We start from the raw sequence: 56,859 nt of genomic DNA on the forward strand, positions 1-56,859 counted from the left end.
AGCGACAACTCAGCGACAATCGCCACAGCGGCAACCTTAACCTCATCAGACACATTGTCGCTCTTCGGATTCGCCACTCGTACACCTGTGATCTCACGCGCCTCATCCGTCCAGTGTCCGCATACGAGCGACTCTGTCGCTGATGACTGGGCAAGCGAAAATGCGTGACACATGGGGCATTTCGCGACTCAAGTGACGCGAGTATTGAACGACGGTGTGACAACTGGTTCCCATGAGTACCTTTGGGGCGATTGTCGCTGAGTTGTCGCTATTAGGCGGGCACATCGGACACCCGGCCGAAATCTGTGACTCACGCGGACAGAGCGCCCTCTACGCGAAAGCACGCCCGACCTAGAGCCCCGCAGGCAGGATGTTGGTATTCGCCGACGCCGGCGGCTCCAGGGGCGGCAGCACCGTCGCACCATCGAGGGAATGCACCGGCAGCTGCTGTGACCACGGGTAGTGCAGGCTGAACGCCACCAAGCCGGTCCGCTCCGCGGCGGGCAGGTGGCACATCGCCAGCACCGTCTCAGCAAGATACTCGACAGGTTCGGTCGGAAACGTATCCGGGATCAACGATGCCGCGCCCGGCGTGCGGACCGCGGTGGAGGGGCCGACGCAGTTGACCGCGATGTTCGCGTCGAGCAGCTCGGCGGCCACGCCCTGGGTGAACCGATGCAGCGCAGCCTTGCACGATGCATAGATCACGTCACCGGCGGTCTTGTTGTAGTCGCGGTAGGGCCGCACCGGCGCCACCCCGGTAACTGATCCGATGTTGACGATCCAGCCCCCACCCTGCGACCGCATGTGCGGCACAGCGGCTTTCGTCAACGCAAACGGCGTCTTCAGATAGTGCTCCACCGTGCGGTCGAAGGTCTCCACTGGCATGTCTTCGACGACGGAGTAGTCGGCATATCCGGCGTTGTTGACCAGGATGTCGAGCCGCCCGGTGCGGCCGACCACGGCGTCGATCAGCCCGTCGCGGGCGGCGCTGTCTTCCAGATCGGCAGCCAACCCGAAAGCGGACCCGCCGGCCTGTTCGATGAGCGCGATGGTCTCCTCGATCGTGCCGGGGATCGCCTCGGTGACCCCGGCCCGGGTGGACGGGGTCGGGGAGAACGCGCGGGCAGTCACTGCCACGGTTGCGCCTTCGGCCGCCAGCCGCTGCGCGATCGCCCGGCCGATTCCGCGACTGCTGCCGGTCACCAAGGCCGTTCTACCGGCGAGAATCTGGCTCATCGGAGGTCGAAGTCCGCTTCGATCGGAGCTCGGTGCTGCTGCCACAGATCCACCAACCGGTACGGTGTGGCCACCACGACGCGGCCGGACCCCGACCGGTAGTAGGTGTGGGCATTGGGGGTATGGCACCAGACCGTGCCCTGCATCGCGTCGTCTATCCCCGCAACGTAGTCGTCGTAGGCACGTTGCGTGACCTCCATCGTCGACGCCCCACGCAGGGCCATCAACTGCAGACACTCGAAGATGTAGTGCGCCAGCACTTCCATCGAGAAGTTCGCGCCGGCACCGTGTCCGGGGCTGTAGTTCGGGGCCGAGGTGATGAACAGGTTCGGGAAACCGGGCACGGTGCCACCCCGGTAGGCGCGCGGGCTGTCGCCCCACTCCTCGACGAGGGTCTTGCCGTCACGGCCCCGGATGTCCACCGTGGACAGGAAGTCCAGGTGGTAGCCGGTGGCGTAGATGATCACGTCGAGATCGATCTGACGACCGTCGGCAGTGACGATGCCGCGCTCGTTGATCTCCGCGGGTTCACTGGCTTCCACGTCGACGTGGTCGCGGGTCAGCGCGGCGTAGTAACCGCCGGGATCGCGAATGATCCGCTTGCCGTATGGGGCGAAGTCCGGGGTCACCTTCTTCGCCAATTCAGTTCCGGCGCCGAACATCCGATCGATGTACTCGAGGCACATCTGCAGCAGCACATCGTTGGTGGGCGAGATCGACAGGTGCGTCTCGGACCACTCGGGGTCGCGCAGGATGATCGGGTAGTTGTTGTCCGCCGTGCCCCAGTACGACTTGAGCCGGTGCCACATCGCGTAGAACGGCAGCACCCGTCCCAGGTAGCGACGATGCTCGGGCACCTCGTCGGAGAGCCGTTTGCGCGGCGCCACCCAGTGCGGTTGACGCTGGAACACCGTGAGGTGCTCAACCTCGTCGACGCACGCATCGACGATCTGCACCGCCGTGCAGCCGGCGCCAATGATCGCCACCTTCTTGCCCGACAGGTCCAACGACGAGTCCCACTGCGCCGAATGAATGCTGGTGCCGGCGAACGTGTCCCGGCCCGTGATCTTCGGAAAACGCGGACGGTTCAAGTAGCCCGCGGCCGTCACGACGACAGTGGCATGGTCGATGCTCTGGGTGCCGTCGGCGGAGCGGGAGTGGATCTCCCATTGTCCCCGCTCCTCATCCCACCACAACGCCTCGACTTCGGTGTTGAAGCGGATGTGACGACGCAGATCGTGTTTGTCGGCCAACGAGACCAGATAGGCCTGGTACTCCGCGCCCTGCGGGTAGTAGTTCGACCAGTCCGGGTTCACCTCACGCGACAGCGAGTAGTACGCCGACGGGGTGTCCACCCCGATGCCGGGATAGGTGGTGGTCAGCCAGGTACCGCCCACCTCGTCGTTGCGATCGAAGATCTCGAACTGCACTCCCTCCTCGGCCGCCGCCAGCGCCACCGCGATACCGGCGATGCCCGCGCCGATGATCGTCACCGTGGTGGAAGAGGGAATCGGCGTGGTGCGCGGCAGCGTGGGCTGAGACGGCCGGAAACCGCCTTGCTCGAGCAGCAGATCCACGTGTTCGTCGTCGACGGCACTGCCCAGGGCGACCGGCAGCAGCCTGGTGAAGAAGTCGCGGTCGTCGACCCGCGCTGCGTCGGCCGGCCGTGGACGACCGAGCGCGGCGATGATCTCCTCGGCCAGCGCCTCCGCGGTGGCCGCGTCCGTGGTTCCGGCCCGCTCCGGTGGGTCCGGAACATACTCGATCTTGACGGCGTACCGATCGATGATCGACGCATCGCCGGTCATCTGCGCCAACACTGCAACCAGCACACCGGGATCGGCCTGCAGCAGATGACCGCGCAGAACGTCGGGGTCTGGATCGCGATCCGCACGCGACGAAGATTCAGTGGTTGCCGTCATGGGATCGAGTATCGAAGGATTTCGGGCGGGACTCCCCCACCCTGTCTACTGAGCGGGAGACGAACCGCGCTGCGGGCACTCGCCTGCCTACCCTGCGGCACATGCACTCGGACGACCTCGCCGCCGTCATCGCCCAGGCGCGCAGCCACAACCTCGCCGACATCCCCCGCCGCTCGGCCCGCAGGCAGCCCGACAAGACCGCCATCATCGACGGCGACGTCGTCCTCAGTTTCGCCGAGTTCGATCACCTGGTGGACCAGGCGGCAGCCGCCCTGCACGACAACGGTTTGTCACCCGGCGACCGGGTGGCATTGTTGGCACGCAATTGCTGGCAGTACGCCGTGTTGGCGTTCGCCACGGCACGCGCCGGCGTGGTGCTGGTCCCGATCAACTTCATGCTCACCGCAGAAGAGATTTCGTACATCCTCGGCCACAGCCAGGCCGCCGGTTTCATCGTCGAGAGTTGTCTGGTCGAGGTCGCCGAGCAAGCGATGACGCATGGCTCGGCAGTGCGCCAGAAAATCGCGCTGACATTCCCGGGGCAGTCGAGCCCCAGCGGCTGGCTCGATTTCGCCGACCTGCTGACCACCACGGCCGCGGTGCCCGACGTCCATCTCGACGACGATCAACTGTTGCGGGTGATGTACACCAGCGGAACCGAATCACGACCCAAAGGCGTGATGCACAGCAGCCGCAGTTTGATGTGGCAGTACATCAGCACGATCGTGGCAGGTTCCATGTCCGGCGACGACGTCGAAATCCACTCACTGCCGCTGTATCACTGTGCACAGCTGGACAACTTCCTGGCCACTGACATCTACCTGGGAGCCACCAGCATCATCGTGCCCCGGCCGGATCCGGAGCTGGTACTGCGAACGATCGAACGATACGGTGTCACGAATTACTTTGCACCGCCGACAGTGTGGATCAGCCTGCTGCGCAGCCCGGTCTTCGACGAGGTCGATCTGTCCAGCCTGCGCAAGGGTTACTACGGCGCCTCGGCGATGCCCACCGAGATCCTGCACGAGATGCGCCGACGGCTGCCCAATCTGCGGCTATGGAATTTCTACGGCCAGACGGAGATGGCGCCGCTCGCGTCGGCCCTCGGACCGGATGAGCAGGACGCCCACGCCGGGTCGGCAGGCCGGCCCGTGGTCAACGTCGAAACCGTGATCCTCGATGAGCACGACGTACCGGTCGAGTCCGGAGCGGTCGGCGAAATCGCGCATCGCAGCCCGCATTTGATGCTGGGTTACCTCGACGACGAGGACAAGACCGCCCAGGCCTTCACCGGCGGCTGGTTTCACTCCGGCGATCTCGGGTTCTACGACGAGCACGGCCTACTCCACGTGGTCGACCGTAAGAAGGACATGATCAAGACCGGCGGAGAGAACGTCGCCAGTCGCGAGGTCGAAGAAGTTCTCTACCGGCACAGCGGGATCGAGGAAGCCGCGGTGTTCGGGGTGACGCACCCGGTGTGGGTGGAGGCGGTCGTTGCCGCGGTGGTGGCTCGAGCCGGCGCCGGTTTGACCGAAGACGACGTGCTGCGGCACTGCCGCGAACATCTCGCCGGGTTCAAAACGCCCAAACAGATCTTCTTCGTCGACTCCCTGCCCAAGAACCCCAGCGGCAAACTGCTCAAACGCGATCTGCGACAGCGGTTCCGCCTCGAATCCACCAGCAACTGAAGGGATTTTCGTGCATACAGGACGCATCGCGCGTTTCGACGAGCCCGGCAAGCCGTTCCAGATCGAAACCGTCACCCTGCCCGAGGTCGGTCCCGGAGAAATTCTGATCCGGGTGCTACGGGCGAACATCTGCGGCTCGGATATCCACGCCTGGCACGGCACTTTCGCCACGCGGGGACTGGGTGGGCAGCTCCCCACCGTGTTGGGTCATGAGATGGTCGGAGCCATCGAGGTCCTGGGTGACGGGGTGAGCACCGACTCCAACGGCAAACCGTTGACCGCAGGCACCCGCGTGGTATTCCCGTACTTCTACTGCTGTCACCGCTGCCGCAACTGCCTGGCCGGGCGGCGCAACGCCTGCCTGAACCTGAAGATGGCGATGTTGGGCCGGGCCGACGAGCCGCCCTATTTCGTCGGCGGCTATGCCGACTACTACCTACTGCCGGCCGGTGCCGTCGTCTACACCGTTCCCGACACGCTGAGCGACGATATCGCCGCTGGCGCGAATTGTGCGCTATCGCAGGTCATGTACGGGCTGGAGCGGGTCGACCTGCAACTCGGTGAACACGTGGTGGTCCAGGGGGCCGGGGCGTTGGGTCTGTATGCCGTGGCGGTCGCCAAGGCGCGCGGTGCGGCCAACGTCATCGCGATCGACGGGGTACCCGAACGACTCGAGCTGGCCACCGCATTCGGCGCCGACGCCGTGATAGATCTGAACGAGGTTGCCACGCCCAAGGATCGGGCCAAGGCGGTGCGCGCGTTGACCGATGGCCAGGGCGCCGACGTGGTGGTCGAAGTGGTCGGGCACCCGTCGGCCATCGACGAGGGCCTGCAGATGCTCGCCCAGTTCGGCCGCTACGTCGAGATCGGCAACATCAACATCGGCAAGACGTTCGAGTTCGACCCGTCCCGGTTCGTCTTCACCAACAAGACCATGGTCGGGGTCTCGCTCTATGACCCGGCAGTGCTGTCCCGGGCGTTGACCTTCCTCGACCGTCATCAGCACCATCTGCCGTTCGAGCGCCTCGCCGTGGCGTCATACCCACTCGACGACATCAACGAGGCATTCGCCGCAGCCGACGGCAAGCGCGACATCCGCGCCAGCCTGATTCCCTGAGCTCTGTAAAGGATTAACCGTGCCCACCTACGAACACAGTTCACTGTTCATCGACGGCCACTGGACCGCCCCCGCCGGGGATGGCGTGATCGACGTGATCGATCCGGCGACCGAAGCCGTGATCGGCCATGTGCCCAGCGGCGACTCGGCCGACGTCGACGCCGCGGTCTCCGCGGCTCGGCGGGCATTCGATCCGCTCGTCACCGTCGCCGAGCGACGGGACCGGGTGCAGCGGGTCATCGCAGCGATGGAGAAGCGCCTACCCGACATCGCCGATCTGATCACCGCCGAGATGGGTGCCCCGGTGCGCATCGCGCAGACAGTGCAGACCCAGGTGCCACTGGCGGTGGCCAAGGGTTTCGCCGATGTCCTGGAGACCTTCGAATTCGAAGAGCGCATTGGTAATTCGCTGGTGCTGAGGGAGCCTTACGGTGTCGTCGGCGCCATCACGCCGTGGAACTACCCGCTCTACCAGGTGGTGGCCAAGGTGCTGCCGGCCATCGCCGCGGGGTGTCCCGTCGTGCTCAAACCCAGTAACGACGCTCCTCTTTCGGTGTTCGCCTTCGTCGAAGCCTGCGCGGACGCCGGCCTGCCCCCCGGCGTGATCAACCTGGTGTCGGGCCCCGGTCGGGTGATCGGTGAGCGCTTGGCGTCCCACCCGGACGTGGACTTCGTCTCGTTCACCGGATCCACCGGTGTAGGTGCCCGGGTGGGAGAGTTGGCCGGCCAGTCGATCAAGAAGGTGGCCCTCGAACTCGGCGGCAAGTCGGCCAACGTGATCCTCGACGGCGCCGATCTGGCTACCGCCGTCAAGGTCGGTGTGGGCAACGCCTTCCTCAACGGTGGTCAGACCTGCATGGCCTGGACCCGGATGCTGGTGCCGCAGAACCGGTACGGCGAAGCGCTGGAACTTATCGAATCCGCTGTGTCCCGTTACACCGTCGGCGATCCGCGCGACCCGGCCACCCGCATCGGCCCGTCGGCGTCACGGTCGCAGTTCGACACCGTGCGTGGCTTCATCGAGCGGGCCCAGCGCGACGGCGCCCGCCTGCTGACCGGTGGCGCCGAGCCGATCCGCGACGTCGGTTATTTCGTGGCGCCGACGGTTTTCGCCGACGTCGATCCCGACTCCGAGCTCGGCCAGGAAGAGGTGTTCGGGCCGGTGCTCGCTGTGATCCCCTACGCCGATTCCGATGATGCCCTGCGCATCGCCAACGGCACCCCGTATGGACTGTCCGGCGCGGTGTGGGCCGCCACCGACGACGAGGCCATCGCCTTCGCGCGGCAGGTCCAGACCGGCCAACTCGACATCAACGGCGGCGCGTACAACCCGGCCGCGCCGTTCGGCGGGTACAAGAAGTCCGGGATCGGCCGCGAACTCGGCCGGTTCGGCTTCGAGGAGTACCTACAGACGAAATCCCTTCAGCTCAAGGAGCAGGCGTGACCTCACCGCTGGACGTCCACACCGAAGGGCCGGTGCAAGTCTGGACGATCAACCGGCCCGAGGTCGGCAACGCCATCACGGGTAAAGACGTCATCACCGCCTTCGAGGCCAATGTGGACGCGGTCAACGCGGACAACACCGTGGGCGCGGTGATCCTCACCGGTACCGGCAAGATCTTCTCGGCCGGCGGCAACGTCAAGGAGATGGCCGACCGTCAGGGCATGTTCGGCCTGGACGCCATCGACCAGCGCCGCGCCTATATCGATGGCATCCAACGGATCCCCCGGGCGCTGGGCCGGCTCGAGGTGCCGCTCATCGCCGCGGTCAACGGTGCCGCGATCGGCGCCGGATGCGATCTCGCGATGATGTGCGACATCAGGATCGCCTCCGAGCGGGCGTCCTTCGCCGAGAGCTTCGTCCAACTCGGGCTCATCCCCGGCGATGGTGGCACGTGGTTCCTGCCTCGGGCCATCGGCTACGCCCGCGCCGCCGAGCTGACGTTCACCGGCGAACGCATCGATGCGGCAACCGCATTGGAATGGGGACTGGTCAGCCGAGTGGTCCCCCACGACGACCTGCTGACTGAAGCCCGCGTACTGGCAGACCGGATCGCGGTCAACCCTCCGCACGCGCTACGAATGGCCAAGCGCCTGTTGCAGGAATCGACGACCGGCTCCCTGGAATCCACTCTGTCCATGGCGGCGGCCATGCAACCGCTGGCCCACCACGACGCCGAGCACGAGCGGCGCATCGCGAAGTGGCGGACGTCGTGACCGCATACTTGGACCAGTTGCGCGCCGAGGTCCGCGACTTTGTGGCCGATCAGTTGGCCGCCGGAGCCTTCACCCCGTCGGTCGATGCCTGGCTGTGCGGATGGGACGAGAATTTCACTGCGGCCCTGGCGCACCAAGGCTGGCTGGGGATGACAGTCCCGGTGCAATACGGCGGCCATGGCCGCTCGTTTCAGGAGCGGTTCGTCGTCACCGAGGAACTGCTGGCCGCGGGTGCCCCCGTGGCGGCGCATTGGATCGCCGACCGCCAGATCGTGCCCTCGCTCCTGAAATATGGGACAGAAGAACAGAAGTCAGAGTTTCTACCCCGGATCGTGCGGGGTGAGTGTTTCTTCGGCATCGGGATGAGCGAACCGGATTCCGGATCGGACCTGGCCAGTGTCCGCACCCGTGCGGTACCTGTCGAGGGCGGCTGGTTGATCACCGGCACCAAGGTATGGACGTCCGGAGCACATCGCGCACACGCGTTCATCGTGCTGGCCCGTACCGAGCCGGTCGATCCGGCACACCGGCACGCCGGGTTGAGCCAGTTCATCGTCGACCTACGCGCACCCGGTGTCGATGTCCGGCCCATCATCTCGATGAACGGCGGGCACCATTTCAACGAGGTCGTGCTCGACGAGGTGTTCATCCCCGACGCCATGGTCTTCGGCGAGATCGGCCGGGGTTGGACGCAGGTGACCTCCGAGTTGAGCTTCGAACGCAGCGGCCCGGAGCGGTTCCTGTCAACCTTCCCGCTCCTGGCCCACGTCGCCGGTCAAGACAGCGCGCCCGATGCCGAGTTGGGCCAGCTGATCGCCCGGGTTGCGGGCCTGCATCACATGTCGACCGCAGTCGCCGAGGCCCTGGAACGGGGTGAGAATCCCGATGTCGCGGCAGCCGTCGTCAAGGTCCTTGGCACCACGGTCGAAGGTGACATCGCCGACTTCGCCGACCGGCAGACCGGCGACGACAATCCACCGAACGCCCAGTGGGCTCAGTTGGTGGCCACCGCCGTGGACCAGCGCCCCGGCTTCACCTTGCGCGGCGGAACCAACGAAGTACTGCGCGGTGTCATCGCGCGGGGATTGGGATTGCGATGAACACCACCGAACTCGCTGGACGCCCGCGCTCGACGGTGGACGCCGATCTCGCGGCCATGATGGACGGCGTCTTTGCCGAGTACCGCAAGACCGCAGACCCGGGCCACCCGGATGAGCGCCTCCGGTATGACCGCACGTTGTGGCAGCGCCTCGATTCCCTCGGGCTGGTCCGGCTGACCGGTGCCGAGGCATCCGGCGGCAGCGGTGCGGGTTGGCTTGAGGCTGCCGAGTTGCTGAGTACCGCAGTGCGCCACGGGCTCCGGATTCCGCTCGCCGAACATGACCTGCTGGCCTGCTGGCTGCTGGAGACCCTGGGCAGTCCCGTCGATGACGCCGTGCGAACGGTGTATGTGGCGCCGCGCAGTGGCGAACCCGCTGCCCCGGCGCCCTGGGCCGGCGACGTCGACCGCATCGTCGTGCTCTGGCCGACCGAGGACGAATACCAACTCACCGAGTTCGACACCGCAGACCTGTCACTCACGCACGGCACCAACCTGATCGGCGAGCCGCGTGACACCATCCGCCTTGACGACACCGGAATCACCGGTGAACCGGTGTCTAGGGAGCTGGTGAGCCAGCTCAGACGAAAGTCCGCGCTGATCCGGGCGATCCAGACGTGCGCGGCGCTGGACCGGGCCGTCGCACTGTCCATCGAGCATGTCGCCTCACGGGTGCAGTTCGGCCGTCCCCTGAGCAAATTCCAGGCGATCCAGAACCTGATCTCGGATGCCGCGGCCGAGGCGGCACTGGCCCGGGCCGCAACCGAGGCAGCGCTGCACACGGCCGTCGAAACCGACTGGCAATCGGCACATCTGGACTTCCAGATCGCGACCGCGCGGTCGTGTGCCGGGCATGCCGCCTCTGTCGTCACCCGCAACGTACACCAGGTGCACGGCGCCATCGGCACCACCCGCGAGCATCGGCTGCACGAATACACCCGCGCCGCGCTGGCCTGGCGCTCGGAATTCGGCTCGGTGCGCTTCTGGGACAACCAGGTGGCTGCGGCGGCCGCGGCGGTGGGTGGGCAACAACTCTGGGCGTTGATCACCGGCGGATAGCGGTGTTCCGCTGACCGGTCATCGGTGCTGTTACCGGCACCACAACCCCGGTTGACTGCCGGCATGAGCAACGAGATCACCCTGTCTGACGTCCAGGAGTTCATCTCCGGTTTCTGGTTCCACTACGACCAGGGCCACTTCGAGCAGGTGGGCGCCCGCCTCGCCGACGAGATGGAGTACCTGAGCCGCTCGGATTCCGGGGCCTGCCCATTCGAGCACCTGCTGGCCGCCGAATTGCACGGAAAAGCCGAGACCTTCGCCTGGCTGATCGAGCACCGCAACGAGAATCCGTACCCGTGCCGGCATCACGCCACCAACGTGTTCCGCACCGGGGTCGACGGTGAGGTCACCAACGTCCGCTTCTACCTGTTCGTCAACCAGATCACCAACAACGTTCCGTTCGCGGTCTCCAGCGGTGTCGTCGACGCCGGAATCCGGCGCGCAGCCGACGGTCTCGTCTTCACCTCGCTGAACGTCATCCTCGACGCCGAGGACTCGATCCCGCTCGCCGAGCACACAGCCAAGGCCGCGGCCGGCTCCGCGTCCGCGTGAACGCTGCAGAGGCCTTCGGCGGCGGGATCGCCGTCATCACGGGTGCCGGTGCCGGGATCGGCGCCGGCCTCGCGCGGCATGCCGCCCGGCTGGGCATGACGGTGGTGCTGGTCGACATCAATGCCGACGCCATCGCCGCCCTGCGTGACGAAATCCGTGCCGCCGGAGGGTCGGCCACCGATGTGGTGTGCGACGTGCGTGACGCCGACGCGGTGCACACGCTGGCCGACGACGTCTACCGTGATTTCGGGCCGGTCCGCTTGTTGGTGAACAACGCCGGCATCGAGCAGTTCGGCTATCTGTGGGACACCCCGGTCGCCAATTGGCAGCGTGTCGTCGACATCAACATCAGCGGAGTGTTCCACGGCGTCAAGGCGTTTCTGCCGAAGATGTTGGCCACCGATGCCCCGGCCTGGGTATGGAATCTGTCCTCGATCGGCGGGGTGGCCGTAGTCCCGCTGCAGGCGCCCTACATCATGAGCAAGCATGCCGTGCTCGCCCTGACCGAATGCCTTCATCTGGAAGTGCAATCCGCCGGTCATGACCACCACGTACACGTCCAGGCGGTACTACCGGGTGCGGTGGTGTCCAACATCTTCGAATCGGCCGGCGGTGTGGACTCCGGGGACGCCGGTGCGGCCGAAGGACAACGCGCCGCGATGCTCGACATCAAGGCCGAGGCGATGGATCCGCTGGCCGCCGCCGAGGTGGTGTTCGAGCAGGCCGCTGACGGCCGGTTCTATCTGCTGACCCAACCTGACTATGTCGGGTCCGCGATGACCGAGCGGGCCCGCGTGTTGACCAGCCAAGAGGCCCCCCGGTTGCGGAGCGAGCGCCGTTTCGACCCGGCACAGAACTGATATGAGCTATCCACCACTGGATCCCGATGCCGCCGCCCGAGTCGCCTCGTTCGGGGACATCGCTCCCATGCGCGCCCGCGGCCTGACCGCCGTACGCGGCGGCCTGGAATCCGCGCCGCTTCCGGACATGCCGGCCATGGCCGCCATCGACGACCTCGACGCCGCCGGCCCGGCTGGTCCGATCCCGGTCCGGTTATACCGCCCCACCGCCGACGCCGGCTTGCCGGTGCTGGTGTACTTCCACGGCGGTGGGCTGGTGATGGGTTCCAATCGTTCGTTCGAGCCGCTGGCCCGGGAACTCGCCCGCGCCAGCGGCGCCGCGGTGGCCGCCGTCGAATACCGGCTTGCACCGGAATCACCGCCACCGGCGCAATTCGACGACGCCTATGCCGCCACCGAATGGATTGCCGACCAGGCTGATCAGCTGAACCTCGATGCCGGCCGGCTGGCGGTCGTCGGCGACAGTGCCGGCGGATCACTCGCCGCCGCAGTAGCTTTGGCGGCGCGCGATCACGCCGGCCCGCGCATCTGCGCGCAGGTGCTGCTGTATCCCGGCCTGGATCGCGACATGGGGGCGGCGTCCATCACCGCCATGCCCGACGCCCCGTTGCTGCGCCACGAAGACATCGTCTACATGCACGAGTTGGTCGACCGCGGTGGAGCACCGCGAGACCCCTATCAGGTCCCGGCTTACGCCACCGACCTGAGCGGCTTGCCGCCGGCCATCGTCGTCACCGGAGAGTGCGACCCGATCCGGGACTGGGGTGAACGTTATGCCGGCCGGTTGCGTGACGCCGGTGTCCAGACCACCGTGACGCGCTATCCCGGGATGTACCACGGCTTTTTGATGCGCTCGGATGCCACGGCCCGCGGACGCCTGGCGATCGCGGAGATCGGCGCCCTGCTGCGGGCGAAGTTCGCGCACCCCTTGGCATTCTGACGTGGATCAGATACCGAGCACCTCTCGCGCCCGGTCGATTTCGTCGGGATCGGCGGTCGTCGGAACGAGCCTGAGCTCATCGAGACCCGCTTCACGTGCGCCGTTTACGGCGGCGAGGAGCCCCGCGGCTCCGCAATTCAACGTCCCTGCGGTCGGCGCCGTCAGATAAGAGGACTCAACTCCGGTGAGGTCGATATCCTGGACCCAGAAATCCTGTACATGCTCCCCGAGCTGATTCTCCGGGTCCGGACCGAGCGCGAACCAGACCGGTGCGGAGAAGTGCGGCCGGTCGGTCCTTCCCGCCGCCCGCCAAGCCTGGATGACGCGTTCCCGCTGCGCCGCCAGCGCCTCGGCATCAAAGTGGAGGGAATGCGCCGGGTCGCTCACCCCGACCGCCCACTGCGCGGCCCGAGCCAGCGCCTTGGGGCCGATCACGCCGGCGACAAGCGGGATGCCGCCTTCCTGGACCGGCGCGGGCCCTACGGGATGGTGTCCTTCGACGGGAGGCTCCTGTGCCCACACCCTGCGCATCGCCGCTACGGCCTCGTCCATACGTTGGCGCTTCCGGTCGAGCGCACTGCCGACCGCGAGATAGTCCTCATCCCACGCGCCGATCCCGACCCCGAGGGTCAGACGTCCGCCGGACAGGACATCAACGGTCGCAAAATCCTTCGCGAACTGGACCGGCTGCCGCATCGGGAGCGCAACGACGTCGGTCCAGAGCCGCACGCGCTCGGTCATCGCTGCCGCGGCGGCGAGCTGTGGGACGACCGACCAGCTGTCGGGATAGAGCACCCGTTCGTACGTGACAAGGCCGTCCCACGGCCCTTCGTCGATCTTGCGATACCACGCAAGCTCCATCTCGCGCCCGTGGGGGAAGAGGGTCGGAAGACCCATGCTGATCTGCATTTGGGAGTACGTCTCTTTCCGAGGAGTTCTAGTGGCCGTCGGCGTTATTTGAACAGAATGTCGCGTTAACACTTTCCAGTTGGACCGCTCAGTGGGAGACGGTGATTCGCGACCGACGAGCCGTAGTACACCGGTGGCATGGGCGTCCCGGATTCAGCAGCCAGGCCACGCGTCCGGCCCGGCGGACGCAGCGAGCGAGTCCGCGAATCGGTGCTGCGTGCGTGTCTGGAGCTGTTGACCGAGGGCAAGGTCGAACTCCCGATCGCCGAGGTTGCCGACCGGTCGGGCATCAACCGCGGCACCATCTATCGCTGGTGGCCCACCTCGATCGAACTGCTCAACGACGCCCTTGCGTTCCACGCCCGTCAGCGCACCGATGCTCCGGACACCGGAGCGTGGGAGAGTGACGCCCGCTCCCTGATCACCGAGCTCGCTTCGCTTGCAGCCGATCCCGTCGAGCGCGGGATCATGGCCACGATGATCTCGGATCGATACCCGTCATTGAACGACGCGATGATGGGTTGGTACCGAAACGACCTCCCACAGTGGTTCGCAATGATCGAACGCGCCATCGGCCGTGGCGAAGTGAGTCCTGACGCGGACCCCGCCGTCGTGCTCCAGACGATGTTGGCGCCGGCCGTGTCCGTCTCGCTTTTCGAAGGGCGCGCGCTGACACACCAGGAGATCGACTCGCTGGTGACATTGGTCTGCCGCGCAACGGCGCCTGTGCGCAGCTGAGCAAAGAATCGCTTCATACCCGGTGGCGCCCCGAATTGATCTCCCGATCAGCGGTCACCTCCGCGTCCGAGAATTCGCGCTGCCTCCAGACTCGGACCAGCGAGACCGCTGAAAGCCTTTAGGAGACAAGAATGCTGACCGACGAACGACGACTGGAACTGTCCGACGTCCTGCGGCCCGCGGCCCCGCCGCGCGAGATCACCGACGTCTACACCGACGACCAGAAGCAGCGGCTCCTCGACGTCGTCCACACCCAGGGCCCCTGGAAGCTCATCATCGCCCAGCACTTCGCCTCGGCCGACGAGTTGATGGCCACCATGAGTGGCGCCTTCCCCGAGGGCTTCACGCCCTCGCTGGACCTGTTCCTCACCCCCACGTTCCGCGGCTACCTGGCCAACTACGGCACTGTGCTTTACCCCGAACTGCACGACTGCTTCTACAACGCCGGATTCCTCGAGCAGGCCAAGAACTACTGGAACGCCGAGTACGCCAAGCCGGAGATGATGCTGTTCAACATCAACGGTCCGTGCGCCAACCGCGACCCCGGCCACCTGGACTCCCCCAGCTTCCGCGGCGTACGCCACGAGAACGCCCCCACCTGGCTGTGCAGTGTGATGGGCAAGTCCGGGCTGTTCACCGACTACCTGATCAAGATGGCCCAGGTGATCACCTGGTTCTCGCTGGACGAAGGCTCCGGCTTCACCTACTGGCCCGACGGCCCGCTCAAGCCGCCCGCCCGGGTGCTGCCCCCGATCAATAACCGTGGCGTCGTCGTACAGAACGAGATGATGGTGCACCGCGGCGAGGCGAACGGCCCAGTGGAGCAACAGGTTCCGGCCGGCCTGGCGTTCGATACCGTGTTCACCGGGGACCCGGCGGACCGCAACCAGTGGCTGTTGAAGAACGGCGAGGACGTCATCGCCCGCCACCACACCGACGAACTGCGCTTCCTGGTGCACTGGTCGGCCGAGGTGTTCTCGGACTACGACGAGCTCAAGAAGAACATGGACGGATCCGACGACATCACGATCGAACGGGCCATCGGCATGATGGTCGACGATCTCAAGGGCAAAGGCATGAAGCTGGACGTACCTGGCGAGCCGCTGCACGATTCGGAGTTCATCGGTGCCCTCAACGCCGCCTACGACCTCGGCGGCCCCAGCAGCTACCCGGAGGAAGCGCCGATCTCGGCCTTCCAGCTCGCCTGAGCCACGCGATCTGATGAACAGATTCTCAGACCGGCGCGCCATCGTCACCGGAGCCGGCTCCGGTATCGGTGCGGCCACGGTGGCCCGTCTGCTAGACGAAGGCGCCACGGTGGTGGCCTATGACATTTCTGCTGACGGCCTGGCGGCCACCACGGCGGCCGCCGAAACTGCAGGCAGCGGCAAAAGACTCACCACGGCAATCCTCGACATTTCACGCGAAGATGACGTGATCGCCGCGGTGGATGCGGCCGTGACCGAGTTGGGCGGACTGGAGGTGTTGGTGAATGCGGCAGCCATGCAGACGTGTTCGCACACCCACCAGACCACCCTCGAAGAGTGGAACCGCACCCTGGCGGTCAACCTGACCGGTACCTTCCTGATGACCCGCGAAGCACTCCCGGCATTACTGGCCTCTGGGCGAGGTGTCGTGGTGAACTTCACCTCCACCGCCGCGACGTTCGCCCACCCCTACATGGCGGCGTACGCGGCGAGCAAGGGCGGCATCCTCAGTTTCACCCACTCTCTGGCGCTGGAGTATTCGAAGCAGGGTCTGCGGGCAGTGAACATCCAGCCCGGTGGGGTATCGACTGCCCTGGCCAACAGCACCCTGGACAAGATGCCCGAAGGATATGACCTCGGACTCTGGATGAAGCAGACCCCGTTGCTGCACGGCGCCGAAAGCGAAATCCTCGGCGACCCGAGCGCGGTCGCATCGGTCATCGCGATGGTCGCCTCCGACGACGGCGCATTCGTCACCGGCACCGAGATTCGCGTGGACGGCGGCGCGCACGCGTGAGTGGTGAACAGGTGGATTTCGTTGCCTTGAGGGCGCTGCGCGATGAGCGCGACATCGAGCGAGCGCTGACTCTCTTTGCCCGCGCCATGGACGATCGGGACTGGGCCACGATGGCCGAGATCCTCGCCAACGAGGCCGAGGGTGATTTCGGGACCGGACGTTTGACGGGAAGTCCCGCGATCATCGACATGATTCGCGGGTACCTCGACAGTTGTGGCCCGACTCAGCATCTGCTGGGCAACATCGTCATCGACGTCGTCGACGACACCGCGACCAGCCGGGCCTACATCCGTGACGTGCACCTGAATTCGGCCGGCGACCCGTCGACGCGTTTCTACACGCTGGGTGACTACCACGACACCTGGCACCGGGATGGTGACGGCCGGTGGCGGATCACCGAGCGGATCAAAGCCAACCGCGCGTATGTGGGGCCGCTGGAAATCTTCGGCAGTTAGGCATGTTGTCACCATGAGCACCCCCGCGTTGACCATCGCAGCGACGCCCCTCAGTTCCCGTCGGCTGGCCCGGCGCGATCGGATCATCCAGGCGGCGATGCGACTGGCCACGCAGGGCTACGACGCCTGCCAGATCCGTTCGGTCGCCACCGCGGCAGGGGTGGCGGCCAGCACGGTGTACCAATACTTTCCGTCCAAGGACGACCTGCTGCTGGCATGTTTCTACGAATGGCTGTGGGACTTCGAAACCGAGTTTCCTCGTGGCACCGCCGAGCCGGATCCGCTGCAGCGTCTGCTCCGGGTCGCGCTGAGCCTCACCGACAGGCTGTGCTCGTCACCACGGTTTGCCGAGGCCCTGATTCGTCCGTATCTCTACGCCGACGGCACTGCCGCTACCCAAGCTGACCTGGTCCGCCGGCAGACGGTGCGAATCTTCGTCGAGGCTGTCGGAGGCGGCACTTCGACGCCGCGAGAAATCGGCGCCGCCGAAGTGCTCTCCGACGTCTGGATGACCAACATCGCAGCATTCACTCAGCAGCGCATCGGTTCCGACGAACTGTCACACCGGCTGGCCCGGACGGTCCGTCTGCTGACGGGGTGAGGCTGTCAGCGCGACTCGTCGACCACCGGTAGCGCCCCGGCGCGTACTGCGTCGACGATGGAGTTACCAAGCGCCGAGCAGGCCAGGAACAGGCCCTGGCTGCCCGGGCTGATTAATTGAGTTGCGGTGCAACGCTCCTCACATCGTCCGAGCGCGGCAGCGGTCCATTGCACGCTGGTCTGGTTCCAGCTGCTCTTTCGCACCTGCACGCCCGCCCCGCACCGCCGGCACTCGACCGGCACCATCGGTGCGTCGGCGAGCCGATTGTCGGGGCGGATCGCCATCGTCATCCCACCGGTCCGGCGGAGGCACGGGCGGCCAGGTTGGCTTCGACTTCCTTCATCCACGCCTCATACGGCCGGGTGGTGTCGAGCTCGAATTCGAAGCGGTCCACCATGTCCGGTGTCACGTCAGCCAGGTCGACGTAAAACTGCTCGTACCACCGTCGAAGCTGATACACCGGGCCGTCCTCTTCGACCAGCAGCGGGTTGTCGATCCGGGTCTTGTTACGCCAGATCTCGACGTCCTGCTCGAATCCCATCTTGACGAAGTCGCCGAGCGCGATCGCCGTCTGCATGGCCAGTTCCTCCGGCATGGCCGCGTTCTTTTCCACCACGATGCCGTACTGCAGCACAAAGGAATTGGCGTCGATCGGATAGTGACAGTTGATCAGCACCGTTCGCTGGTCGAACTCCTGGTAGTGGTAGGTCAGATCGTCGATCATGAACGACGGCCCATGGTAGGAGGCCAACGACGACGTACCGAGCAGCTTTGATCCTTCGGGATCGCCGATGTCCGGCCGGCCGGCGCTCTTCATGTACTGGGTTGCGACGTGGCCTTCGAAGATGTTCTTGAAATGCGTGGGCAACGAACCGTGGATGTAGAAGAAGTGCGCCATGTCGACGACGTTGTCGATGATCTCGCGGCAGTTGGTGTTGACCACCGTGGTGTACCAATGCCAGTCGGTCCAATTGTCACTGGTGGCACCTTCGATGCGCGGAATGGTGACGTCTGCCGGCGGCGCCTTGCGCTCCGGGTCGTTCCAGACGAACAGCATGCCGTCCTGCTGCAGTGTCGGCCACGCCGCGGTGCGGGCCAGGCGCGGGGTGCGCTTGCTGTAGGGCACCATCTTGCAGCGGCCGTCCCCGCCCCAGCGCCAGTCGTGGAACGGGCAGGCGATCTCGTTGCCCTTCACGGTCCCCTGCGACAGGTCACCGCCCATGTGCCGGCAATAGCCGTCGAGCACGTTGATCGCGCCGTCCTCACCCCGGAACACCACCAGCTTCTGCCCGAAAGCATTGACCTGATGTGGTTCTCCGTCGGCGAAGTCACGGATCAGGCCCAGGCAATGCCAACCACGGGCAAACCGGGTGGGAACCGAACCGGCCTCGATCAACCGAATCTCGTCACCGTCTGCGTGCGTTGTCATGGCCCACATTGAACTGCGGCCGGCGGTATCCAGAAAGGTCAGTTGTCCACTCATCAGGACAATGGATTCACCGATGGCCGGTCCCCGCTCTACCGTCGCCTCGTGACCGCCACCAGCCACCAGACCATCCCTGCCGGCCTGCCCATCGCCGCGACCGAAGTCGACCTGCTCGTCATCGGGTCGGGCACCGGTCTCGCCGCCGCCCTGGCCGCGCACGAGCAGGGATTGTCCGTCCTCGTCGTCGAGAAGTCGCCGTACGTGGGCGGTTCGACCGCCCGATCCGGCGGCGCTCTCTGGTTGCCGGCCAGCCCGGTGATCGAGGACTGCGGTGGCAGCGACCCGGCCCCGCGAGCCCAGACGTACCTGGAGGCCGTCGTCGGCGATTCCGCCCCGCGGGAACGGTCCGTCGCCTACCTCGACAATCTGCGCGCGACGGTCGAGATGCTGCGCCGCACCACGCCGATGAAGCTGTTCTGGGCCAAGGAGTACTCCGACTACCACCCGGAGGAGCCCGGTGGATCGGCGGCGGGGCGCACCTGCGAATGCCGCCCGCTGGACACCGCGATCCTCGGTGAATACCTGCCCGACCTGCGGCCCGGTGTGATGGAAGCCAATGTCCCGATGCCGACCACCGGCGCCGACTATCGCTGGCTGAACTTGATGAGCCGGGTCCCCCGCAAGGGCCTGCCCACCGTCGTCAAGCGTCTGGCCCAGGGCGTCGGCGGCCTGGCGTTGGGACGGCGTTACGCCGCCGGCGGGCAGGCCTTGGCCGCCGGATTGTTCGCCGGGGCGATCCGCGCGGGAATCCCGATCTGGCTTGGCACGTCACTGACAGAACTGGTCACCGACGGTGATCGAGTCACCGGGGCCGTCGTCGAGCACGACGGCGACCGGGTCACGGTCACCGCCCGGCGCAGTGTCGTCCTCGCGGCGGGGGGCTTCGACCACCACATGGACATGCGCTGGAAGTTCCAATCCGATTCTCTCGGAAGCAATCTCAGCCTCGGCGCGGAATCCAACACCGGCGACGCCATCCGCATCGGCCAGGACATCGGTGCCGATATCGCCCTGATGGATCAATCCTGGTGGTTCCCCGCGGTCGCGCCGCTACCGGACGCCGCCCCGGCGGTAATGCTGGCCGAGCGGTCATTGCCCGGATCGTTCATCGTCGACCAGTTGGGTCACCGGTTCGCCAACGAATCTGCCGACTACATGAGCTTCGGTCAGCGCGTGCTGGATCTGGAGAAAGCCGGCACCCCGGTGAAGAGCATGTGGATCGTCTTCGATCAGCAGTACCGCAACAGCTACCTCTTCGCCGCCGAACTCTTCCCGCGCATGCCGATCCCGCAGTCGTGGTACGACGCCGGAATCGCAGTGTGTGCCAACGATTTCACCGAGTTGGCGGACAAGATGGGGATACCTGCCGACGAGTTCGCCGCGACAGTGGCCCGCTTCAACGAAAACGCCCATGCCGGACAGGATCCCGACTACGAGCGGGGCCGCAGCGCTTACGACCGCTACTACGGTGATCCGACGATCACGCCCAACCCGAACCTGCGGCCCTTGGTCAAGGGGCCGTTCTACGCGGTCAAGATGGTGCTCAGCGATCTGGGGACCTGCGGCGGTCTGCGTGCTGACGACAAAGCCCGGGTGCTGCGCGAGGACGGCACCGCCATCGGCGGGCTGTATGCGATCGGCAATACCGCCGCCAACGCCTTCGGCAACACCTATCCGGGTGCGGGTGCGACGATCGCCCAGGGACTGGTCTACGGCTACATCGCCGCACTCGACGCGGCCGCGAGGTAGCCCCGACGGGCGGACGGTCAGTCCGTGCCTTCCATGTCCTCGGCCATGTCCTCGGCGTCGTATTTCCGCTCGATCTCGTACCAATACGACGCATCCGGCCACGGAACCTTGCCGCCCTCACCGACTTTCGGAAAGTTGGCCTCCGCCTCGTCGAGATCCTTGATCAGCTGCACCGTGAGTTCGCGCTCCGAGGCGTAGTAGCGAGCCGCCCAATCCAACGCAACCTTGGCGTACGCCCAGGACGGATCGGCGCCGGCCCACTTCGCTTCCTTGGCGGCATCGCGCTGCATGCCCTCGACATAGGCAAGGTGCTCATGAAGCATCTTCTTGAGCAACTCCGGGTTGCTGAGGTGCCCCAATGTCACCCGCAGTACCGCGGGATGTTTCAGCGACGGGGGTTCGGCCGGGGACTCGCGAGCCCACCGAGTGACAGCGGCAAGGCCGCTTTCGGTGATCTTGTAGAGGCGACGGTTCCGGGTGCCGGTGCCATCGACTCGCGAGGTCAGATAACCCAGCTTTTCCAGCTTCTTCAGCTCGGAGTAGATCTGGCTGTAAGCCGGGCTGCCGTAGTAGAACCGCATGCTCCAGTCGATCCATTTGCGGATGTCGTAACCGGACAACTCGGTCTCGTACGACAGCAGCCCGAGCAGCGCCCAACTCGTCGCGGCGAGTTGCGGCTTGGCTGGTGGCTCGGGATCTTCCACTGCCCAAGCGTAACAATCCAGGTCACAGCGTCCGTTGCCACCAACCGCTGGCCGGGAAGCGCAGTTGCGCCGGGTGGCCGGCTCGGTGAATCTTGGGCAGAGATACGACGAGACGGAGATCGATGGGACTCGATGACCACGGAACCGATGTGCCAGAAGCTCTTTACACGTCCCTCACCGAATCTGTTCGCCGACTTGTCGACGTAACCATCCGCAGCCGCGTCGACCGCGACGGCATCGTCGCCGCGAAGGCGAAGATCGACGCGGCGGCCGACGAACTCAGCCAGTCGCTGATCCCAGGCTCGTTCGGTATCCCGCAGACTCCCGATGGGCGCTCCCTCACCTGGGGAAATGCGGTCATCGGCGTGCGCAACGCCCTGGCTCCCCCGCTGGAGGTCCACCATGAGCCCGACGGGCGAGTGTGGGCCGAGGTCACGCTCGGCGCCGCCTACGAGGGGCCGGCCGGGCATGTCCACGGCGGGATCTGCGCCCTTCTGCTCGACCACGTGCTCGGCGCCGCCGCACACAAGCCAGGGCAGCCCGCCGTGACCGGCACGCTCACGCTCCGCTACGAAGCCGGTACCCGGCTGGGCCCGCTGCGCGCCGAAGCGCACATCGACCGGGTGGAGGGTGTGAAGACCTTCGTCGTCGGGCACCTTGCCGGCCTCGACGGCGTCACGGTTCGGGCCGAGGGCGTCTTCTTTCATCCACCGGTATCTGCGCCCTAATATCGCGAAGGTGACCACGCCCGGCGGGCTGCAACGTCGTCTCGGAACAACAGACGCCGTCGTGATCGGCCTTGGATCAATGGTGGGCGCAGGCATTTTCGCCGCTCTGGCCCCGGCCGCAAGCGCAGCCGGCAGCGGGTTGCTGATCGGCCTCTCCGTGGCCGCCGTCGTCGCCTACTGCAACGCGACGTCCTCGGCCCGGCTGGCCACCCACTATCCGCAGTCCGGCGGCACGTATGTGTACGGGCGGGAACGCCTTGGGGAGTTCTGGGGGTACACGGCCGGCTGGAGTTTCATCGTCGGGAAAACCGCGTCGTGCGCGGCCATGGCGTTGACGGTCGGGCTGTATGTCTGGCCGCAGTGGGCGCATGCCGTGGCGGTGGCCGCGGTGGTGGCGCTGACGGCCGTGAACTATGCCGGAATCCAGAAGTCCGCACTGCTCACCCGCGTCATCGTGGCGTCCGTGCTGGCGGTACTGGCCGCCGTGGTGGTGATCATCGCCGGGTCCGGTGCGGCCGACCCGGCCCGATTGTCCCTCGGTGGCGATGTCAGCGCAGGCGGCGTCCTGCAGGCCGCCGGGATGTTGTTCTTCGCGTTCGCCGGGTACGCCCGGATCGCGACGTTGGGTGAAGAGGTCCGCGACCCGGCCCGCACCATTCCGCGCGCGATTCCGATCGCGCTGGGTATCGCGCTGGTGCTCTACGCGGTGGTGGCCGTCGCCGCGCTCTCCGTTCTCGGCGGGCCCGGGCTCGCCACGGCGCCGGCCCCGTTGGCCGATGCCGTGGCCGCAGCCGGTGCCCCGCAGTGGCAGCCGCTGGTGCGCGCGGGCGCCGCGATTGCAGCACTGGGATCTCTGCTGGCCTTGATCCTCGGGGTATCGCGCACCACACTGGCGATGGCCCGCGACCACCACCTGCCGCACAGGCTGGCCGCCGTGCATCCCCGGTTCAAGGTGCCCCACCGGGCCGAGGTGGCGGTGGGCATCGTGGTGGCACTTTTGGCCGCGACCGTGGATCTTCGTGGCGCGATCGGGTTTTCGTCGTTCACGGTGCTGTTGTATTACGCGATCGCGAACGTGTCGGAATGTACGTTGGAGCCACTCGTCCGTCGACGCCTCATCCCGGCGGTCGGTCTGGTCGGCTGCCTGGTGCTGGCCTTCTCCCTGCCGCTGGCCTCGGTGCTCACCGGACTGGGCGTGGTGGCGGTCGGTGCCGTGATCTACGGGGTGCGTAACGTGCTGCGACGCTGATGCCGGCCATCCCGCGTGCGCGGCGGCCGAACATGGTCTGTAGTTCTCAATCGTGATTCCGCTGAGTTGGAAATACGTCGAAACCCGCACGGACGAGGATTTCGTCGTCGCCCCCGGGGAACGTCTCGACTGGGCCAGCACCATCGGTATCGGTGCCCAGCATGTGGTGGCCATGTTCGGGGCCACGTTCCTGGTCCCGGTGCTCACCGGGTTCCCGCCGGCCACGACGCTGCTGTTCTCCGGAATCGGCACCATTCTCTTCCTGCTGATCACCGGCAACCGGCTACCGAGCTATCTGGGCTCGAGTTTCGCGGTGATCGCCCCGGTACTCGCCGCGACAGCCGCCCACGGCACCGGCAGCGCACTGGGCGGCCTGATCATGATCGGACTGCTGCTGATCCTGATCGGCGCGGTGGTCCACCTGGTCGGCACGCACTGGATCGATGTGGCCCTGCCACCGATCGTCACGGGCGCGATCGTGGCGTTGATCGGCTTCAACCTGGCCCCGGCCGCCAAGGACAATTTCGAGAAGGGCCCGCTGGTCGGCCTGGTGACGCTGGTGCTGCTGGTCGTCACGCTGGCGTTCTTCAAAGGGTTGATCGGCCGGTTGGCCATCTTCGGCGCGGTCCTGATCGGCTATCTGCTGGCCCTGTTCCTCGGTGAGGTGGACACGTCGAAGATCGCCGCCGCACCATGGCTCGGGCTGCCCGAGTTCCAGACGCCGACGTTCAGCCTGGCGGTGCTGCCGCTGTTCCTGCCCGCGGTGATCGCGCTGATCGCCGAGAACATCGGACATGTGAAGTCCGTGGGGCAGATGACCGACACCGACCTGGACCCGCTCATCGGGCGGGCACTGGCCGCCGACGGCGTGGCCACCGTGCTGGCCGGCGCCGGCGGCGGATCGGCCACCACCACGTACGCCGAGAACATCGGGGTGATGGCGGCCACGCGGGTCTACTCGACCGCCGCATACTGGGTCGCCGCGGTCGTGGCGATCGCATTGTCGTTGTGTCCCAAGGTCGGCGCCGCCATCTCGGCGATCCCACCGGGTGTGCTGGGCGGCGCGACGGTCGTGCTCTACGGTCTGGTCGGCATCCTGGGTGTGCGGATCTGGTTGACCAATCACGTCGACTTCTCGAAACCCGTCAACCAGATGACCGCGGCGATCCCGCTGATCATCGGGATCGCCGACTTCACCTGGCAATTGGGTTCTTTGACGTTCACCGGGATCGCGCTGGGCTCGATCGCCGCGCTGCTGGTCTTCCACGGTATGCGGTCACTGGAATACCTCGGTGACCGGCTGCGACCTAGCGCCCCAGTGCGTTGACGACGCCGCTGAACACCGACGGCAGCGCCGCCGACACCGGGGTGATGCCGTGCCGTACCGGGCCAAAGCCGCTGCCGTGTAACAGGGCTGCGGTCAGCAACCGGTAGCGGCGGGTCATCGCGCGCCACTGCCGGTCGTAGTCGCCGGGCCGGTCGTCGCGCACGCAGTTCACCAGGAGTTCGGCGGCCCCGAAGGCCAGGCCCATCCCCTCGCCGGTCAACGCATCCACGTACCCGGCGGCGTCACCGACGAGCAATACCCGGCCCGCACTCCGGTGACGGACCTTCTGCCGCAGTGGCCCGGCCGCCCGGTCCGGACCGTGCGGCACGCCGCGAATCCGCTCGGCCAGCACCGGAAATGCTGCCAGGTGCTCGTCGAACCCGCCGCGCACCGAGGTCAACACCGCCACCCCGACGCAGTTCTCACCCACCGGCGTCACGTACGCCTCGGCGTCCCGCCCCCAGTACACCTCGACGCAGTCGGACCACGGCGCGATCTGGACGTGGCGCCGGATGCCCCACCGGCGGCGTCGGCCTTCGCCGGCGCTGAGACCCAGCGCGCGGCGGATCGGTGAATGCAGACCGTCGGCAGCGGCCAGATAGCGGGCCCGAAAACCCGCCGCGCTCACCGAGATCCCGTCCTGAGTCACCGGCCCCACCTCACCGTGTACCACCTCGACCCCGGCCGCCGACACCGCCTCTGACAACGCGGCGTGCAGCACGGTGCGACGCACTCCCCGGCCGGCACCGTCACGGAACCTGGCCTCGGCCGTATGTCGCCCGTCCAGGTAGCGGATGCCGAAGAAGGCCCTGCAACTTCGTCCGTCGATCTCCACCCCGAGCTGCTGCAGCTGCCGCACCGAGTGCGGCATGAGCCCCTCCCCGCACGCTTTGTCGATCGGTCCACGGCGACGTTCCACCACCACGACCTGCAGCCCGGCCCGCGCCGCACGCACCGCGGTGGCCAGCCCGGCCGGGCCGCCTCCGGCAACGAGCAGATCGATCACGTCAGGCCTTGCAGCGCTTCGTTTTCCACCCGAATCCGGGTTCGCAGCAACGCCGCATTGGCGATCGTGAACACCAGCGCCGTAATCCACGCGCCGCCGGCCAACGGCAAGGCGGCTCCCTCGGTGACCACCGCGACGTAGTTCGGATGCGGCAACACCCGGTACGGGCCGTCGACGACGCGCGTCGCCCCGGGCACCACCACCACCCTGGTGTTCCACTGCCTGCCCAGTGTGGTGATGCACCACCAGCGCAACGCCTGGGCGCCCAGCACGACCACAACCATGCCCCTGCCCAGCACCGGGTGTGGCCGCCGACGGCGCGCCTCCAGCACCGCGCCGGCCAGCAGCCCGGTGTGCAGGGCCACCATCACCGGATAGTGTCCGGCACCGAACTCCTTGCCGCCCTGGGCCATACTCCACCGCAGGTTGCGGGTGGACACCACAAGCTCCAACACCCGCTCGGCGGCGACGACGGCGATCAACGCCAGAAAACTCTTGGGTTTCATCAGCGCCAGCGCAGCAGGACGAGTTCGGAGCAGAAACCCGGCCCCATCGCCATCAGCACGCCCGGAGCGCCCGGCGTGGGACGTTTACGGATGGTGTCGCGCAGGACGTGCAGCACCGACGACGACGACAGATTGCCGACATCGGCCAGCGACTGCCAGGTCAAATCCAGCGCGTCTTCAGGCAATCCGAGGGTTTCGATGATCGCCTCGATCACCTTCGGACCGCCGGGATGGCTGACCCAGGCGGCCACATCCTCGACCGACATGTCGTGGGCACCAAGGAAGCCGGTGACGTCATCACCCAGATAGCGGCCGACGAAGCCAGGCACCTCGGCGCTGAGCACGATCTCGAAACCATCGCTGCCGATGTCCCAGCCCATGGTGTCCAACGAGTCCGGGTAGAGGTGGCTGCGCGAGTCCAGCACATCGGGTCCAGCCGGATCGAGCTTGCGGGCCCGCTGTTCGCCGACCGCCACGACAGCGGCAGCGCCGTCGCCGAACAGCGCGCCGGCCACCAGGGTCGGCATGGCCGGATTGTGTTTGCGGGTCAACGAACACAGCTCCACCGATACCAGCACGGCCACCTTGTCGGGGGCACCTCGCAGGTAGTCGTTGAGTCGGGCGATGCCGGCGGCGCCGGCCACACAGCCCAGCCCGAAGATCGGGATGCGCCGGACGTCCGGCCGAAGACCGAGCCGGCCGGCGATACGCGCATCCAGCGAGGGCACCGCGGCACCGGTGACGGTGGTGGTCACGATGAGGTCGACGTCCTCGGGGCGCAGGCCCGCCTCGTCCAGCGCCCCCGACAGTGCGGCACAACCCAATTCGGTGGCGTGTTCGATGAACAGTCTGTTGCTTTCGCCGAAGTCGTCGAGATCGGCATATCGCTCGACCGGCAGAACCAGGTACCTGCTGTTGACTTTTGCGCTCTTGTGCAGCGCCCGTACCATGTCCTCGACCTCGGTGTAGCCGGGAAGATCCAGCAGGGCTCGGGTGACTTCATCCTGGGTATACCGGTGCGGCGGCAGTACGGCGTGGACACCGGCAATCGTGCTGTGGCTGGCCATCCTGGCGACGTTAATTCGCATACCACTACAACGGGGGTCTACCCCGGCCGGTTCATCCGGTCATGCCGAGAGGAAATCGTGGAAATGGTCGGGCGGTTGCAGATTCAGCAACTTTTGACGGTCGAGTGCCAGGTCAGCGTAGGTCAGCGCACTGATTTGTTCGGTGGAGCAGTGCAACCGCGACTCCGGGCTGCCGCGGCGCACCACCCCGAGACCGAAGTCGCAGTTCAGCACGGCAACTCGGAGGTCAGAGCGGGTGCTGCGGAGGTGAACGATCGCCTTCCACACGTCGCCGCTCCACCCGCGCAACGCCGACCACAACGGGGTCTTTTTGAAGAACTCGTCGTATGACGCTGCAGGACAGGCAATCGAGGGCGTCGCCGGGTTGCAGTCGTGCAAGATGAGTACTCCGTCGGGTCGCAAATACTGCAGGGTGTTCTCGACGTCACGCACGGCCTGCCCGTAGGTGTGCAGGCCGTCGATCAGCGCGACGTCGACGCCTCGCCTTTCGAGGAACGCCGTCTCGTTCGCGAAAAAGTCGTCACTGGTCATGTCGAAGAAGTGAGTGGCACGGGCCTGGCGCTCGGCCCGTCTGCGCGAGCGCGCCGACACCCGGAACGCCGGGTCGACGGCGATCTTCTCTGCCGCCGAGATCTGCCGGAACACCGAACCGCGACACACGCCGATCTCCAGATAGACGGACTCTTCCCGACCATCGAGCGCCTGCCGTACCGCCTTGACCCGATTCATCCCGCCCTCCGGTAACCGAACTCCTCGAGCAGATCGACCGCGCGGTTGACGCTGACGGCCGACGGAGTCATCTGAGCGGCCAGCCTCCGCGCCGCCGCGGCACGTTCGGGGGCCAGGATCCGTCGCAGATCCGCCACGAGCGTCGCTTTCGACGACGATTTGAAGCTGCGAGTGGCACCGACGTTCAACCGTTCGAGTTGACGGCCCCAGAACGGCTGGTCACCCGCGGTCCACAAGATCAATCCGGGCACCCCGGCCCGCAGCCCAGCCGCGGTGGTTCCGGATCCGCCGTGGTGCACCACCGCACGGCACAACGGGAAGACCTTCTCGTAGTTCACCGCTCTGACCACCTTGACGTGGTCATTGGTCGGCACGTCGCCGTAGTCGGTCCACCCCGAGCAGATCAACGCGCGCTGGCCCAGCTCGGCGCAGGCCTGCCCGATCATCTCGACGGTGCCGGCCGGCGAGGGCACCGGCATCGACCCGAACCCGAAGCAGATCGGCGGCGATCCTGCGGCGATCCAGGAGACGACCTCCTCGTCGGCGTCCGTCGGCTGGTGCATGGTCAGTGCCCCGACGAACGGCCGGTGTTCACGCCACGTGGACCATTCGGCGGCCAAGCCGGGAAAGCACACCTGGTCGTAGGTCTGGATTTCCAGCGCTTTCCGGTCGGCGATGCGTCCCGCCGCCGGTTTGGTCGCCTTCGGTAGACCGAGCTCACGGCGTTGCTCTTCCTCGACTTCCCTGTGCATGTGCCACCCGAACCAGTCGTAGGTCTTCATGGCCGCGCAGGCCATCCCGGCGGGCAACATCCCAACGAGCCGACCGTTGGGGCGTACCGGGAAGTAGTGCAGGGCGGCGAGCGGGATGTCGTAGTGCTCGGCGACGTTGGCGGCGACATCCTGAAAGACCAGGCCGGCGCACAGCACATCGGCGCCGTCTGCCACCGATGCCAGGGTTTTACCCATACCCGCCCAGTGCTGTAGTACCGGATCCCAAAGCTGGCGCAGCACTTTCACCGGACTTCGCCCCCTCAACAGGCCACGCCATATTTCCGGCGAGCATTTCTCCAGCAGCTCCGCGTCCCACATCTCCGACGCATCCGGGCCGTACGAGGTGCTTGCCAGTCCGACCGACTCGGCGAAGCCAGTCAGGTTCGGCGGCAACGCTATCCAGACATCGTGCCCACGTTGCTGCAATTCGAGACCGATGGCGACCAACGGTTCACAATCCCCACGAGTCCCGCTACATGCCAGTGCAAATCTCATATCCCCCAACCCCTCAGACGGCAAGAGGTTTCGGACCCAATGTTAGGTCGTGGGCGCGTGCAGACAAGGGCCTAAGCCGAAGTGGTTGCTGCCGCAACCACTCGGCGCATCGTCACGACGCCGAAACCCCTTGGACGAACAGGAGTTTTCGTCAGCAACTGACCATCGAGCAAATAGCTCTGCCCGGTGAGCCCGAGAGAGCTTCAGCCGCGGTGCCGCTTGTCACGTACCGGCACGCCGTTGGGTCCCTCGATCGACGCCGCGTAGGTCCCAACGGTGAACGCGATCGCCGGTCCCATGATCCCGAGGGCATGCGCATCGACGTTGTCGATGGTGTCGCGGCCGGTGTGATAGTTCGGGTCGAACGCCACGCCGGCCCGGCCGCCCCACAACCGGGCCTGAACCTGGGTCTTGCGTTGCGACGCGCCCGTGGTCACACCGCCCACCGGCACGCCTGCCTGCAGGAACGGGTGATAGTCGGTGTTGGCGCCGATCGGCATGTCGGCAGGCCGCACACCGCTCAGGTTCAGATAGCCGGCCATGGTCCGTTCGATGCCCGCCGACCCCTCCGGCATCGATTTGGGATCGGTGGCCTGACCGGACTGATCGCCGTCGTAGGTGAAGAATCCGGCGTTGGGTGAGCCGACCATGTCGAAGTTCAGGTACAACGCGAGATCGTCGAGTTGGTCCAGCGGCAGGCCGCGCACGTACTGCGTCGACCCGTCCAGGCCCAATTCCTCGGCACCCCAGAACGCGAACCGCACCGCATTGCGCACGTTGGGCGAACTACCCAGCTGCAAAGCGGTTTCGAGTAGGGCGGCCACCCCGGAACCGTTGTCGTTGATACCCGGTCCGCCGCCCACACTGTCGAGGTGGGCACCGGCCAGCACCACATCCGAGGCCGATCCGGTCTTCGTCTGCGCCGTGACATTGCGGTGTTTGACCATCTCGGCCCGGCCGTCGAGAACCAGCCGCACCGGTGCACTGGTGCGACGCAGTGCCGCGTCCGCGGTCTCGTCGATGACGCCGACCGGGACCGTGAGCTCGCGGTAGTAACCCGTGGAGAACAGTCCACCCGGCGCGGGCTGCCCGCCGGTGTTGACGACCAGCAGTCCGACCGCGCCCTTGGCCAGCGCGGTGTTCTGTTTCACCACAACCGAACACCCGGTGTCGTCGACCACCGCAATGGCACCGGAGATGTTCAGCGTTCCGTAATCCTCGGCCGCACATCCGGTCGGCTTGCCCGGCCGCAACGTCGGTGCGCTGAGCCCCTCTGGCGAGGTCGTCACCAGCATCGAGGCCTGGTCCACCGGATAGGTGCGCCCCGACACCGTCAGCGCCGGGTGCCCGCCGCGCATCGTGCCCATCCGCTCGAACTCAGGCGTCTGAACGTCAAACCCCTTGTCCCGCAGGGCCTGAGCCACATAGTCGACGCTCGCGTCGTACCCCGGATTGCCGACTGCCCGATTACCGCCATGACTGTCGGCGATGTCCTGCAACTTGCGCAGATGGGCGAACATGTTGTCGACGGTGATCCGGCCCGCCAGTTCGTGCGGGTCGAGCGCCGCTGCCGAAGGTGGCGCCGAGCACGCCGCCAGGGCGGCCGCGAGCACGACGACGACGAGTCGACGGGCTGTCACTGCGGGGTGATCTGATGACGCGTGCGGTCCGAGCGGACCGGGATACCGTTGCGGCCCCGCTGATCCTGCGCGTACAGACCGACCGCGAAGGCAACGCCCTCGCCATGTATCCGCAGTGCGTCGGCATCCACGTGCTCGAGGGTATCGGTGTTCTTGTGGTAGTTCGGGTCGAACGGCTGATCCACCTGCCCGCCCCACAGTTTGGCTTCCTCGCCGTTCATCTTGTCCTCGGCACCGGAGAACAACCCACCGGCGGGCACCCCGGCCAGGGTGAACCCGTCATAGTCGGATCGCCCGTCGAAGTTGGTGTCCCGCGGCGTCTTTCCGGCATCTTCCAGGTAGGCCGCCAGGGTGCGCTCGATACCTGCCGAGCCTTCGGGCACGCGCGGGCGACCACGCTCGTCCGGCGGTGCGGACTGGTCACCGTCATAGGTGAAGTAACCCGGATTGGGCGAGCCGAGCATGTCGAAATTCAGGTAGAGGGCGATGTCCTTGAGCGCGTCGAGGTCCAGCGATTCGACGTAGTTCGTCGACCCGAGCAGGCCTTCTTCCTCGGCTCCCCAGAAACCGAACCGCACGGCATTGGCCACATCCGGCGAATCACCCAGCTGTAAGGCGGTTTCCAGCACGGCGGCCACCCCGGAGCCGTTGTCGTTGATCCCCGGGCCTTCGGGAACGCTGTCGAGATGTGCTCCGACCATCACCACATCGGAGGTCGACCCGGTCTTGGTCTGCGCCACGACATTGCGGGTACGTTCGGTCCGCACACCGGCGACGAGCTTGATCGTGGTGGTCCCGGGCGCGTTGCGCAGCCGCGTCCCCACATCCTTGGTCACGCTGACCACTGGGATCTTGACGTCGGTGCGGCGGCCCAGGGTGCCACCCATCTGCTCGTCGTTGTTGGTGTTGACGACGATCATCGCCACGGCGCCGCGCTCGGCCGCCGCGGCCTGCTTGTCACCGAAGGCGCAGGCACCCCGGTCGACCAGCACCACCGCCCCGGCCACCGGCAGCCCGTCGTAATCGGCAGCTTCACACCCCGGGGTGTCCTCCACCTTCGCGGGCACCAGCGGCGCGGACACGCCTTCGGGCGGGGTGCCGATGGTGAACTCCAGCGGCTTGGCGGTGACGGGTTGACCACCCACGGTCACCTGCGGGTCCTCGGCGAAGGGCAACCGCACCTCGAATTCCGGGGTGTCCACGTCGAAGCCCTTATCCCGCAGGGCATTGACGACATAGTCGACGCTGGCGTCATAGCCGGCCGTACCCAGGGCGCGGTTGCCGTCGTGGGCGTTGGCAATGTCTTGCAGCTTGCCCAGATGCCCCATCATCGCGTCAGCCGACACCCGCTCACGCAACTGATCGGCGAACTGCACGGCCGCCGCGGAGGCGGACCCGGAGGACTGCTGCCCATCGGTCTGCAGTTCGGTCTTTGCATCACAGCCGGCCAGTCCCGCGGTCAGCACAAGTGCACCGAGAACCGCCCCCGTCGAAGTACGTCGCATTGCACCCACGGTAGCCGGTGCGCTGAACTGCCCGGCGATTAAATCGGTTGCCTGCCGGTTTGCTGTGATGGCAGGGTGATTCCCGGCGCCGAGCGGGAAGCAGACCGAGCGGGGTACCGCAACGTTTCTGTGTGTTGCCGGCGGCGCCGTGGCACAGGTAAAGGGCCTGAGGTTCGAATCCTCTCTGCAACCCCGATGCCGTCGCCGGAATCGCGCAATCCGCGGCCTTGCGGCCCGCATCCGCTCGTATGGGGATGCGACGCCCCGCCAACGATTGTGTCCGGCGGCGGTATTCCTTTGCCGCGCAGACACATACCGGAAGGAGGACACGACATGGGAATCTTCACGTTCAACCGAATCACTGTTTCTGCAGGCCAGTGCGCGCTGGAGTACGTCGACGGCACGCTCGGTCGGGTCCTGCCGCCGGGACGTCACCGCATTGATGTGGCGGCCTCGGTGGTGCGTGTCGAGATGCGTGAGCAGGTACTGACGCTGGCCCCGCAGGAGGTGCTGACCTCCGACGCCGTGTCGCTGCGGATCACCGTTGCGCTACAGACCAAGGTCACCGATGCGGTGGCCTACGTCGAGGCGGCGGCCGATCCGATGGCGGCGGTGTACCTCGCCGCACAGATTGCGCTGCGTGACATCGTCGCCGGCCTGACCGCCGATGAGGTGCTGCAGCGCGGCAACCGCATCGACGCCGGGGTGATCGCCGCGGCGGCCCGGGCCGCCGGCGCCCGCACCGGGATCGAGGTGATCGCGGTGTTCGTCAAGGACGTGATCGTCCCGGCCGAGATCCGGTCCGCGGCGATGCAGCTGGTGACGGCCAAGGCCACCGGTGCGGCGAAGTTGGAAGCCGCCCGCGCCGAGACCGCGGCCCTGCGCGCGCTGGCCAACGCCGGCAAGCTGCTGGACGCCCACCCGGCACTGGCGCAGCTGCGGCTGATCCAGCAGGTGCCGTACGGGTCGAAGGTGGTGCTGGCGATCGGTGGTGACGTGGCGTCTGACCCGGAGTGATCCCGGGTCAGGCGTCACGCCTGTTCAGTACCACCGCGGCGGCGACGAAGGCGATCACCACCCACACCAGGAAATACAGCAGCGAGCCCACCTCACCCCATGGGATGTCATAGGCCGGGAACAGCCACTCCACCTGAAGGAACCGGAACATGTTGGCGAACGGCAGCCACGGTCCGAATTCGGCGCCGTTTCCCGGCAGGTTGCCCAGCAGCGGTTCGGCCACCAGCGGCCACAGCAGCAGCACCGCCACCGCACCGGCCGCAAACCGCAGCAGTGCCCCGACCGCGACGCCGAGGACGGCGGCCAATGCGGCGTACAACGCAAACCCGCCGGCCACTCGCCAGGTCGCCGGGTTGGCCATCGACAGTTGGGTGCCGACCACCGGGTCGGCGACGAACCGGGCCACCAGCACGGCCGCCAGCACCATGATCACCGCACACACCGAGGAGAACGCCGCACACACCACGGCCTTGGCGGCCAGCACCTGCGTCCGGTTCGGGGTCGCCAACAGCGTGGTGCGGATCAGGCCGCTGCGGTACTCCCCCGTCATCGTCAACGACGACAGCACCATCAGCACCGGAACCCCGAACACCGCGACACCCAACGCGGCCCGGCCCGGGGACAGTGCCGTGTAGTGATCGGCGGTCATGCCCTGCATCGCGGCCAGACCGAGGCTGAGTACCGCCACCCCGATCACCGACCACAGGGGCGAGCGGGTGGTGGACAATTTGATGCGCTCGGCGTCGAGCGCGGCGAGCGCGCTCACTTCGGTGCCGCCTTCGGTGCCGCCCGGTAGTCGACGGCATCGTCGGTGAGTTTCAGATATGCCTCCTCCAACGAGGCCTGCCGCTGGCTCAACTCGTGCAGTGCGATCGCATTGCGGGCGGCCAGATCACCGATCACCTCGATGGCCGCGCCGTGGACCGCCAGCGCGTCACCGTCGGCGGCGGCGTCGACTTCGAACCCGGCGTCGGTCAGCACCTCACGCAGCGTCTCCAGCTGTGGGCTGCGTACCCGCACGGTGTCGGCCGAGGTGCCGCTGACGAACTCACGCACGGTCGTGGAGGCGATCAGCTTGCCCTGCCCGATCACCACCAGCCGATCGGCGGTGTTGGCCATCTCGGCCAGAAGGTGACTGGAGACGAACACCGTGCGACCCTCGGCGGCCAGACTGCGCATCAGCGTGCGGACCCAGTGGATGCCCTCGGGATCCAGCCCGTTGACCGGTTCGTCGAACAGCAGCACCGGCGGATCGCCCAACAGCGCCGCGGCGATCCCGAGCCGCTGGCTCATGCCCAGCGACAGCGTGCCGGCGTTGCGGTCGACCACCGACGTCAGACCGACCATCTCCAGCACCTCGTCGACACGGGCCGACGGAATCCGGTTGGCCGCGGCGATCCAGCGCAAGTGGTTGCGGGCCGAGCGGTTGGGATGGGCCTGCCGGGCATCGAGTAGGGCGCCGACCGAGCGCAGCGGATCGCGTAAATCCCGATAGTGCTTGCCGTCGATGGTCGCCGTCCCGGCGTTGGGATGGTCCAGGCCGAGGATCAGCCGCATGGTGGTGGTCTTGCCCGCACCGTTGGGCCCGAGAAACCCGGTGACCACGCCCGGTTCGACGGTGAAGGTCAGATCGTCGACGGCGCGGTGGGTGCCGTAGAGCTTTGTCAGCCCGGCCAGTTCGATCATGGCTCCCACGCCACCACCATATCGGCGACCGCCCGCATACCGGCAGCGTTGGGATGCAGCGGCGCCGGCCGGCCCGGCCAGGGCAAACCGGGCCGAGTGGTCCAGGGCTCGGCCGACCAGGCATGGTGCCCCGCACTGGCCGCCGCCGCGCGAACCCATCCGCACCCGGTCTGGGCGGCAGCCTCCCCGGTGAGTCGTTCGAGCGTGGCGGCGATATGACGGCCCAGCCTGGCGTCGGCCTCCGACAGCGGCTTCGCCCCGATGCCGGCCGGCGGCAAGATCGTCAGATAGTCGACGAACAACACCCGCGCCTCGGGAGCGCGCCGGCGAATCTCACGCCCCACACTCACCAGTGCGCCGGCCACCTCGCTCAACGCAGTCTCCCGCGCGTCGAGGTTCAGCAGGTTGCGCGCCCACGACCCGAAGACCGGCAACGACCGGGTGACCCGCGGCAGCCCGGCGGCCATCAACGACGGCACATAGCCGACGTCGTTGCCGCCGATGGTCACCGTGACCAACGCCTCGGAGCCGTCCAGCGCCTGCAGCTGCGGTGGGGCACCGTTCTGCCGCTCACTCAGTACGTGCGCGGTGGTGGCCCCCGAATACGTCACGTCGACGAGATTGAGCCCGAGTGCGTGGGCCACCAGATGGGGATAGTTGCGTGCCGAGCGTCCGGCCGGAAACGGTGCACCCGCGGCTCGAGGCATGATCCCGGGCCCGGCAGCCATCGAACTGCCCAGGGCCACATACCGTTTACCGTGCACGTCGAGTTACCGCGCCGGACTTGACGCCTGTGCCCAGAATCGCTTCGGGATACGGCCGGCCTGACGGGCCAGATACCCGGCGGTGACGGCCGCGGACATCGCGGCGGCCATGGTCGGTGGATCGGAGGCGCGGGTGACGGCGGTGGCCAACAGCACGGCGTCACAACCCAATTCCATGGCCAGCGCGGCGTCGCTGGCGGTGCCGATCCCGGCGTCGAGCACCACCGGCACCCCGGCCTGCGCCACGATCATCTCGATGTTGTGCGGATTGGAGATGCCCAGGCCGGTGCCGATCGGTGCACCCAGCGGCATCACCGCCGCACAGCCGGCATCCTCCAACCGCCGGGCCAACACCGGGTCGTCATTGGTGTAGGGCAGCACCGTGAACCCGTCGTCGACCAATTGCTCTGCGGCCTTGACCAATTCGATCGCATCGGGCAGCAGCGTGCGTTCGTCGGCGATCACCTCGAGCTTGACCAGGTCGGTGCCCAGCGCCTCCCGTGCCAGCTGCGCGGTGAGCACGGCCTCGGCCGCACCACGACATCCTGCGGTGTTGGGAAGTGCGGCGATACCGAGCCGGTTGAGCAGATCGAGTACCCCGGTACCGGTTTCGGCGTCGACGCGTCGCATCGCCACCGTCGTCAACTCGGTGCCCGAGGCCACCAGGGCCTCTTCCAGGACCGCCAGGTTCGGGGCACCACCGGTGCCCATGATCAGCCGGGAGCCGAACTCGCGGCCGCCGATGGTGAGAGTTGAGGCCGATGAGCCGCTTGCGCGAAGAGCAACAGCACTAGCCACCCTGCACCGCCGTGACCACCTCGACGCGGGCACCGTCACACAACGTGCGGTCCCATTCGGACCGGGGCAGCACCGCCCAGTCCAGTGCGACGGCGATGCCCTTGTCCGGGAAACCCCGGTCCTCCAGCAGTCCGCCGATGGTGGTCTGCTCGTCCACTTCGAGGGTCTCGTTGTTGACCGTGATGGTGATCATTGCACTCCCACACTCACCTTGAGCTCCGCCGCGATCCGCTCAGCGGTCCACGGCGCCAACAGAAATCCGTTCCGGCCATGTCCGACGGCCACCAGCGTGCGCTCGTCGACCCGTTCGACGATCGGCAGCCCATCGGGCGTCATGGGTCGCAGCCCGGCCGCGGTCTCGGCCAGTTCGTACTCGCCCAGCGCGGGCATCACCGCGCACGCGTCCTCCAGCAGATCACGCACGCCGCTGACCACCGGTGCGGTGTCGCGGCCGTGCTCGTACTGGGTGGCGCCCACGACGACACCGTCGGCGCGCGGCACCAGGTACACCGGGCGTCCGTGCACCCGGGCCCGAATCACGCGCTGCGGCACCGGCATACACCCCTTGCGCCAGCGCAGCCGCAGTACCTCACCTTTGACCGGACGAACCGGCAGGCCCGGCCACAAGGTCGGGGCGTCGATGCCGTTGGCGATCACGATCGCGTCCGCGTCCACGCCTGCCAGGTCCTCGACGGGACCGGCCCACCGCACGGCCAGCCGCTCGCAGTGCACGGCCAGCCCGTCGACCACGGCCCGGTTGTCCACGGCGAGTTCGGTGGTGGCCCGGAACCCGTGCCGGATACCTTGGGCCAGCAGGGGTTCCACGTCGCGTGCCGCGGTGGTCAACTCGACCGGCTGCCCCTGGGCGGACAACCACTCGGCGACCGTACGCAGATCAGCCACATCGGCCCGGTCCACGGCGACCACGAGCGACTCACGCGCCGTGACCACCTCGGGTGCCAGGCCTTCGAGGAAACCGGAGTGCCACAGCTTGAGTGACTCCAGCCCGATCTGCAGGATCTGCTCTTCGCCGGGCCAGCCTTCGCTGTGCGGGGCCAGCATGCCGCCGGCCACCCAGGAGGCACCGTGCTCACGCCTACAGTGCAGCCGCACGGTCCAGCCGTCCAGCGCCGCCCGGCGGGCGATGGACAGCCCGATCACCCCGCCGCCGATGACGGCAAGTGTTCGCGCTCCTCCGAGTGCCATATCCGCTCCCTTCGCCGGCATGACCCGGATCAGGTGTGACGGTCAGGGCCGGTTCGTCTGCCCACTCTCAGCCCCACGTCCCAGGGACTCCCGTATTGCCAGTCCAGGGTACTCGGAGACCGACCAGCTACCGTCGCGGTGTGGAATCACCCGTCGACCGTTTGCAGCGCGCCACCCTGTACCTGTGCACCGATGCTCGCCGAGAGCGTGGTGACCTGGCCGAATTCGCCGACGCCGCGCTAGCCGGCGGGGTGGACCTGATCCAGCTGCGCGACAAGGGCTCGGCCGGAAAGAAGACGTTCGGCCCACTGGAGGCCCGCCAGGAGCTCGAAGCGCTTGAGGTCCTGGCCGACGCGGCCCGGCGCCACGGCGCGTTGCTGGCGGTCAACGACCGCGCCGACATCGCGCGGGCGGCCGGGGCCGACGTGCTGCACCTCGGTCAGGACGATCTGCCGTTGGACGCCGCGCGCGGCATCGTCGGGGACCGTCCGGTGATCGGGCGTTCCACCCACGACGCCGCGCAGGCCCGCGCCGCCGTCGACGAGGCCGTCGACTACTTCTGCGTCGGCCCGTGCTGGCCCACCCCGACCAAACCGGGCCGGACCGCACCCGGGCTCGACCTGGTCCGCTCGACCGCGGCGCTGAACCCGGCCAAGCCCTGGTTCGCCATCGGCGGGATCGACGCGCAGCGGCTGCCCGAGGTGCTGGCCGCCGGCGCGCGACGGATCGTGGTGGTCCGGGCGATCACCGCGGCCGAGGATCCACAGGCGGCCGCCCGAGAACTCAAGAGGACACTCAGCGCGGCCGATTGAGTTCCAGCGGCAGCGAGGCCGTCACCACCCGCAGCTGCTGCCAGCTCGCGGCGAACCCGGGATGCAACGGCAGGTCGGCCACCTCGTCCTCGGCCACCCAGCGCAACTCCGAGCTCTCGCGGTTCGGGATGGTCTCCAGCGGTTCGGGCACATCGGCGATCACGGTGGTGTAGGACCAGTGCGTGCCACCGATGCCGGCCACCTCGGCGGTCACCACCGTGGTGCGCACGGTGAGCTGCTCGGCCGTCACCCCGGCTTCCTCGTGGGCTTCGCGGACCGCGGCCTGCTCGGCCGTCTCGTGGCTGTCGCGGGCTCCGCCGGGCAACGCCCACGTCCCGCCCTGATGACTCCACGGCGCGCGGTGCTGCAAGAGCACGGCCGCCGATCCGCCCGGCCACGGGGCCCGCAACAACAGGCCGGCCGCCCCGTGACGCCCCCAGTATCGGGCGCCGTTGTCGGAGAACACCCAGCCGTCACCGTCGCCACGCACCCGTACAGAATAAGGAACCCGGCCGATTTCGCCTGCCCTCGATTTCTCCGCGAGCCTTAGCGGCCGCTCTTAGAAACTTTTTATAGTGTTGAGGCAGCCGTAAGCACCGAAACTAAATGAGGTCCCTGCGCAGGTGACTGTGGAGTTGGCACATCCCTCGACCGAACCGCTCGCGTCCCGGTCGCCGACCACTCCTGCCCACCCACGCTGGTGGTTTCTGTGGACCACCCCCGGACGCATCCTGACCATCGGTCTGGTCCTGTCGGCGCTCGTGATCGCCAGCGCGTTCGCCACGTCCACGACGATCAATGATCGTCAGCAGGCGTTGACGACGGTCCTCGACCACACCGAACCGCTGGCCTTCGCCGCCGGGCAGCTCTACACCACGTTGTCGGTGGCCGACGCCGCCGCGGCCACCGCGTTCATCGCCGGGGCCGAGCCCCGCGATGTGCGGCAGCGCTACGAGCAGGCCATCACCGATGCGTCGGTGGCGGTGACACGGGCGTCCAGCGGGCTGACCGACGAAACTCTGGTGCAGTTGCTCGGCCGGATCAACGCGCGGCTGGCGGTCTACACCGGGTTGGTGGAAACCGCGCGCACCAACAACCGGGCCGGCAACCCCGTCGGTTCCTCTTATCTGTCGGAAGCCTCGGCGATGATGCAGTCGCAGATCCTGCCCGATGCGCAACGGCTCTACGAGGAGACCTCGGCCCGGGTGGATGCCGAGACGACGGCCTCGACCCGGATCCCGGCCCCGGTGATGCTGGTGGTCCTGGCCACCTTGATGTTCGGGGCGTTCGCCAACCGGTGGCTGGCCCGACGCACCCGGCGACGGGTGAACATCGGTTTCGTCGCCGGCGGCATGGCCGTGCTGATCATGCTGATCTGGGTGACCACCGCCTTGGTGATCTCGACGTCGGACAGCCGCAGCGCCAAGGACACGGCCGCCGAATCACTCAAGACGGTGACCAACCTGGCCATCACCGCCCAGCAGGCCCGGGCCGACGAGACGCTGGCCCTGATCCGGCGCGGCGACGAGAACCTGCGCAAGCAGTCCTACTACCAACGCATCGAGGCCATGCAGCAGCAGCTTGCGCAGTACCTGGCCCGCGAGTCCGACATCGACAAGAGCGATCTGAACGGCGCCGAAGAATTGCTCACCAAATGGCGCGCGGCCGATGACCGGATCAACGCCTACATCGCAGTGGGCAACTATCAGGCCGCGACGCAGGTGGCGCTGGGGACCGGAGAGGACGACTCCACGACCGCATTCGACAAACTCGACGGCGCGTTGTCCAAGGGCATCGAGCAGAGCCGCAGCCAGTTGCGCAACGACATCGCCAATGCCCGCCGCGTGCTGTCCGGCGCGACGGTGGGCGCCGCGCTGCTCAGTGTGGCGGCGGCGTTGGCGGTGGCGTTGGGGTTGTGGCCTCGGCTAAGTGAGTACCGCTGATGAGCGCTTGCGCGAAGAAGAGAACAGCACTGATGAGCGCTTGCGCGAAGAAGAAACAGCAGATGACAGTGCGCAAGTTGGTGGCGATCCTGGCCACGGTGGTGGCGGTGGCCGGCTGCGGCCAGAGCGCGCCGCCGTTGACGGTGCCGACGATGACGCTGGCGCCGCCCAGCCCGGCCGGTATGCAGGAGCTGGCCCCGCAGCCGGTGCGGGTGCCGTCACCGGAGACCGACGAGTGCAACCGCACCGCCAGTCTGCGGCCGTTCAGCAACAAGGCCGACGCCGAGGCGGCCGTGGCCGACATCCGCAAGCGGGGACGCCTGGTGGTCGGGCTGGACATCGGCAGCAACCTGTTCTCCTTCCGCGACCCGATCACCGGGCAGATCAACGGATTCGACGTGGACATCGCCGGGGAGGTGGCCCGCGACATCTTCGGCACCCCGTCACAGGTCGAGTACCGGATCCTGTCCTCGGCCGACCGCATCACGGCGCTGCAGAACCATCAGGTCGACATCGTGGTGAAGACCATGACGATCACCTGTGAACGCCGCAAGCAGGTGAACTTCTCCACGGTGTATCTGATGGCGCATCAACGCATCCTGGCCGCGCGGGATTCCAACATCTCGCAGGCTTCGGACCTGTCGGGCAAACGGGTGTGCGTGGTGGACGGCACCACCTCACTCAAACGGATCCAGCAGATCAGCCCGGCGCCGATCATCGTGTCGGTGGTGACGTGGGCCGACTGCCTGGTGGCGTTGCAGCAGCGTCAGGCCGATGCGGTCAGCACCGACGATTCGATCCTGGCCGGGCTGGTGGCCCAGGATCCCTACCTGCACATCGTCGGTCCGAGCCTCGCCGAGGAGCCCTACGGCATCGGGTTGAGCCTGGACAACGACGGACTGGTCCGCGTCGTCAACGCCACGCTCGAACGCATCCGGCGCGACGGCACCTGGAACACGTTGTACCGCAAGTGGTTGACCGTGCTCGGGCCGGCACCTTCACCCCCGGTGGCGAGGTACGTGGACTGATGGAACAGTACGACGACACCACCGGCCCCGACCCCGATACGGATGCGGGGCCGGGGACGCAGCCGGCCAGCCTCGAAGAACTCGACATGGATTCGTTGTCGACCATGCGGCCGATGGCGACCCAGGCGGTGTTCCGGCCGGAGTTCGATGACTCCGACGACTCCCCGTTCGGTGGAGACGACACCGAGCCGCAGAACCACGCCACGATCGCGACCCGCGCCCTCTCACCGATCCGGCGGCTGGGTGGCGGGCTGGTCGAGATCCCACGCGTGCCCGAACGGGATCCGTTGACCGCGTTGATGACCAACCCGGTGGTGGCCGAACAGAAGCGGTTCTGCTGGAACTGCGGCAGGCCGGTGGGCCGGTCGTCGCCGAACGGGCACGCCCAATCCGAGGGCTGGTGCCCGCACTGCGGTAGCGCGTATTCGTTTCTGCCGCAGCTGTCCCCGGGTGAGATAGTCGCCGACCAATACGAGATCAAGGGTTGCATCGCCCACGGTGGGCTGGGCTGGGTGTATCTGGCCTTCGACCACAACGTGAACGAACGGCCGGTCGTGCTCAAGGGTCTGGTGCATTCCGGCGACGCCGAGGCGCAGGCGATCGCCATGGCCGAGCGGCAGTTCCTCGCCGAGGTGACGCATCCCGGGATCGTGAAGATCTACAACTTCGTCGAACACGATGACAAGCACGGCAATCCGGTCGGCTACATCGTGATGGAATACGTCGGCGGAACCTCGCTCAAACAGGCCAAGGGAACCAAACTGCCGGTGGCCGAGGCCATCGGCTACATGCTGGAGATCCTGCCCGCCCTCGGTTACCTGCACTCGATCGGCTTGGCCTACAACGACCTCAAGCCCGAGAACATCATGATCACCGAGGAACAGCTCAAGCTGATCGACCTGGGCGCGGTGTCACGGCTCAACTCCTACGGATACCTGTACGGCACACCGGGATTCCAGGCCCCCGAGATCGTGCGGACCGGCCCGACGGTGGCCACCGACATCTACACGGTGGGCCGCACGCTGGCCGCGTTGACCGTGAAGCTGCGGACCCGCCGCGGCCGCTACGTCGATGGGCTGCCGTCGGAGGATCCGGTACTCGACACCTACGATTCGTTCGGACGGCTGCTGCGCCGCGCGATCGATCCCGATCCGCGTCGCCGGTTCAGCAGCGCCGAGGAGATGTCGTCTCAGCTGCTCGGTGTGCTGCGTGAGGTGGTGGCCGCCGACACCGGAATTCCGCGGCCCGGTCTGTCGACGGTGTTCAGCCCGTCCCGTTCGACGTTCGGCATCGATCTGCTCGTGGCGCACACCGACGTCTACGTCGACGGGCAAGTGCATTCGGAGAAACTGACGGCGCAGGAGATCGTCCGGGCGTTGCCGGTTCCGCTGGTCGACCGCACCGATGTCGGAGCCCCGTTGCTGGTGGCCAGCGTGCTGAGCCAACCGGTCCACACCCTGGACCAGTTGCGTGCGGCGCGGCACGGCGCAATCGACGCCGAAGGCGTGGACGTATCCGAATCCGTGGAGCTGCCGCTGATGGAGGCACGAGCCCTGCTGGATCTGGGCGACGTGGCCAAGGCCACCCGCAAGCTCGACGACCTGGCGGTCCGGGCCGGCTGGAGCTGGCGGCTGGTGTGGTTCCGCGCCGTGGCCGAGATGCTGTCCGCCGATTACGACTCGGCGACAAAGCATTTCACCGAGGTGCTCGATACCCTGCCGGGCGAGCTGGCCCCGAAGCTGGCGTTGGCGGCGACGGCCGAACTGGCCGGTACCGCCGACGAGCTGAAGTTCTACAACACCGTGTGGGCCACCGACAACGGCGTGATCTCCGCCGGGTTCGGCCTGGCGCGGGCCGAGTCGGTGGCCGGCGAGCGGGACAACGCGGTCCAGACCCTCGACCAGGTTCCGCCCACCTCACGGCATTTCACCACCGCCCGGTTGACCAGCGCGGTGACCCTGCTGTCCGGGCGCTCCAGCGGTGAGATCACCGAGCAGAACATCCGCGATGCCGCCCGCCGGGTGGAGGCGCTGCCCGATTCCGAACCCCGGGTGCTGCAGATCAGGGCATTGGTGCTGGGCACCGCGATGGACTGGCTGGCCGACAACTCGGCCAGCAGCAATCACATCCTCGGATTCCCGTTCACCGAGCACGGCCTCAAACTCGGTGTGGAGGCGTCACTTCGGGCACTGGCCCGCGTCGCGCCCACGCAGTCACACCGCTATGCCCTCATCGACCTGGCCAACAGCGTGCGGCCGATGAGCACGTTCTGATCAGATCGCGTCGGCACAGGCACGCGCGATCGCCAACTCCTCCTTGGTCGGCACCACCAGCACCGTCACCGCAGAGCCGGGTGCGGAAATACGCCTGGCCTCGCGTGACGGTGCGGTGTTGAGCGTCTCGTCGATCTCGATGCCCAACCCGGTCAACCCGGCCAGGGCATCGCGGCGCACCACGGCGTCGTTCTCCCCCACCCCGGCGGTAAAGCTGATCACGTCGGTGCGCCCCAGCACCGCGAGGTACCCGCCGACATATTTGCGCAGCCGGTGGATGTAGACGTCGTAGGCCAATTGCGCGTTCTCGTCGCCCGATTCGATCAGGGCGCGCAATTTGCGGAAGTCGTTTTCCCCGCCGAGACCACGCACACCCGAACGACGGTTGAGCAGCGTATCGACCTCCTCGACGCTCATATCGGCCGTGCGGCACAGATAGATCAGGATGCCGGGGTCGATGTCACCGCTGCGGGTGCCCATCACCAGGCCCTCCATCGGCGTCAGCCCCATCGAGGTGTCCACGGGCCGGCCCCCGGCGATCGCCGAGGCCGACGCACCGTTCCCGAGGTGCAGCACAATCTGATTCAGCGACTCGTAAGGCCGGTCCAGAAAGACGGCGGCCTGCTGGCTGACGTACTCGTGCGACGTCCCGTGGAAGCCGTAGCGTCGGATGCCCCAGCGCTCGGCCACCTCACGATCGATGGCATAGGCGGCCGACGCCGCGGGCAGGTTGTGGAAGAAGGCCGTGTCGAACACTGCAATATGCGGCACATCGGGCAGCAGCTTGCGGGCCACCTCGATTCCGAGGATGGCGGGCGGATTGTGCAGCGGTGCAAGCGGAGACAGCTCTTCGACCTTGGCCATCAGGGCGTCGTCGATCAACGTCGGCCGATAGAACGTGGTGCCACCGTGAACCACCCGGTGCCCCACCGCCGTCAGCCCGAGGGTGTCGAGGTGCAGGCCTTGATCGGCCAGCGCCTGATGCGCCGCCTGCAGCGCGGCATCGTGATCGGGCATCTGCGCCGATCCGATCTGCTCGATGATGCCATCGGCCAGGAACTCGCCCGAGTCCGGTTTCACCACGGCGTATTTCAGGGACGAGGACCCGGAGTTGATCACCAGGACGGTCATTTACTGCCCCTGCCCCTGCGCCTGAATCGCGGTGATCGCCACCGTGTTGACGATGTCCTCCACCAGCGCTCCCCGGGACAGGTCGTTGACCGGCTTGTTCAGGCCCTGCAGCACCGGGCCGATCGCGATGGCCCCCGCGCTACGTTGCACGGCCTTGTAGGTGTTGTTGCCGGTGTTGAGGTCGGGGAAGATCAGCACGGTGGCCTGCCCGGCCACGGCGGAATCGGGCATCTTGGTCTTGGCCACCGACGGTTCCACCGCGGCGTCGTACTGGATCGGGCCTTCCACCAGCAGGTCGGGTTCGCGTTGCCGCACCAATTCGGTTGCCGCCCTGACCTTGTCGACATCGGCGCCGGTACCCGAGGTTCCGGTCGAGTACGAGAGCATGGCCACCCGCGGATCGATGCCGAACTGCGCGGCGGTGCGGGCCGAGGAGATCGCGATGTCGGCGAGTTGCTCAGCGGTCGGGTCGGGCACGATCGCGCAATCACCGTAGGCCAGTACCCGGTCGGCCAGGCACATCAGGAAGATGCTGGACACCGTGGAGATACCTGGTGCGGTGCGAATGATCTCGAAGGCCGGTCGCACGGTGTGTGCGGTGGTGTGCGCGGCGCCCGAGACCATGCCGTCCACCATCTCGTTGTGCACCAGCATGGTGCCGAAATACGAGACGTCGTGGATGATCTCGCGCGCCTGCTCGACTGTCACGCCCTTCTTGCGGCGCAGCTCGGCATACTGCTCGGCGAACTGATCGCACAATTCGCTGGTGCGCGGGTCCAGGACCGTGGCCGCCTCGATGTCCACACCGAGTTCGGCTGCCCGGGACCGGATCTGGCCTTCCTCACCGAGGATCGTCAGCTCGGCCACCTCGTGCTGCAGCAGCCGGCCCGCGGCCTTGAGGATGCGGTCGTCGGTCCCTTCGGGCAGCACGATGCGCCGACGGTCCGAGCGGGCCTGGTCGAGCAGCTGATAAGTGAACATCTGCGGCGTGGTGACCGCCGGGATCGGGATACTCAGCTGGGCGATCAGATCGTTGACGTCGACGTGTTTGTCCATCAACGCCAGTGCGGTGTCGATCTTTCGCTGTGATTTCGCGGTCACCCGGCCGCGCGCCCCCGCGACGCGGCTGGCGGTCTCGAAGGTGCCGTACTTGGTGGCCACGATGGGCAGCCGTTGCCCGAGCCCGTCGACCAGCGCGGCGATCGCCGGGTGCAGCTCGAGCCCACCGTTGAGGATGATGCAGGACAGTGACGGAAAGCCTTCGGCGGCATGTGCACTCACGACAGCCAAAACCACGTCGGACCGGTCACCGGGGGTGATCACCGCAACGCCCTCGGTCAGCCGCTCCAGGCAATGCTCGGCCGTCATACCGGCGACCATCACGCCCAGCGCCTCCCGCGACACCAGCTCGGGATCCCCGGCGACCAGGGTGCCGTCGACCGCCACCTGCAGCTCGGCCACGGACGGAGCCACCAGCAACGGCTCCTCGGGCAGCACGTAGGCGGGTGGGCCGAGCGGTGTGAGCGCCTCGGCCACCGCGGTCAGCTGCGCCGGATCGCATCGGTTGGCGACCACCGCCGCGGCGTGGGCGTGCTGATGGTTCAGCTCGGCCAGACACACCTCGACCACGTGCACGACCTCGTCGGGCGTGCGGTCGGCGGCCTTGACCGCCAGCACGACGGGCGCCCCGAGGTTCACCGCGATGCGCGCGTTCATGCTCAGCTCGCTCGGCGTGGCGATGTCGGTGTAATCGCTGCCGACGATCAGCACGGCGTCGCACTGCTCGGCCACCCGGTGGAACCGGTCGACGATCTCGGCGATCGCGGCGTCTGGGTCCTCGTGTACCTGCTGGTAGCTGACCCCGACGCAGTCGTCGTAACTCAGGCCGGCCGTGGCGCCGGCCAGCAACAGTTCGAGGATGTAGTCCCGGTCCTCACCGAGCCGGGTGATGGGTCGGAATACGCCCACCCTGGGCACGGTCGCGGCAAGCCGATGAAGAATCCCGAGCGCAATGGTCGACTTACCGGTGTCCCCCTCGGGCGACGCAATATAGATCGCGGTGGCGACGTCTGCCTCTGGCACTGATACAGCTTCCCTCATCAGGGTTTGGACAGCCAGATGCTCTGCTTTTGCTCAGCGCAGGTCCCGCAGCGCATCGGCGAATTCGGTGCAGAACCAGTCCACATCCGACAGAGAGAATACCAGGGGTGGTCTGACCTTCAGCACACTGCCCTGCGCCCCGCAAACCGAGATGAGCACGTTGCGGTCCCGCATCGCGTTGACCAGATCGTGCGCCGCGGCCCGGTCCGGGACTGCGCTGTCGCGGTCGGTCACCATCTCGACGCCCACGTAGAGTCCGGCGCCGCGAACTTCTCCGACGCGCGGATGGTCGGCCGCCAGGCCGGTGAGCTCCTCACGCAACGCGGCGCCGACCCGGGCCGCATTGGCCATCAAGTCCTCGTCCTCGATGACGTCGAGCACCGTCGCCGCGACGGCCATCGACACCGGGTTGCCGCCGAAGGTGTTGAAGTAGGGCACCTCGCGGGCGAACGCCTCGAGCACCTCGCCGCGGGCCGCCATCGCCGCCACCGGCAACCCGTTGGCCATGGGCTTGCCCATGGTGACCAGATCGGGCACCACGCCGTGGCGCGCGAATCCCCACATGCTCTCCCCGGCGCGGCCGAAACCGGGTTGCACCTCGTCGGCGATGAACACCCCGCCGGCGGCGCGCACCGCCGCCACCGCCGGAGCCAGCGCCGAGGGATCGGGATAGATGCCGTCGGAAGCGAAGATCGTGTCCACGATCAGGCAGCTGACCCCGTAACCCGAGTCCTGCAGATCCGCGATCGCGGCGGTGACGTCGAGCGGCCGGGCGGGCACCGCCCGCACGTGCGGACCGATCGACGTGGCGCCGCCGATCGACGGTGAAATCGCCGTCACCGCTTCGGTATTGCCGTGGTAGGCCTCGCTGGTGACGATGACGCCACGCGCCCCGGTGTACATCTGGGCCACCCGCAGCGCCAGATCGTTGGCCTCGGATCCGGTGCACGCGTACATCACCTGGTCGAGGCCCAGGGTGTCCAGCAACCGCTGTGAATAGTCGAGGATGCCCTCGTGCAGATACCGGGTGTGGGTGTTGAGCGTCTCGGCCTGACGCGTCATCGCGGACACCACGCGCGGGTGGCAGTGCCCGACGCTGACGACGTTGTTGTACGCGTCGAGATAACGCACGCCGTCCGCGTCGAACAGGTGGCTACCGCTGCCGCGGACCAGATGTACCGGCCGTTCGTAGAACAGCCGGTACGCCGGCCCGAGTAGGCGGGTGCGGGCCTCGATCAGCTTGGCGGTCTGCGGATCGGCCGACCGACCGGTGTAGCTGTTGGAGTCCATGATGTTCGAGAAACTCATGCCCTGCACCCCCCTGCTCAGCGCTCGTGCGCCTCCTCCAACACTGTGCGGCCCAGATCGGAATAGCGTTGCGGATCCCGGAATTTCAGGAAGACCGCCCAGAGCACACCACCGATCCCGGCGATGCCAACAACATACGGGATCGACGAGAAGATCCAGTCCGATGCGGCGGAACCGGCAGCAAACGACGCGTTCTGTGCGAGCAGGTAGATGACGTAGAGCATGCCGAGCCCGCCCAGTGCCGGGGCCAGCAGCGTGGTGAACCAGTTCGCCGTCTCCGGGTGACGCTTCTGCACGTGGAAGTACGAGACCACCGAGAACGCCGCCAAGGCCTGCACGATCATGATGGCCGTGGTGCCCAGCAACGCCATCAGGCCGTACAACCCGGTGTAGGGGTCACGTCCGGTGAGGTCGAAGAACAACACCACGACGGTGGCAAAGCCGGTCTGCACGAACCCGGCGATGTGCGGTGACCCGTGCACCGGATGGGTGGCCCCGACGGTCCTGCGCATGCCCGGGATGACGTTCTCCCGGCCGATCGCATAGAGATAGCGCGCCGCGCAATTGTGAAAGGCCATGCCGCAGGCGAACGACCCCGTCATCAACAGGATCTTGAACAGATCGACCGCCCACTGGCCGAGATGCTGGTGCACCGGGTTGAAGAAGATGTCACCGGCGGTGGCCGAATCCTGCGCCAACGCAACGGCATTCTGCGGACCGGTACCGACGATGGCCAGCCAGGACACCAGGACGTAGAACGCGCCGATCCCGACGACCGAGCAGATCACCGCGATCGGGATGATCTTCTTGGGGTTGCGCGACTCCTCGCCATACATGGCGCTGGACTCGAACCCCACCCACGACCAGAACGCGAAGAACAGGCCGACCCCGGCCGATCCGGCCACGGCGATCATGTTGCCGTCGACGCCGGCCACCTCACCGGACAGGCTCTGAAAGCCGTTGAGCGGGTTCAGCGATCCCAACGACCAGCCCTGTGGGCCACCGCCGGTGAACACCACCGACAGCGCCATCATGGCCAGCATGACGATCTCGGTGATCAGGAACACCGCGAGAACCTTGGCGGCCAGGTTGATGTCGAAGTAGGTCAGCACCGCGTTCACCGCCAGCATCACCACGGCGAAGATGATCCATGGCACGTCGATGCCGAAGAATGATTTGAACAGGTCGTTGCCGAAGAACGAGAAGATGCCGATCAGCGACGCCTCGAACACCATGTACGCCAACGCCGTCAAGAATCCGGCACCGAGGCCGACGACCCGCCCCAACCCGTGGGAGATGTATCCGTAGAAGGCCCCGGTGGCCGTGATGTGCTTACTCATCGCCGCATAGCCGATCGCGAACAGGGTCAGCACGATGGTGGCGACGAAATATCCGGCCGGGGCATAGACACCGTTGCCGAAGCCGACGGCGATCGGCACATTGCCGACCATGGCCGTGATGGGGGCGGCCGTCGCGACCGCCATGAACATCACGCCGACGAGTCCCACGGCGTTGGGTTTGAGGCGTTGGATGGTGGCGTTCGACGGCGCCGGTGGATCGATGATCTCGCTCATTTTTGGTCCTATCTGAGGAGGACGTCTGGACCACGATTTGGTCTGGTTTCTGGGCGTCGCCGACGGCGCTGTGGCGCGACGCTGCACATTGTTATCCCGTCAGATCGACCGGTCAACTCGGAAGCTGTTGCGGGTCAAGGCATTTGTTACCGCAATGTTTCGAACCTGGGAGTTGTGCAACGGCCAGGTGAATCGGCGCGTTTTGGTCTGCCCGGTGCAGCCGTTTTGGTCCACACTCGGAGCATGTCCATGACACCGGGCGGCCCAGTCGCCGAGGACGTGCGTCGGCGCATCCTGTCCATGCTGGCGGTGGGCACCCTGCATCCCGGATCGCGGCTCGGCACCGAGCGGGAGATGGCCGAGAGTTTCGGGGTGTCGCGCTCGACCCTGCGCAGCGCGCTGCTGCCGTTGAGTCAGGCCGGTGTGCTGGAACGGCGCACCGGCCGCGGGGGTGGCACGTTCGTGCGCGCGGACATCGTCGAACGAAATGCCGCGGAGTTGGTCGGTCTACCGGCACGGCTGCACCGCGGCGGCCACACCAGCACCAGTCGGGTGCTGGCCACCGACCGCCGTCCGGCCACCGCCGTAGAGGCCCAGTCGCTCGAAATCGCCGAAGGCACCGAAATTTTCACGATCCGCCGGTTGCGTTTCGCCGACGGGGTGCCACTGTCGGTCGACATGTCCTGCTTCGTCACCGCAGACATGGAGGATCTGCTGGAGCAGCCGCTCGGCGGTTCGCTCTACGAGTTGGTGCGGGTGCGGTACGGCCTGACCCCTGCGGTCACCACCGAGACCATCGAAGTGGTCAGCGCCAGTGCCCGCGAAGCGCAGTGGCTGGACATCGCCCAGCGGAAGCCGCTGTTGGCCATCACCCGCGTCACGCGTGACGATGCCGACCGGCCATTCGAATACGCCTACGACCTGTTCCGCGCCGACCGGGTCCGGCTCACCGCAACGAGCCACGGCGCGGCGGGCGCCGTGCAACGCTCGGTGCACACCGCCTGACGTCGCCGAAAGTGAAGAAGATGGCGAGGTTTTCGAAAAATCTCGCCATCTTCTTCACAATGGGTCAGCTCTATGGGGCCAAAATCAACCCAACTTGCGCAGCCGGGGTTCCAGGTCCTTCTTGAACAAGTCGAGGAACCGACGCTGATCATGACCGGGGGCGTGGAACACCAGGTGGTTCAGCCCCCACTTGACGTATTGGCCGACCTTCTCGACGGCCTCGTCGGGATCCGATGCCACGATCCAGCGCTTGGCGACCTGCTCGATCGGCAGCTCGTCGGCCGCCTTCTCCATCTCGATCGGATCGTGGATGCTGGTCTTCTGCTCGGCCGTCAACGACAGCGGCGCCCAGAACCGGGTGTTCTCCAACGCCAGCTCGGGATCGGTGTCATAGGAGATCTTGATCTCGATCATCCGGTCGATGTCCTCGGCGTTGCGCCCGGCCGCCTCCGCACCCTCTTTCACCGCGGGGATGAGCTTGTCCTTGTACAGCTCCTCGCCCTTGCCCGAGGTGCAGATGAACCCGTCACCGGCCCGCCCGGCGTACTTGGCCACCACCGGACCACCCGCGGCGATGTACACCGGGATGCCACCTTCGGGCACGTCGTAAATCGAGGCACCCTTGGTGTGGTAGTACTCGCCCTCGAAGTCGACGCGGTCGCCCAGCCACAGCTCGCGCATCAGCTTGACCGACTCGCGCAACCGGGCGAAGCGCTCCTTGAACTCTGGCCACTCGCCGGCGTAACCCGTGGCGATCTCGTTGAGCGATTCCCCGGTGCCCACCCCCAGGAAGATCCGGTCGGGGTACAGACATCCCATGGTGGCGAAGGCCTGCGCGATCACCGCCGGGTTGTACCGGAACGTCGGCGTCAGCACCGAGGTACCCAGCACCAGCCGCTGCGTGCGCTCACCCACCGCCGTCATCCACGCCAGCGAGAACGGCGCATGCCCACCCTCATGCCGCCACGGCTGGAAATGGTCACTGACCGTCGCACTGTCCATGCCTGCCGCCTCGGCGGCAACCGCCAACTCGACCAGTTCCCGGGGCGCGAACTGCTCCGCCGATGCCTTATAACCAAGTTTGAGTTCAGCCACGGTTCTGTTCTACTCCTATGCCTAAACTCGCGGCATGGCAGCAGCCCTGACCGCGATCACCGATCACGTGCACTTCGCGCACACCGACCTGGTCAATTGGACGCTGGTGACCGACGGAAACCGAGTCATGCTGATCGACGCCGGATTCCCCGGCCAGCGCGAGGACGTGCTGGGCTCGGTGCGCCAACTCGGGTTCACGGTCGACGACATCGCTGCCGTGCTGCTCACCCACGCCCACGTCGACCACTTCGGCACCGCCATCTGGCTGGCGAAAACCCATGGCACACCGGTCTTTTGCCATGACAGCGAAGTCGGTCACGCCAGACGTGAGTATCTGGAGCAGGCCGCGCCCGCCGATGTGGTGCGCAACATCTGGCAGCCCCGCTGGCTCAAATGGGCGGCCACCATCACCGCCAAGGGCGGGTTGAACCACGACGGCATCCCCACCGCCCAAGCCCTCAGCCCGGAGATCGCCGCCGGGCTGCCCAGAGCACCACAGGCGGTGCCCACACCGGGCCACACCGGCGGGCACTGCTCATTCGTCGTCGACGGCGTCCTGGTCAGCGGCGACGCCCTGGTGACCGGACATCCGCTGCTGCGACGCACCGGCCCGACGCTGCTCCCGGCGCTGTTCAACCACGACGAGGACGGCTGCCTGTCCAGCCTGACGACGCTGGCCAACGTCGAGGCCGACGTCATGCTGCCGGGCCACGGGCCGGTGTGGCGCGGTCCGATCGCCGACGCCGCTGCTGCGGCGGCCGCCCGGCACGCCTAGTGCTGCAGAATCCGGTAACCGAGCAGGAAAAAGCCGGTCAGGCACAGTCCGCAGGCCAGCACGATCGTCGGCATCAGGACCATCTGGTCGAGTTCGTCGGGATCGAACACCTCGTCGTCGTACACCGCTCCGAACAGCACCCGGGCAAACTTCGTCCGGCGAAACGCGTGCATCCGCCGGCGTGACTGAGCCGATTCCGTCCGACGGCCGATGAAGATCCGCAACGCCACGCCGACCGCAGACACCACCGCAGCCGCTGCCAGTAACAGCGATCCCACCACTACCTGCGGACTCGGCAAATACACCCCTAGCGGATACGACAGTTCCGGGGTCAGCCTAGCGGCTACAGGCCCCACCACTGGGCCAGCAACCGATGCGAGTGCAACCGGTCGGAGTGTCGATGGGTCACCGAGGTGATGACGAGTTCGTCGGCCCCGCTGAGCCGTTGCAACGCCTCCAGACGGGTGACCACCTGATCTGGGTCACCGACGAATTGTGTTGCGGTACGGTCCCGGACCACCTCCAGCTGCTCGGCGGTCAACGGTTGTACGTCGGCCGGATCGGGGTAGGGCGCCGCCCCGCCGCCGGCCCGGATCGAATACACCCAGTGGCCATAACTGGAGGCCAGATGGCGCGCGGTGGCTTCGTCATCGGCCACCACCACGTCCGCCGACACCACCACGTACGGCTCTGACAAATACTCCGACGGGGTAAAACCGTTGCGGTACACCTCAATTGCTTCCAGCGCGGTCGCCGGGGTGATGTGGTAGCTGGCCACGAACGGCAGCCCGCGCGCTGCGGCGACGCGGGCACTCTGCCCCTTGCTGCTGCCGAACACCCACGGCGTCAAACCAGCGCCGGCGCCGGGAACGACCGTGCCGAGCTCGTAGCGGCCGGCAAGCATCGCCAGGATGTCGTCCACCTGGTCGGCGAAATCCGGTGTGAGCGCTTCAGGCTGCTGCAACACCGCCATCCGGGCGCGCAGCCGTGGATCCCGCATCAGCGCGGAGACGTCGTACGGTGCGGGGATCACCACACCGTCGATCTCGTGCCACTCCCGCGGCGGTCTCGGCGCACGCGGTTTGTCCCGCACCGCCTCGGCACGCTTCTGCCCGGAACGGCCCACCCCGAGATCGATGCGGTCGGGGTAGAACGAAGCCAGGGTGCCGAAACTCTCGGCCACCGCGATCGCGGTGGTGTGACCGAGTTGCACGGCCGCGGTGCCGACCCTGATCCGTTCGGTGGCCGCGGCGATCTGCCCCACCAGAACCGCCGGCGACGAACTGGCCACCGATACAAAGTGATGCTCGGCAACCCAATACCGTTGGTAGCCCCACTGTTCGGCGTGCCGGGCCAGATCGACGGTGTTGCGCAACGCGGTCGCGGCGTCGCTGCCCGCGCTGATCGGGGCCAGGTCGAGAATCGAGAGCGGGACCGGCGTCATGTCAGGCCCTTCTCGAACGCGATCGGCAACACCGCACCCTCCCCCTCGGCCGGCAGCGGCGCGGTGAGCCGGGTGTAGCCGGCCGCTTCATAGAGCGCCTCGGCCTCGGGTTGCAGGTGACCCGTCGTCAGATAGACCCGCCGATATCCCCGCTCGGCGATCTCGCGTTCCAGGTGGTTGAGCAGGGTCGTGGCGTATCCACGTTGCCGGTGCTCGCTGCTGGTCCAGATGCGTTTGAGTTCGGCAGTCTCGGCGTCGAACCGGGTGAAGGCACCACCGGTGACCGGCACGCCGTCGAGCAGGCCGATATACAGCCCACCATCGGGTGCCGAGAACTGCTCCGGCGCGGTGGTCAGCCAGACCATGGTGCGTTCGGCGGTCCCGCCATAGCGTCCCGAATACTCCACCGCCAGCTCGTCGAGCAGCGGTGCGGCCAAGGGGTCAGCCAGGCCGACCGCAACGAAACTCAGCCGATTCACGGAGGTGGACATCACCACCGTTTCTATACCCACGATGGGTTCAACGCCGATCGGGACGCAGTGTTCCACCCACGATCAGCGTGATCGAAAGCCTGTCGGCGCCGTGGCGCCCCTTCCGCACCAAACTTGACACGTGTAAAGTCCGCCGCCATGGACAACATCAGGGGTAAGACGATCGCGATCACCGGCGCGGCGCGCGGTATCGGCTACGCCACCGCAAAAGCGCTGCTCGCTCACGGTGCCCGCGTCGTCATCGGCGACCGTGACGTCGCGCTTCAGGAGTCTGCCGTCGTCGATCTCAGCAAGCTGGGCCAGGTGTCGGGCTACCCGCTCGACGTCACCGACCGGGAATCGTTTGCCACCTTTCTGGACAAGGCCCGCACCGACGGCGGCGGCCACATCGATGTCCTGATCAACAACGCCGGCGTGATGCCCGTCGGACCGTTCCTGGAGGAAACCGAGCAGTCGATCCGGTCCTCCCTGGAGGTCAACGTGTACGGCGTGCTGACCGGCTGTCAGCTGGCGCTGCCCGACATGGTCAAACGCCGCAGCGGCCACGTCATCAACATTGCCTCACTGTCGGGTCTCATCCCGTTGCCGGGCCAGGTGGTCTACGTCGGCGCCAAGTACGCCGTCGTCGGGCTGTCCACCGCGCTGGCCGACGAGATGGCCCCGCACGGCGTCAACGTCTCGGTGATCATGCCGCCGTTCACCAACACCGATCTGATCTCGGGCACCAAGGCCACCGGCGCGATGAAGCCGGTCGAGCCCGAGGACATCGCCGCGGCCATCGTCAAGACACTGAACAAGCCCAAGACCCATGTGTCCGTGCCGCCGCCGTTGCGGTTCACCGCGCAGGCCGCCCAGATGCTGCCACCCAAGGGCCGCCGCAAGCTGAACAAGCTCCTCGGCCTGGACCGGGTGTTCCTGGAGTTCGACAAGGCCAAGCGCAAGGCCTACGAGGACCGTGCCCGGTCCGCGCAGGGCGTGATCGACTCGGACGGCGGGTCGGCGTAGACCTGCGATCAGGAAAAGCGGCCCAACAGGTCGAGCGGCACGATCCGCACCGGGAACGGCAACTTTGCCTCATACCCCTCACTGCCGCTGACCGCGGCAGCCTGGACATAGGCGCCGTCGCGGAGTTCAAACACCGTCAACGTGACCTGCTGCGGGTCGATCACCCAGTAGCTCTGAACGCCCAACCGCTCATACGCGGCCTTCTTGGTGTTGAGGTCGTTGAGCGCGGTGCTCGGCGACAACACCTCAACGACCAGTACGGGCGGTTTGGGCAGGTCCTTGTCGGTGAAATCCTCGAAGCGCCCGACGAGCACGTCGGGCTGCAACTCGATGTATTCGCCATGGTGAACTGCATAGGGCGCGCCCATCACTTCGAACTCAGGCAGGCACGCCAGTTCGAGGACGCCATAGAGAAGGTCAGCCGAATTCAGGCAACGGCTGACCGGCGCGGTAGCCCTCGATCACGTCGAGGGCACCGTCGCGCAGTTCCTCATGGGTGAACTCGTAGCGCTCCACACTGCCGACGAACACCACCCGCACGATCTCGCCGTCCTCGGCCGCATCCAGCCACAGCGAGGTCACCGGCAGGCCGTCGTCCACGGGCGCGCCGGACGGCTCGTAGAACCACACGGCGTAGTCGTCGTTGGATTGTTCCTCGTCAAATATCCAGCCCCGCGCGGTGACTCGCTCGTCGAACTCGGCCAGATCGGCGACGACGGCGTCGGGGATGTCGGCCAGTTGATCGACCATCTCCTGCGGCACGATCCGCGTCTCACGTGCGGCCTGCCGCTTCTTCCGGCGAGCCTTCTTGGCATCGGAGCTCTTGGACACGGGCCTAGCTCAATGCCTGGTCCAGATCGGCGATCAGATCCTCGGTGCCTTCCAGGCCGATCGAGATGCGCACGACGCCATCGCCCAGTCCGATCGCGGCACGGCCCTCCGGACCCATGGCCCGGTGCGTCGTCGTCGCCGGGTGCGTGATCAGCGTCTTGGCATCACCGAGGTTGTTGGAGATGTCG

General features: G+C 66.9%; 57 protein-coding genes and 1 riboswitch (1 of these 58 only partly in view). Of the genes, 26 read left to right on the top strand and 31 right to left on the bottom strand.

Translation table 11 applies throughout. From position 1 onward, the window contains the following. Positions 1-351 precede the first annotated feature (351 nt). Together A5699_RS00720 and A5699_RS00725 are read right to left on the bottom strand one after the other, a co-directional pair. Positions 352-1,239: an SDR family NAD(P)-dependent oxidoreductase gene (locus A5699_RS00720; RefSeq protein WP_067763959.1), complete on the bottom strand. Its 888-nt coding sequence runs from the start codon at positions 1,237-1,239 to the stop codon at positions 352-354. Next, on the bottom strand, positions 1,236-3,161 hold the full coding sequence (locus A5699_RS00725; RefSeq protein WP_067763963.1) for an NAD(P)/FAD-dependent oxidoreductase: 1,926 nt from the start codon (positions 3,159-3,161) through the stop codon (positions 1,236-1,238). Before A5699_RS00725 ends, A5699_RS00720 begins: the two co-directional genes overlap by 4 nt. 101 nt (positions 3,162-3,262) lie before the next feature. On the opposite strand from A5699_RS00725, the gene A5699_RS00730 reads away from it, so the two are divergent. The 9 genes from A5699_RS00730 to A5699_RS00770 all read left to right on the top strand — a co-directional run bounded on the left by A5699_RS00730 (position 3,263) and on the right by A5699_RS00770 (position 12,693). After that, a complete protein-coding gene (locus tag A5699_RS00730) occupies positions 3,263-4,849 on the top strand; it encodes an acyl-CoA synthetase (protein ID WP_067763965.1) in 1,587 nt (528 codons plus the stop codon). Positions 4,850-4,859: 10 nt separating this feature from the next. Continuing rightward, positions 4,860-5,966, top strand: a complete 1,107-nt coding sequence (locus A5699_RS00735) for a zinc-binding dehydrogenase (protein WP_067763967.1) — start codon at positions 4,860-4,862, stop codon at positions 5,964-5,966. A 19-nt stretch (positions 5,967-5,985) separates the two neighbouring features. After that, on the top strand, positions 5,986-7,410 hold the full coding sequence (locus A5699_RS00740) for an aldehyde dehydrogenase family protein (RefSeq protein ID WP_067763969.1): 1,425 nt from the start codon (positions 5,986-5,988) through the stop codon (positions 7,408-7,410). Next, positions 7,407-8,183 (top strand): crotonase/enoyl-CoA hydratase family protein, encoded by a 777-nt coding sequence (locus A5699_RS00745; protein ID WP_067763972.1) that lies wholly within the window; start codon positions 7,407-7,409, stop codon positions 8,181-8,183. Before A5699_RS00740 ends, A5699_RS00745 begins: the two co-directional genes overlap by 4 nt. Beyond that, complete coding sequence (locus A5699_RS00750) at positions 8,180-9,283, top strand: acyl-CoA dehydrogenase family protein (RefSeq protein WP_231965516.1); 1,104 nt, start codon at positions 8,180-8,182, stop codon at positions 9,281-9,283. Before A5699_RS00745 ends, A5699_RS00750 begins: the two co-directional genes overlap by 4 nt. After that, entirely contained in the window at positions 9,280-10,341 is a 1,062-nt protein-coding gene (locus A5699_RS00755) for an acyl-CoA dehydrogenase (RefSeq protein ID WP_197508155.1), read from the top strand. The genes A5699_RS00750 and A5699_RS00755 overlap by 4 nt, the downstream gene beginning before the upstream one ends. A 63-nt stretch (positions 10,342-10,404) precedes the next feature. Next, a complete protein-coding gene (locus tag A5699_RS00760; protein ID WP_067763978.1) occupies positions 10,405-10,893 on the top strand; it encodes a polyketide cyclase in 489 nt (162 codons plus the stop codon). Next, positions 10,890-11,753: an SDR family NAD(P)-dependent oxidoreductase gene (locus A5699_RS00765; RefSeq protein WP_067763981.1), complete on the top strand. Its 864-nt coding sequence runs from the start codon at positions 10,890-10,892 to the stop codon at positions 11,751-11,753. The genes A5699_RS00760 and A5699_RS00765 overlap by 4 nt, the downstream gene beginning before the upstream one ends. Position 11,754: 1 nt before the next feature. After that, positions 11,755-12,693 (top strand): alpha/beta hydrolase, encoded by a 939-nt coding sequence (locus tag A5699_RS00770; protein ID WP_067763984.1) that lies wholly within the window; start codon positions 11,755-11,757, stop codon positions 12,691-12,693. Positions 12,694-12,699: 6 nt separating this feature from the next. Here the strand turns inward: A5699_RS00770 and A5699_RS00775 are convergent, their stop codons facing one another. Beyond that, on the bottom strand, positions 12,700-13,602 hold the full coding sequence (locus tag A5699_RS00775) for an LLM class flavin-dependent oxidoreductase (protein ID WP_067763987.1): 903 nt from the start codon (positions 13,600-13,602) through the stop codon (positions 12,700-12,702). 138 nt (positions 13,603-13,740) lie between these two features. Between A5699_RS00775 and A5699_RS00780 the strand changes: the two genes are divergently transcribed. The 5 genes from A5699_RS00780 (at position 13,741) to A5699_RS00800 (ending at position 17,400) form a co-directional block, all read left to right on the top strand. Further along, positions 13,741-14,340, top strand: a complete 600-nt coding sequence (locus tag A5699_RS00780; RefSeq protein WP_067763992.1) for a TetR/AcrR family transcriptional regulator C-terminal ligand-binding domain-containing protein — start codon at positions 13,741-13,743, stop codon at positions 14,338-14,340. Positions 14,341-14,471: 131 nt separating this feature from the next. Further along, positions 14,472-15,548, top strand: a complete 1,077-nt coding sequence (locus A5699_RS00785; protein ID WP_067763993.1) for a hypothetical protein — start codon at positions 14,472-14,474, stop codon at positions 15,546-15,548. Between the two features lie 13 nt (positions 15,549-15,561). Then, positions 15,562-16,344 (top strand): SDR family NAD(P)-dependent oxidoreductase, encoded by a 783-nt coding sequence (locus A5699_RS00790; RefSeq protein WP_067763996.1) that lies wholly within the window; start codon positions 15,562-15,564, stop codon positions 16,342-16,344. A gap of 11 nt (positions 16,345-16,355) precedes the next feature. Then, positions 16,356-16,799 (top strand): nuclear transport factor 2 family protein, encoded by a 444-nt coding sequence (locus tag A5699_RS00795; protein WP_231965517.1) that lies wholly within the window; start codon positions 16,356-16,358, stop codon positions 16,797-16,799. Between the two features lie 13 nt (positions 16,800-16,812). Further along, positions 16,813-17,400 carry a TetR/AcrR family transcriptional regulator gene (locus A5699_RS00800; RefSeq protein WP_067763999.1) on the top strand — a complete coding sequence of 196 codons (588 nt, stop codon included), beginning with the start codon at positions 16,813-16,815 and terminating at the stop codon, positions 17,398-17,400. A 5-nt stretch (positions 17,401-17,405) separates the two neighbouring features. Here the strand turns inward: A5699_RS00800 and A5699_RS00805 are convergent, their stop codons facing one another. After that, positions 17,406-17,684, bottom strand: a complete 279-nt coding sequence (locus tag A5699_RS00805; RefSeq protein WP_067764123.1) for a ferredoxin — start codon at positions 17,682-17,684, stop codon at positions 17,406-17,408. A 2-nt stretch (positions 17,685-17,686) separates the two neighbouring features. Continuing rightward, positions 17,687-18,829 (bottom strand): Rieske 2Fe-2S domain-containing protein, encoded by a 1,143-nt coding sequence (locus A5699_RS00810; RefSeq protein WP_067764125.1) that lies wholly within the window; start codon positions 18,827-18,829, stop codon positions 17,687-17,689. Positions 18,830-18,931: 102 nt separating this feature from the next. Between A5699_RS00810 and A5699_RS00815 the strand changes: the two genes are divergently transcribed. After that, complete coding sequence (locus A5699_RS00815; RefSeq protein ID WP_067764002.1) at positions 18,932-20,635, top strand: 3-ketosteroid-delta-1-dehydrogenase; 1,704 nt, start codon at positions 18,932-18,934, stop codon at positions 20,633-20,635. A 17-nt stretch (positions 20,636-20,652) separates the two neighbouring features. Here the strand turns inward: A5699_RS00815 and A5699_RS00820 are convergent, their stop codons facing one another. Further along, complete coding sequence (locus A5699_RS00820) at positions 20,653-21,339, bottom strand: PadR family transcriptional regulator (protein WP_067764005.1); 687 nt, start codon at positions 21,337-21,339, stop codon at positions 20,653-20,655. Between the two features lie 122 nt (positions 21,340-21,461). Between A5699_RS00820 and A5699_RS00825 the strand changes: the two genes are divergently transcribed. From A5699_RS00825 to A5699_RS00835, 3 genes are read left to right on the top strand one after another with little or no spacing between them, the layout of a single operon-like run. Further along, positions 21,462-22,067: a PaaI family thioesterase gene (locus A5699_RS00825; protein ID WP_067764008.1), complete on the top strand. Its 606-nt coding sequence runs from the start codon at positions 21,462-21,464 to the stop codon at positions 22,065-22,067. A 10-nt stretch (positions 22,068-22,077) separates the two neighbouring features. Continuing rightward, a complete protein-coding gene (locus A5699_RS00830) occupies positions 22,078-23,316 on the top strand; it encodes an APC family permease (RefSeq protein ID WP_067764011.1) in 1,239 nt (412 codons plus the stop codon). Positions 23,317-23,368: 52 nt separating this feature from the next. Further along, positions 23,369-24,643: a uracil-xanthine permease family protein gene (locus tag A5699_RS00835; protein WP_067764012.1), complete on the top strand. Its 1,275-nt coding sequence runs from the start codon at positions 23,369-23,371 to the stop codon at positions 24,641-24,643. Here A5699_RS00835 and A5699_RS00840 read toward each other — a convergent pair. The 7 genes from A5699_RS00840 to A5699_RS00870 all read right to left on the bottom strand — a co-directional run bounded on the left by A5699_RS00840 (position 24,624) and on the right by A5699_RS00870 (position 32,385). Next, positions 24,624-25,649: an NAD(P)/FAD-dependent oxidoreductase gene (locus tag A5699_RS00840; RefSeq protein ID WP_067764016.1), complete on the bottom strand. Its 1,026-nt coding sequence runs from the start codon at positions 25,647-25,649 to the stop codon at positions 24,624-24,626. The two genes, A5699_RS00835 and A5699_RS00840, sit on opposite strands and share 20 nt — an antisense overlap. Continuing rightward, complete coding sequence (locus tag A5699_RS00845) at positions 25,646-26,155, bottom strand: isoprenylcysteine carboxyl methyltransferase family protein (RefSeq protein WP_067764020.1); 510 nt, start codon at positions 26,153-26,155, stop codon at positions 25,646-25,648. The genes A5699_RS00840 and A5699_RS00845 overlap by 4 nt, the downstream gene beginning before the upstream one ends. Further along, positions 26,155-27,222 (bottom strand): type III polyketide synthase, encoded by a 1,068-nt coding sequence (locus tag A5699_RS00850; RefSeq protein ID WP_231965518.1) that lies wholly within the window; start codon positions 27,220-27,222, stop codon positions 26,155-26,157. Before A5699_RS00850 ends, A5699_RS00845 begins: the two co-directional genes overlap by 1 nt. A gap of 60 nt (positions 27,223-27,282) precedes the next feature. Continuing rightward, on the bottom strand, positions 27,283-27,972 hold the full coding sequence (locus A5699_RS00855) for a class I SAM-dependent methyltransferase (RefSeq protein ID WP_067764025.1): 690 nt from the start codon (positions 27,970-27,972) through the stop codon (positions 27,283-27,285). Continuing rightward, positions 27,969-29,240, bottom strand: coding sequence for a glycosyltransferase (locus A5699_RS00860; RefSeq protein ID WP_067764026.1), 1,272 nt, complete (start codon positions 29,238-29,240; stop codon positions 27,969-27,971). The genes A5699_RS00855 and A5699_RS00860 overlap by 4 nt, the downstream gene beginning before the upstream one ends. A 203-nt stretch (positions 29,241-29,443) precedes the next feature. Continuing rightward, the gene (locus tag A5699_RS00865) at positions 29,444-30,880 is read right to left on the bottom strand and encodes a M28 family metallopeptidase (protein ID WP_067764028.1); all 1,437 of its coding nucleotides are present in this window, start codon (positions 30,878-30,880) and stop codon (positions 29,444-29,446) included. After that, complete coding sequence (locus A5699_RS00870) at positions 30,877-32,385, bottom strand: M28 family metallopeptidase (protein WP_067764030.1); 1,509 nt, start codon at positions 32,383-32,385, stop codon at positions 30,877-30,879. The genes A5699_RS00865 and A5699_RS00870 overlap by 4 nt, the downstream gene beginning before the upstream one ends. Before the next feature lie 333 nt (positions 32,386-32,718). Between A5699_RS00870 and A5699_RS00875 the strand changes: the two genes are divergently transcribed. Then, positions 32,719-33,402, top strand: a complete 684-nt coding sequence (locus A5699_RS00875) for a slipin family protein (protein ID WP_067764033.1) — start codon at positions 32,719-32,721, stop codon at positions 33,400-33,402. A gap of 7 nt (positions 33,403-33,409) precedes the next feature. Here the strand turns inward: A5699_RS00875 and A5699_RS00880 are convergent, their stop codons facing one another. The 6 genes from A5699_RS00880 to thiO all read right to left on the bottom strand — a co-directional run bounded on the left by A5699_RS00880 (position 33,410) and on the right by thiO (position 37,856). After that, a complete protein-coding gene (locus A5699_RS00880) occupies positions 33,410-34,168 on the bottom strand; it encodes an ABC transporter permease subunit (RefSeq protein ID WP_067764036.1) in 759 nt (252 codons plus the stop codon). Continuing rightward, complete coding sequence (locus A5699_RS00885; protein ID WP_067764039.1) at positions 34,165-35,088, bottom strand: ABC transporter ATP-binding protein; 924 nt, start codon at positions 35,086-35,088, stop codon at positions 34,165-34,167. Before A5699_RS00885 ends, A5699_RS00880 begins: the two co-directional genes overlap by 4 nt. Then, positions 35,085-35,834 carry an SGNH/GDSL hydrolase family protein gene (locus tag A5699_RS00890; protein ID WP_067764042.1) on the bottom strand — a complete coding sequence of 250 codons (750 nt, stop codon included), beginning with the start codon at positions 35,832-35,834 and terminating at the stop codon, positions 35,085-35,087. Before A5699_RS00890 ends, A5699_RS00885 begins: the two co-directional genes overlap by 4 nt. A gap of 24 nt (positions 35,835-35,858) precedes the next feature. Continuing rightward, a complete protein-coding gene (locus A5699_RS00895; protein ID WP_082957510.1) occupies positions 35,859-36,650 on the bottom strand; it encodes a thiazole synthase in 792 nt (263 codons plus the stop codon). Continuing rightward, positions 36,643-36,843, bottom strand: coding sequence for a sulfur carrier protein ThiS (gene thiS / locus A5699_RS00900; protein WP_082957511.1), 201 nt, complete (start codon positions 36,841-36,843; stop codon positions 36,643-36,645). Before thiS ends, A5699_RS00895 begins: the two co-directional genes overlap by 8 nt. After that, a complete protein-coding gene (thiO, locus tag A5699_RS00905; RefSeq protein ID WP_067764048.1) occupies positions 36,840-37,856 on the bottom strand; it encodes a glycine oxidase ThiO in 1,017 nt (338 codons plus the stop codon). Before thiO ends, thiS begins: the two co-directional genes overlap by 4 nt. Then, positions 37,846-37,960, bottom strand: a riboswitch (TPP riboswitch). (Overlaps the previous gene by 11 nt.) Positions 37,961-37,996: 36 nt before the next feature. Between thiO and thiE the strand changes: the two genes are divergently transcribed. After that, positions 37,997-38,668 carry a thiamine phosphate synthase gene (thiE, locus tag A5699_RS00910; RefSeq protein WP_067764050.1) on the top strand — a complete coding sequence of 224 codons (672 nt, stop codon included), beginning with the start codon at positions 37,997-37,999 and terminating at the stop codon, positions 38,666-38,668. Here thiE and A5699_RS00915 read toward each other — a convergent pair. Then, complete coding sequence (locus A5699_RS00915) at positions 38,652-39,158, bottom strand: NUDIX hydrolase (protein ID WP_067764054.1); 507 nt, start codon at positions 39,156-39,158, stop codon at positions 38,652-38,654. The two genes, thiE and A5699_RS00915, sit on opposite strands and share 17 nt — an antisense overlap. Positions 39,159-39,291: 133 nt before the next feature. On the opposite strand from A5699_RS00915, the gene glnX reads away from it, so the two are divergent. The 3 genes from glnX to A5699_RS00930 all read left to right on the top strand — a co-directional run bounded on the left by glnX (position 39,292) and on the right by A5699_RS00930 (position 43,912). Then, a complete protein-coding gene (gene glnX, locus A5699_RS00920) occupies positions 39,292-40,611 on the top strand; it encodes a protein kinase G-activating protein GlnX (RefSeq protein ID WP_067764057.1) in 1,320 nt (439 codons plus the stop codon). 62 nt (positions 40,612-40,673) lie between these two features. After that, positions 40,674-41,639: a glutamate ABC transporter substrate-binding protein gene (locus tag A5699_RS00925; RefSeq protein ID WP_369806637.1), complete on the top strand. Its 966-nt coding sequence runs from the start codon at positions 40,674-40,676 to the stop codon at positions 41,637-41,639. Then, positions 41,639-43,912: a serine/threonine-protein kinase PknG gene (locus A5699_RS00930; protein ID WP_067764131.1), complete on the top strand. Its 2,274-nt coding sequence runs from the start codon at positions 41,639-41,641 to the stop codon at positions 43,910-43,912. The genes A5699_RS00925 and A5699_RS00930 overlap by 1 nt, the downstream gene beginning before the upstream one ends. On the opposite strand, the gene A5699_RS00935 is transcribed toward A5699_RS00930, so the two are convergent. From A5699_RS00935 to A5699_RS00950, 4 genes are read right to left on the bottom strand one after another with little or no spacing between them, the layout of a single operon-like run. Continuing rightward, the gene (locus A5699_RS00935; RefSeq protein WP_067764063.1) at positions 43,913-45,043 is read right to left on the bottom strand and encodes an acetate kinase; all 1,131 of its coding nucleotides are present in this window, start codon (positions 45,041-45,043) and stop codon (positions 43,913-43,915) included. Continuing rightward, a complete protein-coding gene (gene pta / locus A5699_RS00940; protein ID WP_067764070.1) occupies positions 45,044-47,125 on the bottom strand; it encodes a phosphate acetyltransferase in 2,082 nt (693 codons plus the stop codon). It abuts the gene before it with no gap. A gap of 51 nt (positions 47,126-47,176) precedes the next feature. After that, positions 47,177-48,451 carry an aspartate aminotransferase family protein gene (locus A5699_RS00945; protein WP_067764133.1) on the bottom strand — a complete coding sequence of 425 codons (1,275 nt, stop codon included), beginning with the start codon at positions 48,449-48,451 and terminating at the stop codon, positions 47,177-47,179. A 17-nt stretch (positions 48,452-48,468) separates the two neighbouring features. Beyond that, complete coding sequence (locus A5699_RS00950; protein ID WP_067764073.1) at positions 48,469-50,025, bottom strand: APC family permease; 1,557 nt, start codon at positions 50,023-50,025, stop codon at positions 48,469-48,471. Positions 50,026-50,268: 243 nt separating this feature from the next. Here A5699_RS00950 and A5699_RS00955 point away from each other — a divergent pair, with 243 nt between their 5' ends. Next, the gene (locus tag A5699_RS00955) at positions 50,269-51,030 is read left to right on the top strand and encodes a GntR family transcriptional regulator (protein WP_067764076.1); all 762 of its coding nucleotides are present in this window, start codon (positions 50,269-50,271) and stop codon (positions 51,028-51,030) included. A gap of 84 nt (positions 51,031-51,114) precedes the next feature. Here A5699_RS00955 and fgd read toward each other — a convergent pair whose 3' ends face one another. Further along, positions 51,115-52,125 (bottom strand): glucose-6-phosphate dehydrogenase (coenzyme-F420), encoded by a 1,011-nt coding sequence (gene fgd / locus A5699_RS00960; RefSeq protein ID WP_067764082.1) that lies wholly within the window; start codon positions 52,123-52,125, stop codon positions 51,115-51,117. A 34-nt stretch (positions 52,126-52,159) separates the two neighbouring features. Between fgd and A5699_RS00965 the strand changes: the two genes are divergently transcribed. Beyond that, positions 52,160-52,900, top strand: a complete 741-nt coding sequence (locus A5699_RS00965) for an MBL fold metallo-hydrolase (protein ID WP_067764085.1) — start codon at positions 52,160-52,162, stop codon at positions 52,898-52,900. Here the strand turns inward: A5699_RS00965 and A5699_RS00970 are convergent. From A5699_RS00970 to A5699_RS00980, 3 genes are all read right to left on the bottom strand, one after another. After that, the gene (locus A5699_RS00970) at positions 52,897-53,178 is read right to left on the bottom strand and encodes a hypothetical protein (RefSeq protein ID WP_197508157.1); all 282 of its coding nucleotides are present in this window, start codon (positions 53,176-53,178) and stop codon (positions 52,897-52,899) included. The genes A5699_RS00965 and A5699_RS00970 overlap by 4 nt on opposite strands. Before the next feature lie 65 nt (positions 53,179-53,243). Next, positions 53,244-54,344 (bottom strand): LLM class flavin-dependent oxidoreductase, encoded by a 1,101-nt coding sequence (locus A5699_RS00975; protein ID WP_067764086.1) that lies wholly within the window; start codon positions 54,342-54,344, stop codon positions 53,244-53,246. Next, positions 54,341-54,835 carry a GNAT family N-acetyltransferase gene (locus A5699_RS00980; RefSeq protein ID WP_067764139.1) on the bottom strand — a complete coding sequence of 165 codons (495 nt, stop codon included), beginning with the start codon at positions 54,833-54,835 and terminating at the stop codon, positions 54,341-54,343. The genes A5699_RS00975 and A5699_RS00980 overlap by 4 nt, the downstream gene beginning before the upstream one ends. A gap of 138 nt (positions 54,836-54,973) precedes the next feature. Between A5699_RS00980 and A5699_RS00985 the strand changes: the two genes are divergently transcribed. Further along, positions 54,974-55,840, top strand: a complete 867-nt coding sequence (locus tag A5699_RS00985; RefSeq protein WP_067764087.1) for an SDR family oxidoreductase — start codon at positions 54,974-54,976, stop codon at positions 55,838-55,840. Between the two features lie 8 nt (positions 55,841-55,848). Here the strand turns inward: A5699_RS00985 and A5699_RS00990 are convergent, their stop codons facing one another. The 3 genes in view from A5699_RS00990 to A5699_RS01000 are tightly spaced (at most 49 nt apart) and all read right to left on the bottom strand, a layout consistent with a single transcriptional unit that may run on beyond the window. Further along, on the bottom strand, positions 55,849-56,208 hold the full coding sequence (locus tag A5699_RS00990; RefSeq protein WP_067764088.1) for a Uma2 family endonuclease: 360 nt from the start codon (positions 56,206-56,208) through the stop codon (positions 55,849-55,851). A gap of 49 nt (positions 56,209-56,257) precedes the next feature. Further along, positions 56,258-56,671 carry a hypothetical protein gene (locus A5699_RS00995; protein ID WP_067764091.1) on the bottom strand — a complete coding sequence of 138 codons (414 nt, stop codon included), beginning with the start codon at positions 56,669-56,671 and terminating at the stop codon, positions 56,258-56,260. Positions 56,672-56,675: 4 nt separating this feature from the next. Next, positions 56,676-56,859: the 3' portion of an O-succinylhomoserine sulfhydrylase gene (locus tag A5699_RS01000; protein WP_067764094.1), read on the bottom strand. 1,043 nt of this gene lie beyond the right edge of the window; 184 of the gene's 1,227 nt are visible here — the last part of the coding sequence; its start codon lies beyond the right edge, outside the window; the stop codon is at positions 56,676-56,678.

It is taken from the genome of Mycobacterium sp. E802 (genome assembly GCF_001666875.1).
Lineage (GTDB): Bacteria > Actinomycetota > Actinomycetes > Mycobacteriales > Mycobacteriaceae > Mycobacterium.

What these genes read in the sequence shown, in the direction of transcription:
- A5699_RS00990 (WP_067764088.1), bottom strand. Translation starts at nt 56,208, where the DNA reads ATGGGCGCGCCCTATGCAGTTCACCATGGCGAATACATCGAGTTGCAG.
- A5699_RS00805 (WP_067764123.1), bottom strand. Translation starts at nt 17,684, where the DNA reads ATGGCGATCCGCCCCGACAATCGGCTCGCCGACGCACCGATGGTGCCG.
- A5699_RS00855 (WP_067764025.1), bottom strand. Translation starts at nt 27,972, where the DNA reads ATGAATCGGGTCAAGGCGGTACGGCAGGCGCTCGATGGTCGGGAAGAG.
- A5699_RS00755 (WP_197508155.1), top strand. Translation starts at nt 9,280, where the DNA reads ATGAACACCACCGAACTCGCTGGACGCCCGCGCTCGACGGTGGACGCC.
- A5699_RS00725 (WP_067763963.1), bottom strand. Translation starts at nt 3,161, where the DNA reads ATGACGGCAACCACTGAATCTTCGTCGCGTGCGGATCGCGATCCAGAC.
- thiO (WP_067764048.1), bottom strand. Translation starts at nt 37,856, where the DNA reads ATGGCACTCGGAGGAGCGCGAACACTTGCCGTCATCGGCGGCGGGGTG.
- A5699_RS00945 (WP_067764133.1), bottom strand. Translation starts at nt 48,451, where the DNA reads ATGAGTTTCTCGAACATCATGGACTCCAACAGCTACACCGGTCGGTCG.
- A5699_RS00935 (WP_067764063.1), bottom strand. Translation starts at nt 45,043, where the DNA reads ATGACCGTCCTGGTGATCAACTCCGGGTCCTCGTCCCTGAAATACGCC.
- A5699_RS00785 (WP_067763993.1), top strand. Translation starts at nt 14,472, where the DNA reads ATGCTGACCGACGAACGACGACTGGAACTGTCCGACGTCCTGCGGCCC.
- A5699_RS00950 (WP_067764073.1), bottom strand. Translation starts at nt 50,025, where the DNA reads ATGAGCGAGATCATCGATCCACCGGCGCCGTCGAACGCCACCATCCAA.
- A5699_RS00770 (WP_067763984.1), top strand. Translation starts at nt 11,755, where the DNA reads ATGAGCTATCCACCACTGGATCCCGATGCCGCCGCCCGAGTCGCCTCG.
- A5699_RS00845 (WP_067764020.1), bottom strand. Translation starts at nt 26,155, where the DNA reads ATGAAACCCAAGAGTTTTCTGGCGTTGATCGCCGTCGTCGCCGCCGAG.
- A5699_RS00790 (WP_067763996.1), top strand. Translation starts at nt 15,562, where the DNA reads ATGAACAGATTCTCAGACCGGCGCGCCATCGTCACCGGAGCCGGCTCC.
- A5699_RS00965 (WP_067764085.1), top strand. Translation starts at nt 52,160, where the DNA reads ATGGCAGCAGCCCTGACCGCGATCACCGATCACGTGCACTTCGCGCAC.
- A5699_RS00760 (WP_067763978.1), top strand. Translation starts at nt 10,405, where the DNA reads ATGAGCAACGAGATCACCCTGTCTGACGTCCAGGAGTTCATCTCCGGT.
- A5699_RS00780 (WP_067763992.1), top strand. Translation starts at nt 13,741, where the DNA reads ATGGGCGTCCCGGATTCAGCAGCCAGGCCACGCGTCCGGCCCGGCGGA.
- A5699_RS00980 (WP_067764139.1), bottom strand. Translation starts at nt 54,835, where the DNA reads ATGTCCACCTCCGTGAATCGGCTGAGTTTCGTTGCGGTCGGCCTGGCT.
- A5699_RS00930 (WP_067764131.1), top strand. Translation starts at nt 41,639, where the DNA reads ATGGAACAGTACGACGACACCACCGGCCCCGACCCCGATACGGATGCG.
- A5699_RS00985 (WP_067764087.1), top strand. Translation starts at nt 54,974, where the DNA reads ATGGACAACATCAGGGGTAAGACGATCGCGATCACCGGCGCGGCGCGC.
- thiS (WP_082957511.1), bottom strand. Translation starts at nt 36,843, where the DNA reads ATGATCACCATCACGGTCAACAACGAGACCCTCGAAGTGGACGAGCAG.
- A5699_RS00885 (WP_067764039.1), bottom strand. Translation starts at nt 35,088, where the DNA reads ATGATCGAACTGGCCGGGCTGACAAAGCTCTACGGCACCCACCGCGCC.
- A5699_RS00860 (WP_067764026.1), bottom strand. Translation starts at nt 29,240, where the DNA reads ATGAGATTTGCACTGGCATGTAGCGGGACTCGTGGGGATTGTGAACCG.
- A5699_RS00925 (WP_369806637.1), top strand. Translation starts at nt 40,674, where the DNA reads ATGACAGTGCGCAAGTTGGTGGCGATCCTGGCCACGGTGGTGGCGGTG.
- A5699_RS00850 (WP_231965518.1), bottom strand. Translation starts at nt 27,222, where the DNA reads ATGGCCAGCCACAGCACGATTGCCGGTGTCCACGCCGTACTGCCGCCG.
- A5699_RS00825 (WP_067764008.1), top strand. Translation starts at nt 21,462, where the DNA reads ATGGGACTCGATGACCACGGAACCGATGTGCCAGAAGCTCTTTACACG.
- A5699_RS00870 (WP_067764030.1), bottom strand. Translation starts at nt 32,385, where the DNA reads ATGCGACGTACTTCGACGGGGGCGGTTCTCGGTGCACTTGTGCTGACC.
- A5699_RS00775 (WP_067763987.1), bottom strand. Translation starts at nt 13,602, where the DNA reads ATGCAGATCAGCATGGGTCTTCCGACCCTCTTCCCCCACGGGCGCGAG.
- A5699_RS00720 (WP_067763959.1), bottom strand. Translation starts at nt 1,239, where the DNA reads ATGAGCCAGATTCTCGCCGGTAGAACGGCCTTGGTGACCGGCAGCAGT.
- A5699_RS00875 (WP_067764033.1), top strand. Translation starts at nt 32,719, where the DNA reads ATGGGAATCTTCACGTTCAACCGAATCACTGTTTCTGCAGGCCAGTGC.
- A5699_RS00810 (WP_067764125.1), bottom strand. Translation starts at nt 18,829, where the DNA reads ATGACAACGCACGCAGACGGTGACGAGATTCGGTTGATCGAGGCCGGT.
- A5699_RS00730 (WP_067763965.1), top strand. Translation starts at nt 3,263, where the DNA reads ATGCACTCGGACGACCTCGCCGCCGTCATCGCCCAGGCGCGCAGCCAC.
- A5699_RS00955 (WP_067764076.1), top strand. Translation starts at nt 50,269, where the DNA reads ATGTCCATGACACCGGGCGGCCCAGTCGCCGAGGACGTGCGTCGGCGC.
- A5699_RS00800 (WP_067763999.1), top strand. Translation starts at nt 16,813, where the DNA reads ATGAGCACCCCCGCGTTGACCATCGCAGCGACGCCCCTCAGTTCCCGT.
- A5699_RS00975 (WP_067764086.1), bottom strand. Translation starts at nt 54,344, where the DNA reads ATGACGCCGGTCCCGCTCTCGATTCTCGACCTGGCCCCGATCAGCGCG.